Origin of the sequence: Affinirhizobium straminoryzae, from assembly GCF_007004135.1 — a bacterium.
In the GTDB taxonomy this organism is placed as follows: domain Bacteria; phylum Pseudomonadota; class Alphaproteobacteria; order Rhizobiales; family Rhizobiaceae; genus Neorhizobium; species Neorhizobium straminoryzae.
The window spans coordinates 56,878-103,847 of the sequence record NZ_VJMG01000059.1 but is presented as its reverse complement, the minus strand read 5'-3'; the positions used below and the strand labels follow the sequence as shown (position 1 = coordinate 103,847).

The window sequence follows — 46,970 nt, the reverse complement described above, 5'->3', positions numbered from 1 at the left end:
CAATCAGGGGAGCAGGTCACAGTTCTCGACACCTGGATCCTTCTTGCCGTCCGCGAATGGCTTGAAATCTTCCCGGTCGATGCCGAGCCTTTTCGAGATCGACGCGATCTGTCCGACATAGTAGGAGCGCAGCTCGCTGCTGGCGAAGGCCTCGAGGATGACGCCCTCGATCTGGATGCGCTCGATGTTTGGGGTGGCCATTCCTTCCGTCACTCGGACCCCAGCGCGCTCGACCTTGTACTCGCGAAGGACGTCGAGAAGATTCGAGCGGACATACTTCAAGGCCGCCGGGGTTTCGAACGCGGCAGGGATCTTAATCTCTTCGACGTTGATGATGGCCTGTTCGTCGGCGTCGTAGATCGCGAAGGTGACAACCTTCGGAGCCGCCCGAATGCCTATGGTGATCATGTTTCCCCCGCCCCGAACACGACGCGTTGCATTCCCTGACGATGTCGAGTCGCACATATTCTATGCGCGTCATTACTGGCAACTCAAGGACTCAATGTTGAAGAAGCGGACTGCGCGCCACGAATAAATGGTCGACGGAGACTTGCTTGATGTCGCCGCTTCGACCATCGTTTTTACCACTGAGATTCGGTCGTTTCTGACCCGAAAATCGAATCCGCACTTATGCCTTCAGGGGCAGTCCTAATCCGCGTTTATGGGGTCACAGTGCGGATTAATGTGTGCGGAAAGCCTGAAAATGCTAATGATTTCAGAAATCATGAATCCGCGCTTATGTGGCGACGGAGAATATTTCCGGCATGCCGCCGTGTTGATGCGCCGAAGGCCGCGCATGTAACCTGCCCAGTTTTCCGCGGATAGCTCTCCCTGTTGCTCCATGGATGTTAAGTCTGTGGCGCCATTCATCTTGTTCGTCATAACGTCAATAATCGCTACAGTTTAATTGCCTTGCTCTGCTCGGAGACGCATCGGACCCACTCGACGAATGCCTGGACCGCCGGGCGCTTCGCCGCAGCCGGGGCAACAGTGGCGAAATAGGCGGTGCCAAGATCGAGGGCGCCGTCGGGCCATGCTTTGAGGCTGCCGTCGGAGACAAGGGCATCCGTGATCGAACGCCAGCCGAGCATCAGGCCGCGACCGTCCAGGGCCGCCTGCACGGCCTGGACGTAGTTGTCGAAGATGTGCCCCGGCCCTTTCGGCTTGGGCAGGCCGCGTCTGCCAAGATAATCCGTCCAGCCTTCCCAATGGCGTGCCTCGACGGTGCGAACATGGATGAGCGGGGCGATTTCCAGCCCCTCGCCTCTTGCCAGCAGGCTATCGACCAAAGCCGGCCGACCGACGGGGCAGACGGTCTCGTTGAAGAGGCGCAACGTCGTACCATCGGTCCAGGTGCCGCGACCGTAACGCAGGACGAGGTCTGTGCCGGGCCACATCTGAGGCAGGTCCGTGGGCGGAACCTGGACATTGACGACGTAGCCGGGATGGAGAGCGTAGAAATCGCTGAGGCGCGGCATCAACCAGTGGGTGGCAAGCCCCATGGTGCAGGCGACGGTCAAGCGCTGATCTTCGCGGCCCGTGCTGATGCGGATCTCCTCGATGGTATCGACGATCAGGTCGAGGCCGTCTCTTGTGGCGCGAGCGAGCTGCTGGCCGGTTTCTGTGAGCCTGGCCGGCCGTGTCGTGCGGTCGATCAGGACGGCGCCGACATGATCCTCCAGCGCCTTCAGCGCCTGCGTCACCGCGGGCTGGGTGACGTTCAGCGCTGTCGCCGCCTCGCGCATGGAGCCAAGCCGGGCAAACGTTTCGAACGTGGTGAGGAGGCGCAGAGGCGGCAGGCGGATCAACTTAATCTCCAGCTTAACCTAGAATTAGCATAATCGCTCTGGCCTCCCCTGGGAAGGCGAATGATGATCGTCAAAACAGATCCAATTTTCCACCGCCCCAAGTTAAGGAAATTGATGATGAACATGCATGTTGCAACAGGCGATGTGACCCTGGCAGAGAAAGGACTTCACCTGCCACTTTCCGAGGGGAAAGTGGCCTATTTCAACTATTACTGGCTGCGCGACAATTGCCCTTCCTCCTTTGACAGCGTCACGCGCGAGCGCAGCTTCGACATCTTCCATCTGTCGGCAGCACCTCGCGCTGAGGGCGCCGAGATCGAGAACGGAACTCTGGTGATCCGCTGGGCGGGCGAGAACCACGTCTCGCGCTTCCCTCTGGCGCTCTTGTCGCAATATGCCGAAGGCAAACACCGGGCCGACCCGGCCGACCTGCGGCGCAAGGCGTGGTTCAGCGACCATTACCCTCATATCGCCCGCTTCTCCCAGCCGGAACTGATGCGCGATCCGGCCAAGGTGGCGCAGTGGCTTGAGGCGATGATCGTCGAGGGGCTGACAATCGTGACCGACATGCCGGACAACGATCAGGGGCTGACCGACACCGTGAAGCTCATGGGGCATGTGCGGCCGACCTTCTTCGGCGAATATTTCGACGTGAAGACGCACATCAACCCGACGAACACGGCCTATACCGCAAAGGCGCTGGAGCTGCACACCGATACGCCGGCGGAAGAACATGCGCCGGGCGTTCAGTTCCTGCATTGCCGGGCCAACAGCGTCGAGGGCGGCCTCAGCATCTATTCGGACGGCGTGGCGGTGGCGAACGCCTTCCGCGAGATCGATCCGGAGGGTTTCAAGCTTCTGTCGGAAATCGACATTCCCTTCTATTGCGAACACGACACCTATGACATGCGCTCGCGGCAGCGGGTGATCGAACTGGACAAGCACGGCGAAGTCTCGGGCCTGACGATCAGCCAGCACATGGCCGACCTGTTCGACCTGCCGCAGACCGTGCTCGACGATTATTACCCGGCCTTCTGCCGCTTCGGAAAGATGCTGCAGGACGACAAGTTCATGATGCGCTTCCTGATGAAGGCCGGCGAATGCATGGTGTTCGACAACCACCGCATCGTGCATGGGCGGCTCGCCTATTCGGCCACCAGCGGCGACCGCTATCTGCGCGGCTGCTATGCCGACCGCGAAGAGATGCGCTCGACCTACCGGGCGCTGACGACCGAAGGGCGGTTCAAGGCATGAATATCGCCGCTTCCGGAAACGACATCCTCGACGACGCAGCGCTGAAAGCGCTGCGTCAGGACCTCGCAGCCGCCTTCCGGCTCTGTCATCGCTTCGGCTGGAGCGAGTCGGTCGGCAACCATTTCAGCGCGGCCGTTTCGACCAATGGGCGGAAATTCCTGCTCAATCCGCGCTGGCAGCATTTTGCCACGATCAAGGCGAGCGACCTGCTCTTGCTCGATGCCGACGATCCCGGGGTGATGAACGGCCCCGATGCGCCGGACCCGTCGGCCTGGACCGTGCACGGCACGCTGCACCGGATGCTGCCGGAGGCGCGGGTCATCCTGCATTGCCACTCGCCTTACGCAGTGGCGCTCTCCTGCCTGAAGGACCCGACGCTTCTGCCGCTAGACAACAACACGGCGCGCTTCTTCGGGAGAATTGGCTATGACCTGTCCTTCGGCGGGATCGCCGATGCGGCGGAAGAAGGCGAGCGTCTGGCGGAGATGATCCGTGGCAAGGCGGTGCTTGTGATGGGCAATCATGGCGTCTCCATCGCGGGCGAGACGGTGGCCGATGCCTTCGAGGACCTCTATTTCTTCGAGAAGGCAGCGCAGACGATGGTGCTGGCGCTGTCGACCGGCAAACCGCTGGCGGTGCTGTCAGACGAGATCGCGCAAGGGACGGCGGACGGCTGGGTTCCCTATCGCGGCATGGCGGAGAAGCACTTCGCCTATCTGAAATCCTGCCTCGACAAGGACGATCCGGCCTGGCGGGACTGACAACAGTAGATCCTGTCATTGCGGTTCCAGGTGGGTCCTGCCCCTCGGACAAGTGTCGCGGGATGAAATCAGCCTGAATCGGATTTTCACTTCCGGCCGTAATGCCAATCGGTCGTCACTTTCGACTGCATCCGGCATCATGTCGCAAATGGCCGAAGCCGGAGGATACCTAACCCGGAAAAACAAGGCGGAAGCGGATCTCTCCCGCCTGCGGGCAGCTCACCTCGGCGGAGCCGCCATGCAGGCGCATGATCGCATCAACGATGGCGAGCCCCAGCCCATGCGAGGCTGAATTGCCGCTGCGCGCCTGGTCGGCCTGGTAGAAGCGGTCGAACAGGCGATGCAGTTGAACGGAGGAAAGATCGTCCACGGCATTGATGACGTGCACCGTCGCCTGACCTTCGGAGGCATCGGCCCGTATCCGGATAGTGGTGCCTTCCCGGCCATGCCGGATCGCATTGACGATCAGATTGCCGATGGCGCGCCGGAACAGATCTGCACTGGCGCTGGCGGTGCCGGACGCCTCCAGGCTGAACGCCATGTCGCGCTCCAGCGCCAAACCCTCGAAGTAGTCGAGGATCTTGCCGAGTTCGCGATCGAGATCGATCGTGGAGCGCTCCACCTGCTGGCGCCCCTCATCGGCGCGCGCCAGAAACAGCATGTTTTCCGAGAGCCTGTTCAGGCTCTCGAATTCCTCGAGGTTCGATTCCAGAATGGCCCGATATTCCTCTGGCGATCGCGGCTGGACGAGCGTGACCTGCGTCTGCCCGATGAGAATGCCGAGCGGCGTGCGGATTTCATGCGCAAGATCGGCAGAGAACTGCGACAGCCGCTGATAGCCATCCGCGAGCCGGTCCAGCATGGCGTTGAAGGCCGCGGCAAGCGCCCGCAGCTCGCTCGGTGCGGTCTTCACGTCCAGCCGCACATGCAACTGACCCGGATGCACCTCCGCCGCCCGGGTCGCCATCTGGTGTACGGGCTGCAGGCCGCGTTTCAGAAGGCAGAAGGCGATGGCCGCGGCCATCGCCACGCCCGCAAGGGTCGCCATGAAGAAACGGTCGCGAAAAGTGGCCAGCATGGCGCGCTCTTCGCTCATGGGATGGCCGACCAGCACGTCGATCGTGTCGTTGGTCGTCAGCGCCCGCGTGCGCACGGAGGCCCAGTAGACCTCGACGCCATCTGTCGTCACCGTCTGCCGGATCAGAGGCCTTTCGGCATCCAAGACAGGCGGAAGCGGAAGCCGATCCGGGTTGACCTCGATCACCGGATCCCCGGAGGAATGGCGGAAAGCGAGCACGTCCCGCTCGGCCCCCAGCATCCGCGCCACCAGCAGGGGACGCTCCTTCAACTCCTCCAGCGGGTACATCTCGCTGACGAGCCTCGCAAAATAGGCTGCGCGGCCGGAGAGAACCGTCTCGATGCGATGCTCCTGCGCCAGCCTGACCGAGTGATAGAAATAGGTGCCGAGCGCGCCCGTCAGAAGACAGAGGACACCGATGCAGGCGAGAAGAAGCCTGACGATCAGCGAGTTCAGGTGAAGCCGCAACCGCATCATGCTCAGGCGCTCAGGCTGTATCCGACGCTGCGGATCGTCGAAATGAGCTTCTGCTGGAAGGGGCCGTCGATCTTGGCGCGCAATCGCTTCACCGCGACATCGACGACATTCGTGTCGCTGTCGAAGTTCATGTCCCAGACCTCGGAGGCGATCTGCGTGCGTGACAGCACCTCGCCCTGCCGCTTCATGAGCAGATGCAGCAGCATGAACTCCTTGTTGGTTAGCGCAATCTCGACACCGTCACGCGTTACCTTGCGGCGCAGCACGTCGAGACGCAGATCCGCGGCTTCGAAGACATCGCTTTCGCGCACGATCCCGCGCCTCAGAATGGTACGGATCCTGAGTTCCAGCTCGACAAAGGAGAACGGCTTCACCAGATAGTCATCGGCGCCGAGGCGAAGGCCGCGAATGCGGTCACTGACATCGTCGCGCGCGGAGAGAAACACGACCGGCATATCGCCGCGCTCGCGGATCCGGTGAATGACCTCCCATCCGTCCATGCCGGGAAGCATCACGTCGAGAACCACCAGATCATAGGACTGCTGCATCGCCATGTGCACGCCATCGGTGCCCGTGCGGGCAAGATCGACGGAATAGCCGCATTCCCGCAAGCCTTTGCGCAAATAGTCTCCCGTTTTCGGATCGTCTTCGATGATGAGGATCGCCACGTCGCACAAGCCCTATCGCGCGCATTCAGTATGCCGCATTTTCTAGCAGCCTATCGGGGTCTTTTTGCTGAACCGTGAATGACAAAATTGTCATTCCGGCGTCACGTTCCGGAGCCGGGCAAAGCGCTAGCGTCACGACGTTCCCATCAACAGGAAGCGGAGTTGGCCCCTATGCGCCTGTCCATGAAATCCTCCCTGCAATCCGCCGTCTTGACGCTTGCCCTTTCCGCAGCCGCAGCCGGCGTCGCCAACGCTGCCGATCCCGTCCGCATCCGCGGCGCGATCACCGCCGTCACATCCGATGGCATAGAGGTCAAGACCCGCGACGGCAAGGATGTTGCCGTCAAGCTTTCGGCAGACACCAAGGTCGCCTCGGTGGTGCTGACCGATCTGTCCGCCATCAAGCCGGACAGCTATATCGGCACCGCGGCCGCGCCGCAGCCGGACGGCACGCTGAAGGCGCTGGAAGTGCATATCTTCCCGGCCTCCATGCGCGGCGCGGGCGAAGGCACGCGTCCCTGGGACAGCGGCAAGGACACGTCCATGACGAATGGCGCCGTCGGCAGCATTGTCGGTTCAGATGGCCGCACGCTGACCGTCAAGTACAAGAACGGCGAGAAGAAGGTGTTCGTGCCGGCCGATGTTCCCGTTGTCAGCATCGAGCCGGGCGACCGTTCGCTGATCGCCTCCGGCGCCAAGCTGGTCATCCTGGCGACGAAGGCGGACGATGGATCGCTGACGGCGCTGTCGGTCAGTGTCGGTGCCAACGGCATCGCGCCGCCGATGTGAGGTGTGCGATGCAGAGGGAGAACCGCTGGTCCGGTCGCACGGCACATCCCGGCGTGATCCGCGTCACGCACTGGATCAACGTCTTCGCCATGGTCTGCATGGTCATGAGCGGGATGGGCATCTACAATGCCCATCCCATCCTGCCCTTCAGGTTTCCGGAGGCCGTGACGCTGGGCGGCTGGCTTGGCGGATCGACCGTATGGCACTTCGCCGTGATGTGGCTGCTGATCGGCAACGGGCTTGCCTATCTGCTGTTCGGAAGTGCAAGCGGTTATCTCCGCGCGCGCCTGCTGAAGGTCGGCCCCCGTGACGTGCTGCGCGATCTGCGGCAGGCGCTGGCCTTCAGGCTTCAGCACCAGAGCGGGGACTACAATGCCATCCAGAAGCTGATGTATCTCGGAGCGCTCCTGCTCGGCGTGCTGATGGTGGCGTCCGGTCTCGCGCTTTGGAAGCCTGTCCAATTTCACTGGCTGACGACGCTGTTTGGCGGTTTCGCCACCACGCGCGTGGTGCATTTCGCCGGCATGGCGGGACTTCTCGGCTTCGTCTTCATCCATGTGGCGATGGTCGCGATCGTCCCCCGCACCCTGCTGTCGATGAGTGTGGGCACATCGATTTTCGACAAGAAGAAGGAGCCGGGCCGCGATGGACAAGCCTGATCCCAAACGTGATCACAAGCCTGCTTCCGAACCTTTTTCCGGCAGCGCGGGCAAGCAGCCGTCCCAGCCTCGCCGCACGCCGCCAGGCATCGTCATGAAGGATCACCGCAGGCAGCTGGAGAATGTCAGCCGCCGCCTCTTCTTCCGCCAGGGCCTGTCGCTCGGGGCGCTGACCATGCTGACCGGCTGCAATCTGCAGGACGATACGGCGGTCGACAGGGCGCTCTGGGCCATGTCGCGCTGGAATGACCGCGTCCAGGCCTTCCTGTTCGACCCCCATCGACTGGCCCCCACCTTCCGGCTGGATGATATCACCGACCCCTTCCCGTTCAACGCCTTCTATGCGGAAGACAGCGTTCCAGACATCGACCTTTCGGACTACCGGCTGACCGTGTCCGGACGGGTTGACAACAAGGCTGCCTGGCGCCTGGAGGATCTGCGGCGCCTGCCGCAGGCCGCGCAGATCACCCAGCATATCTGCATCGAGGGCTGGAGCGCCATCGGCCAGTGGAGCGGCGTCCCGCTCGGCCTGTTTCTGCAACGCATCGGCGCGGATCTCACCGCAAACTATGTGGGCTTCAAATGCGCCGACCGCTACTATTCCAGCATCGACATGCCGAGCGCGCTGCATCCGCAGACCATTCTGGCGCTCGACTTCCGCAATGATCCGTTGCCGCTGAAATACGGCTCGCCCGTGAAATTGCGGATCCCGACGAAGCTCGGCTTCAAGAACCCGAAGCATATCGTCGAGATCTTCGTCACCAACGATTATCCCGGCGGCTACTGGGAGGACCAGGGCTACAACTGGTTCAGCGGGCTGTGACCGGCGGATAACAGGCTGGAACGGACCGTCAGCGATGCAGCCTGATGCGCTTAACCCCCTGACACCCCGGAAACCCGCGGAGATGTTGGCAGACATGGAATGACGTAGCGCGCGATTTCCTGTCCCTCTTCTGCTGATCCACTCCCCTCGTCGCCGCGTAATCACAGACGTGTGATAATGGAGGCAGCATGCCTGCGGGTGTGAAGAAAGCGGATTTGCCGAGCAAGACCTGTGTCGCCTGTCTGCGCCCCTTTGTCTGGCGCAAGAAATGGGAGCGGGACTGGGCAACGGTGAAGTATTGCTCGGAGCGCTGCCGCCGAAGCCGGGGGAACGCGCGATGACGAAGCCGTCCGTTGCAATCATCGGCGCCGGCATGGCAGGCCTGACGCTGGCACGGCGGCTGAGCGCGACGGCGCGGGTAACGGTGTTTGACAAAAGCCGCGGAACAGGCGGGCGTCTGGCCACGAGGCGCACGGAAACGACGGCTTTCGATCACGGCGCACAGTATTTCACCATTCGCGACAGCCGGTTCCACACCGCTCTCGAGCCGTATCTCGAGGCCGGTCAGGTGCAGGCCTGGGCGGCAGCCCTGATGCGGATTGGCGCAGATGGGGCATCGGAGCGGCTGGCCGATCGCGCGCCGCGGTTCGTCGGGGTTCCCGCAATGACGGCGCTGCCGAAGGCGCTGGCCGAGGGGCTCGATCTGCGGCTTGGCTGTCAGATCCTCGCGCTTCAGAAGACAGGCGATGGCTGGCACCTGGCGACGAAGGACAGGACCTTCGGCCCCTTCGACCGCGTGGTTGCCACGGCACCTGCCCCGCAGACACGCCAGTTGATGCCCTTTGCCGCGGCGGATCTTGAAGCACTCGACGGCGTGCGGATGAATGGCTGCTTCACCCTGATGCTGACACTGAAAGAGGGCACGCTGCCGCCCGCGGAAGCCGCGCAGGTGGAACATCCGGTGATCAGCTGGATCGCCGCCAATCATGGCAAGCCGGACCGCGACACAGCACCGGCGCTCGTCGTCCATGCCAACAATCGCTGGGCCGACCAGCATCTGGAGGCGCCGCTGGAGACGGTGCGCGACAGCATGATGGCCGCGTGCCGGACGTTGTGTGCGGATTTTGACTGGGACGCGGTTCTGGCGATCGACATTCACCGCTGGCGCTATGCGAATGTGGAAACGCCGCTCGGCCAGCCCTTCCTGCTGGATAATGGTCTCGGGCTTGCGGCCTGCGGTGACTGGTGCGTCGGCAACCGGGTGGAAGCCGCCTTCCTCAGCGCCACGGCGCTTGCCGACGTGATGGAACCCCAGCTTGCGAAGGGATGCTGATCATGTCCACTGCCCTCTCCCGACCGCTTACACGAAGCCTCACCTATGCCGGCGCCCTGCCCTTCCTCATTCTTATGGTGCCCGGCCTGCCGTTCTTCGATGCGGCGGCGCGGCTCTCTGCCTTCCTCGCCTATGGCGCGGTGATTGCGGGCTTCATGGCCGGCACGCTGTGGGGTCTGGTTCAGCGGGATGACGAGGTGCCGGTCGCGCCGCTGATTGCCAGCAATGTGCTCGCACTTGCAGCCTGGGCCTCACTGCTGCTGTCACCCGGCGAGATTGCGCTTGCCGTGCAGTTCTGCGCCTTCCTCGGCCTCCTCGCCGTCGACCGACACCTCGCCGGTCAGGGTCTGGAACAGTCTTGGTACTGGCAGCTGCGGCTGCGCATCACCGGGATTGTCTGCCTCGCCTATGCCGTCCGCATCGTGCTGGGCTGAGCCTCACCATTCGATCGGCTGACCATCATAGGCGTAGAAGCGCCCCGTCTCCGCAGCCTCGCGGCCATTGAGAACGGACAGCATGGCGCGCGCGCTTTCCACCGGTTCGGTGCGGGCGTGATTGCCGGAGTATTTTTCCGACAGCGAGGTTGCGACCGTACCGGGATGCAGCGCGAGCAGCACCGACAGCGGGTGGCTGCGGGCAAGCTCGATGGAGGCGGTGCGGACGATCTGGTTCAGCGCCGCTTTGGAGGCGCGGTAGGACATCCAGCCGCCCAGATGGTTGTCGCCGATCGAGCCGACGCGGGCCGACAGGAAGGCCATCAGCGCCCGCTCCTTGCGCGCAAGCTTCGGCGCAAGATGCTTGGTCACCAGCGCGGTGCCAAGGGCATTCAGCGCAAACTGCTTCATCATGGCGTCGGCGGAAATCTGCCGCAGCGATTTCTCCGGACCGACGCCATCGATGGTGAGCCCGCCGGTGGCGCAGAAGATCAGGTGGAATTCACCCGTCAGACGTTCGGCGGCGGCCGCGACGCTATCCTCCTGCGTCACGTCGAACCCGTCGATTCTGCGCGACAGGCTGAGCAGCTCGCCACAGGCCGTATCGGCCTGCAGCACCGCAGCCACCGCGCTGCCGATACCTCCGCTCGCGCCGATCACCAGTGCGCGGTAGCCTTGCGGAAGGGATGTCATCAGGGTCATCGGTCTCGTCCTCCTGCCTTAATGGAGGGAACTACGCAGTCAGGTGACGAACGGTTTTCCGTCACACCCGCTCGCCGGCATCGAGCCGCGCCAGAAAGCGCGCGGCACTTTGCCGATAGGCCTGTCGCTGCGCCTCGCTCATCCGCCGCCAGGTGGCGTAGGGCTGGGCCAGCCGATGATTGCCGGCCAGCTTCTCGCCATTGCGATCGAGAAAATCCCAGTAGAGGGTGTTGAAGGGACACGCCCCCTCGCCGGTCTTTACCTTCACGTCATAGCGGCAGGTCCGGCAGTAGTCGGACATCTTCGAGATGTAATTGCCGCTTGCCGCATAGGGCTTGGAGCCCAGCACGCCGCCATCGGCAAACAGGCTCATGCCGATGACGTTGGGCAGTTCCACCCATTCATAAGCATCGGCATAGACCTCCAGATACCATTCATGCACGGCCTGCGGCAGAAGCCCGGCCAGAAGCGCAAAATTGCCTGTCACCATCAGGCGCTGGATATGGTGCGCATAGGCATGGTCGATGGTCTCGCCGATCACCGTGGAAAGGCAGGCCATGTCGGTTTGCGCCGTCCAGAAGAAGGCCGGCAGCGCACGGCTTGCCTCCAGAAAATTGCTGTCGCGATAGGCGGGCATCTTCAGCCAGTAGACGCCGCGCACATATTCGCGCCAGCCGATGATCTGGCGAATGAAGCCTTCCACCGCATTGAGCGGCGCGCGCCCTTCCAGCCAGACCCGCTCCGCCGCCCGGCAGACCGCCAGCGGATCGAGAAGGCCGATATTGATGTAGAAGGAGAGAAGCGCATGATTGAGGAAGGGATCGCTTGCCAGCATCGCATCCTGGGTCGCACCGAACTGCGACAGGTGGTTTTCCAGGAAGGCCTCCTGCAGCGCCTCGGCCTCTGCCCGGGTCACGGCAAACCCGAAATGGTCCAGCCGGCCGATGTGATCGGGAAACCGCGCCTCGACCATGGCAAGCACGGCGCGGGTAACGGCATCCGGTTCGATCCGCCGGCGCTTCGGGCGCAAAAGATCGGGGCTGGCCGGCTTGCGGTTTTCCGCGTCGAAATTCCAGCGGCCGCCGGCCGGCTGCTCGCCCTCCATCAGAAGCCCGGTCTTGCGGCGCATCTCGCGATAGAAAAATTCCATCGTCAGTTCGCGGCGGCCCGCGGCCCAGTGTCGGAACTCGGCATGCGAACAGAGGAAGCGGTCATCCGGGCGGATCTCCACCGGCAGTCCGAAGTCCTGCCGCCAGCCCCTCATCTCCTCCATCAGCCGCCATTCGCCGGCTTCGGTGACGATCACCGCCTGCGGCCGAAGCGCCTCGACCGCACGCACAACCTCCGCGCCGAGCGAGCCGGCATTGTCCGGATCGTCGAGCGTCACGTAACGGACGTCGAACCCCTTGCCACGCAGTTCATCCGCGAAATGGCGCATGGCGGAAAAGATGAAGGCAATCTTCTGCTTGTGGTGACGCACATAGGTCGCCTCCTGCAGCACCTCCGCCATCAGGACGACATCGCGCGCCGGATCGGCATCGGCGAGGCTGGTCAGAGTGAGGCTCAGCTGGTCGCCGAGAACGAGAATGAGATGGCGGGTCGGCATCAGACGGGTCCGGTGCAGGGGATCTTGCCTGCCCTTACGTGGCCGTCGCCTCAACGGATCGGCAGGCCGGCCCGGTTGACCGGCTTCGGGCTGCCCAGCAGCAGACCCTCCGCTGCAAGTTTCGCCGGCCCGAGCGCCTCCACCATCATGCGCGCCTGCCGGCAGAAGGCATCGGCATTGTCGGCAAAAGCCTGGACATTGGCCGCGATATGCGCCTCCGCCTGCTGGCGGATGCGCCGATCCACCCAGCTCATCTGGCCACCGACCACAAACATCGCCTTGTGCAGCCGCCCGGCGCTGAAATGCAGATCCGGGCAGTTTGCATTGGCGACCATGAAGACGGCATAGGCGGCGAAGATGCCGCGCGGATCCTGGGGCTCCGCGGCGGGTGCGACCTGCGGTGTCGAAAGGGCTGCGACGAGAAACACGGTTGCCTGCCACATCGGACGGTCCTCCCGAAGATGAGGCTACGCCGATGCAGCAGGTAATCAACTGGTAGTTTTCATCTACCTAAAATAGACGTTATTTCTTGTATTTAGGATAGGAAATCAGCATATTTCAGGCTGGCCTGCGCAGGGCGATCACCTTGCCTTCGAAGGCGATTTCCGCCTCTCCGTGCGCCTGCCCGGCAGGCCTTGTGCGGCCAATGGGAAAGCGCAGGATGCCATTGCCTTCCGGCAGTTCGTCCGGGCGGCGGGTCAGCAGATCATAAAGTTCCGGCACAAGCCCGTCGCCATTCTGCTGCGCCAGCTTGTGCAGGCCGATGAAAAGGGACCGGTCGGGCTGATCGTCGTTCATCATTCGGCATTCCGTTCGCTCATGGTCTGCAGCGCGCGCTCCAGACTGGATTTGGACCCGTTGCGCAGCGGGATGAAGGCCTTGGAAAACTTCTTGCAGCCGGTCTTCACCCTCAGACACGCATCATGGCTGATACAGTCGATGGGGCAGAACACGCAGTCGACGGAGGGCAGCAGCGTATCGATGCGCGACACCGCTTCGCGCAGACCGCCATCGTGGTGGATCAGTTCCGCGCCGAAATTGCTGGCGATCTCGCGCAGATGCGCCACCTGGCAATCGCGCCCGCCGACATAGAGAAAGCTTCTCACGCCGCGCTGGCTCTGCGTCCTCGCCGCCTCCTCGCTGGCGCGCGTCTTCTGTTCCGGCTTGCGCTTGTCCTTCTTCGCCACGGCTCGTCTTCCCTGTCGTCCGAGTCATGCCCTTCAAGGGCGGGTTGGCGGGCACCATAATTAACATGACAAATCGAGTAAAGTATAAACTTGAGCATTCCAATCAGGAAATTTCAGGCCGGACCTGACGAAGCGCAAGACGAAAATTTGACCGTTTGATAAATATTTATCCCGTGTTACGCTCGGCCAGTTGCATAGAAATCCATAAAAGAGGGAAGCAACATGCACAGACTGGGAAGCGGTATCGCGGGGGGCCGTCTGGCGCCCGCGGAGTACGAAACGAATTTTTCAGACCTTCATCCGCGCTTCGACAAGCATGAGGCGCTGGTGGCATCCGACCGATGCTATTTCTGTCATGACGCGCCGTGCATGACGGCCTGTCCGACCGAAATCGACATTCCGCTATTCATCCGGCAGATCTCGACGGCAAATCCGCTGGGCGCTGCCCGCACCATCTTCTCCCAGAACATTCTGGGCGGCATGTGTGCCCGCGTCTGTCCCACCGAAACGCTGTGCGAGCAGGCCTGCGTGCGCAACACGGCCGAAGACAGGCCCGTCGATATCGGCCGGCTGCAACGCTATGCCACAGACATCGCGATGGAACAGGGTCGCCAGTTTTTCCACCGCGCCGCCGAAACCGGCAAATTGATCGCCGTGGTGGGGGCAGGCCCCGCGGGTCTTGCCTGCGCCCATCGGCTGGCCATGAACGGCCATTCCGTGGTGATCTTCGATGCGCGGGAAAAGGCCGGCGGCCTCAACGAATACGGGATCGCCAGCTACAAGGCGCCGAACGATTTTGCCCAGAAGGAAGTGGATTATCTGCTCGCCATCGGCGGTATCGAAATCCGCAACGGCATGGCGCTCGGACGCGATTTTTCGCTGCAGGATCTCACCACCCAGTATGATGCGGTCTTCCTCGGTATCGGGCTTGCCGGCGTCAATGGCCTCGGCATCGAGGGCGAGGATCTCTCCGGCGTCGAGGATGCGGTGGATTTCATCGCTGCCCTGCGCCAGGCCAGGGACAAGGCGGAGGTGCCGATCGGCCGGCGCGTGGTGGTGCTCGGCGGCGGCATGACCGCCATCGATGCCGCCATCCAGGCAAAACTGCTCGGCGCCGAGGAAGTGACCATCTGCTATCGCCGCGGCAAGGAGCAGATGAACGCCTCCGAATTCGAGCAGGATCTCGCCGCCTCGAAAGGCGTCACCATCCGCCACTGGCTGGCACCGAAGCGCATTCTGGAGCGTGACGGCGCGGTTGCCGGCATCGAGCTGGAATATACCGCGCTGCGCGACGGCCATCTGACCGGCACCGGCGAACTCGGCGTGATTGCCGCGGACCAGATCTTCAAGGCAATCGGCCAATCGTTCCGGGCAAGCGGTCTCGGCGCACTGTCCATGGAAAAGGGCCGCATCGTGGTGGACGAGCACTGTCGCACCTCAATGGACCGGGTCTATGCCGGTGGCGATTGCGTCAACCGGGGCGAGGACCTCACCGTTTCCGCCGTGGCGCACGGGCGCGATGCCGCCGACGCCATTCATCTTGCCTTTGCTTCCGCCGGTCAGCCGGCTGTGGCCGTCGCTTGAACCGGGAGATGAACCATGGCTGATATCAGAAACAATTTCGTCGGCATCAAATCGCCGAACCCCTTCTGGCTGGCCTCTGCGCCACCGACCGACAAGGCCTATAACGTGGAACGCGCCTTCAAGGCGGGCTGGGGCGGCGTGGTCTGGAAGACGCTCGGCTCCGAGGGCCCGCCGGTCGTCAACGTCAACGGCCCGCGTTACGGTGCGATCTGGGGCGCCGACCGCCGCCTGCTGGGCCTGAACAATATCGAGTTGATCACCGACCGGCCGCTTCAGGTGAACCTGCAGGAAATGAAGCAGGTGAAGATGAACTGGCCGGACCGGGCGCTGGTCGCCTCCATCATGGTGCCCTGCGTGGAGGAAGAGTGGAGGGCCATTCTGCCGCTCGTCGAGGAAACCGGGGCGGATGGCATCGAACTCAACTTCGGCTGTCCGCACGGCATGAGCGAGCGCGGCATGGGGTCGGCCGTCGGCCAGGTGCCGGAATATATCGAAATGGTCGTGCGCTGGTGCAAGCAATACACCCGCATGCCGGTGATTACCAAGCTGACCCCGAACATCACCGACATCCGCCACCCGGCCCGCGCCGCAAAACGCGGCGGCACCGATGCGGTGTCGCTGATCAACACGATCAACTCCATCACCTCGGTTGATCTCGACAATTTCGCGCCGATGCCGACCGTGGGGGGCAAGGGCAGCCATGGCGGCTATTGCGGCCCGGCCGTCAAACCCATCGCGCTCAACATGGTCTCCGAAATCGCCCGCGATGCCGAAACCCATGGCCTGCCGATCTCCGGCATCGGCGGCGTTACCACCTGGCGGGATGCGGCGGAATTTCTGGCGCTGGGGGCCGGCAACGTGCAGGTCTGCACCGCCGCCATGACCTATGGCTTCAAGATCGTGCAGGAAATGATCTCCGGCCTCTCCGACTGGATGGACGAGAAGGGCCACCGCTCGCTGGATGACATCTGCGGCCGCGCCGTGCCGAACGTGACCGACTGGAAATACTTGAACCTCAACTATGTGGCGAAAGCCCGTATCGACCAGGATGCCTGCATCAAATGCGGCCGCTGCCACATCGCCTGCGAGGACACCTCGCATCAGGCGATCACCAGCATGGTGAATGGCGTGCGCCACTTCGAGGTGATGGAAGACGAATGCGTGGGCTGCAACCTGTGCGTCAACGTCTGCCCGGTCGAAAACTGCATCACCATGGTGGGGCTGGAGCCCGGCACGCTCGACCAGCGCACCGGCAAGGTGGTGGAGCCGACCTACGCTAATTGGACCACGCACCCGAATAACCCGATGGCCCAGGTGGCGGCGGAGTAAGCTGAGGTCAGAGATTGGGCGGGGCGCTGCGAGGCGCCCTGCTTCTTTCGGCAGGATGTAAGACGGGCGGGTCGGCAGCTTTGCGCCAACAGCTGCCATTGTGCCTGCCGCAAAACTCCCTATTCTGCGACGTCGTAAAAATCAGGAAAACAAGTGTCGCTTTAATTGGGAATTTTGCGACTTTCTATTCCGATTTTTTAATTAGCGGGCCCTGGAATATGCGCCGCATCCGGAAATTCTTCGTTTTTATTATCGCGGTTATCGTTTTTGGATCTTTCGGGATAACCGGATGGCTGATCTTCAGTCCACCCGATCTGCTGCTGGTCGCTACCGGCTATGCAGCCCAAATGGTTTGCGCGAACGTGTTCATTGCCAAACGCGACGCGGATGCGGTTATCGCAACCGACGTGAAGTTTGCGCTATCGGATGCCGTCAAACGTATGAGGATCAACGTCGATACCGGCAGACAACGTGTCGAAGTGGCATATATGGGCCTGTTCGCCAGACGTCGTGCTCGATACGAAGAGGGACGAGGTTGTACGCTGGACTCAACGGAAGGGGTCGGCTCTCGTGCAGCCGCAATTTCCTTGCCGCCAAAGCCATCAAATGCGCTCTGGCCGGCGGGCGACGGGGTGCAATTGTCAGACGACAAACGTTTACTGGCTGTGCTGAATGATCCGGCTCTTCAGGGACCTGGGATGCGCGCGATCGTCGTCGTTCATGATGGGCACATTGTTGGTGAAACCTATGGTGCAGGTTTCGCGCCTTCGACACCATTACTAGGTTGGTCAATGACGAAGACCGTGAACGCGGCACTGGTCGGCTTGGTGATCAAGGACGGAAAGCTGTCGCTCGATCAGAAAAGTCTATTCTCGCAATGGGCCAATGATGCACGCAAGGACATTTCCGTGGCCGATTTGATGTCCATGACAAGCGGCTTAAAATGGAGTGAAGAAGGCAATTTTCCCGATACATACATATTGGAGGATCTCGCCGAAGATGCGGCGGCTTTCGCGAGAGACCGGCCTCTTGTCGCTCTGCCGGGAACAAAATTCAATTATTCGAGTGGCTCGTCGGTTCTGCTGGCGCGGCTTTGGCAAGATGCGGTTGGGGCAGACGCACAAGCTTTTCCGCAGGAACGATTGTTCAAGCCTCTGGGCATGACCAGTGCTGTGCTTGAGACCGATCCTTCTGGCACATTTCTCGGTGAAGCCCATCTCTACGCCAATGCACGTGATTGGGCGCGCTTCGGTGAATTCCTACGTCTGAATGGGGCTTGGAACGGTGAACAGCTTTTACCGAGCGACTTTGTCGACTACATGCGCTCACCTGTGCAAGCCTCCGACGAGGGACATGGTCCCGCTTACGGTCGCGGACAACTTTGGTTAGGACCGGGTCAGGGGTTTCCCCTACCAGACGACGCGTTCATGATGCAGGGGCATCTGCGCCAGGTGATTGCGATCATTCCCTCGCTAAAACTCGTGATCCTACGCATGGGATTAACACGAGAAGATATCGGCTTCAGCAACGCGAAGCTGCTGCATGCGATTGTCGCGGCGTTACGAAGATCCTGACATTTGCGACAGATCGACCTCATTTGAATTTAAACGGAATTTGTATCGCGGAACTCAGTTGCAAAAACCAGAATTTCGCGACCGATTTATGCGACGGCATATTTCCGCTTCGGGCCGAAAGCGACCACTCCAATTGTCGTCACCGCCAACCTTTTCGCGATCATACGATGCTACACCTGCAGACTGAGTATCGCCACACCTCCCTTCTCCCCAGCGGGGGTCCGAAGGACGGGGCGAGACCCGTGGTTCGTCCCCGGTTAGGTGCCCGGAGGGCGGATGGCGGGGGCAGCAACCAATGACACCGCCTCACCCCACCTCCGCCAAAGCCCGGCGGACCGTCTCCCCGCCGGCAAGAGGGATCACTTGAAACCGTATCCAGACTTCCGGCGATGGATGGACACTAGGCCCATTCCAGCGCCTGCCGACGAAAGTGACGATCTGGTAAAATAAGACTGAAGAATTGCTTAATGGAAGATTAAGCTTCTGTTCCTATGCTCAAGCTTTATCGGAACGGGTCTGGATCAGCATTCCATGGTGGAGTCGATGCCGAATATCCTGCGATCCTGGCTGGAAACGCACCGGCAGGTTCGGGACGGATCACGGCCAATCCTGCGCAATTCGGCGCCGTCGGAGGATTTTGGAGAGCTGGACATGCTGATCGACCGGTCGTTCAAGGCGGCCCGGGTCGGCATCTGGGAGTGCAGCCTGCCGGATGAGACGCTGCGCTGGACGGATACCGTGTTCGAGTTGTTCGAGATCGAACCGCAATCGAAGATCAGCCGGGATTATATTGTCTCGCTCTATGCCCCGGAATCGCGGCTGGACCTGAAGGCCGTGCGCGACCGCGCGCTCGAGAGCGGCGAAGGCTTTACCCTCGACGCGCGCATCACCACCGCCAAGGGCAATCTGCGCTGGATCCGCATCACCGCAATCGTCGACCGGATAAACGGCCATTCGGTGCGGTTGTTCGGCATGAAGCAGGACATCACTGCCGAGAAGGTGATGTTCGAGCAAATCCGTCGCATGACCGAGATCGACAGCCTGACGGGGCTGACCTCCCGCGCCAAGTTCGAGGAACTGTTTCGGAATCTCTGCCAGCACCCCTTGCCCGAGCCGCATGCCCTGCTGCTGATCGATCTCGACGGGTTCAAGGCGGTCAATGACCGGCTGGGGCATCAGGCCGGCGACGCCTTCCTGCGCCTGACCGCGGACCGTCTTGCCGAGGCCACGCCCGACGCACTGACACGGGCACGCCTCGGCGGCGATGAATTCGCGATCCTGCATGCCTGGCAGACGCCGGAGGATCTGACCGCGCTGACGCGGCGCGTTGCCGACTTGCTCGATGATCAGGTGTCTCTGGCACGCCACGGGCTGGCGGTCAGCGCCTCCATCGGCGTCGCAGCGATCCGGCCGGACAGCACGCCGGAAGCGATTTTCCTGCGCGCCGACCGGGCGCTCTACAGCGTCAAGGCCGGCGGCAAGGCGGCTTTCGCGCTGGATCTCGCGCCCTGACGCAAAACAGGCCGCCACTGCCCGCCATCACCGCTGCTCGGGCTCCGCCGCCTCCCCCAGGATCTCGATCATCGCCCGCATGGCGCGCGTCACGTGCCGCTCGCGGTGAAGCAGCAGAAAGAAGGGGCGTGTCGGCATCGGAAAGTCCGGCATCCGCAACCGCCCTTGTGCCAGATGCGCCTCCACCGCGCGGAAGGAGAGCACGGCAGCACTGGTGCCGGCTTCCACGGCGGCGATCACCGCCTCGTTCGAGGGCAGTTCCAGCGCCACATCGAGGGCAGCCGGCGCAATGCCCAGACGGCGAAGTTCCTCCTCCAGCGCGGCCCGCGTGCCGGATCCCTGTTCGCGATGGATCCAGGCGGTCTGCAGGAGATCGGCAGGAGAAAGCCCCTGCCCCTTCGTCCAGCGGTGCCGCCGGCCCACCACCAGCACAAGCCGGTCTTCCCCCACCCGCGTGACCGAGAGCGCCGGCTGATCGACACGCCCCTCGACGACGGCAAGATCTGCCTGGCCGGCAAGAACCGCGTCGGTTGCCGCCCGCGTGTTACCGACACTCATCGACAGCGCCACCTGCGGGTAGCGCTCGCGGTAGCGCATCAGCCGCGAGGGCAGCCAGTAGCTTGCCACCGTCTGGCTGGCATGCAGCAGCAGATGCCCGGCCGGAGCGCCTGAGAGATCCTTCAGAAGCCGCGTCGCATCTGCGGCCCGTTCCAGCACGGCGCGCGCTTCGGGCAGAAACAGGCGGCCAGCCTCCGTCAACTCGATACCCCGACCCACCCGGTTGAACAGCTTCACCGCATGCCGTTCCTCCAGCGCCGCAATGGCGGCGCTGACGGAGGATTGGGTCAGATGCAGATGCTCGGCAGCGCGTGTCATGTGCTGCTGCTCTGCCACCACGAGAAAGATGCGCAACTGCTCGAAGGTCATGACCAACCATCGATCAAGACGATCATAATAACAAGATCAATTTGTTGGAACGATCATTCTCGGCGCGCGATAAGCCAAGCAGCGAAACGTCAACCCAATGAGGCACGCCATGGTCAGCCGCGCGGAGTATGTGGATCACAGGAGACCCGCCGCCTTCCCAGCCTTTGCGGGCCTGCTGCTGACCGGCGGCATTGCGGCGACGGCCATGCTCTTTCGTGAAGCAACCGGCATTCAAACGCTGTCGCCACTCATTCTTTCTATCGTCATGGGCATGGTGATCGGCAATATTCGCCGCCCATCCGTGCAGTTTCACAGCGGCATCACCTTTTCGCTCAAGCGGCTGCTGCGGATCGGCATCGTGCTGCTGGGCTTGCAGATCACCCTGCCACAACTGCTGTCTCTGGGCCTTCCCGGCCTGCTGACGGTCACCGTCACGCTTGCCGCAAGCTTCATCGCCGTAACCCTGATGGGCAGAGCCCTGGGCGTGGATCGCCACCTCACCGGCCTGATCGCGGCGGGAACCTCTGTCTGCGGAGCATCCGCCGTCATTGCCGCCAATGCCGCCATACGGGGGAGAGAGGAAGACGTAGCCTATGCGGTGGCCTGCGTCACCATTTTCGGCACACTCTCCATGCTGGCCTATCCGCTGTTGATGCTGCCATTGCACTTGAGCCCCATGGCCTACGGGGTCTGGTCCGGCGCAACAATCCATGAAGTGGCACAGGTGGTCGCGGCAACGTTCCAGAGCGGCGAGATAGCGGGCCAGTTCGGCACCATTGCCAAGCTCGCCCGCATCGTGCTGCTCGCCCCGCTTGTCATGACACTGGCGGCAACCCTGTTTCGCAGCCCGAAAAGCGGCGCGCAAAACCAAGAATCGACTCCCTTCCCCCTTTTCGTGCTCGGCTTTCTGGCGGTCGTGGCACTGAATAGCGCGGTTCACATTCCGCAAGCCGTGGTGCAGCATGGCAATCTGCTCGCCACCTTCCTGCTCTCTTGCGGGCTTGCCGCCATGGGCCTGCAAACACACATGAAGCAACTTGCCGCCCAAGGTTTGCGCCCGCTGCTGCTGGGGGCATTCGGCTGGCTGTTCATCTCCGGTTTCGGCTACCTGATGGTCCGGCTGGCGCCGTTTTAAAAGACAGCGCCACGAATTGGCGTGCAATACCAAGTGTCCTACGCACTGGAAGCCTGCTCCTGAGCAGGCAGGGCAAGAAACGACATCAGGAATGAGCTGATAAAACCACAGGCAAAGCCAACGGCTGGATGGGAAGGAATTGGCACGAAATGCCGCCACATCAACGCGGTCAATCCACCTGCTATCGAGATCAGCGCAATATCCTTCAGCCGTTTGCGCGGCTTTAAACAAACATAGATCACCGACAGAATAAAAGCAGGAATACCATAAAAAGCCATTGCGCCCAAAGTCGCTAAAAACGTGGCTGCAAAGAAGGCTTGGATTACCTCCAGCAGATAAAACCGCCGAGCATGTTCTGAAAATATCCCAAGCCAGAGATAAGCGCCAAAGCTGAAACCGGGAATGGCAGGGCATAGGGTGAAAAGAATAATGACTCTCAGAGTGGGATACACATACGCCCCCTTTTTCACGCATGGCTCTGGCGTCGGACTGAAACCATACGTGCGCTCACCAAACACGCAGGCATCGCCCAGCCATCTGCCCGCCGCAACCTTTATTTAATCGCCAACCCGTGCATGAACAGATCCTCCAAGAAGCGGGCCGCATCTTCAAACCGACCGCCGCCCGCCTTATCACCCAGAACCGCCTGCACCTGCACATCGAAATCCGCATAATGCTGGGTGGTCGCCCAGATGGAGAAGATCAGGTGATAGGGGTCGCAAGGCGCAATCTTCCCCGCTTTTGCCCAGGCGCGAATCACTTGTGCCTTTTCATCCACCAGCGCCTTTAGCGGGCCCTTCAACTCATCCTCGATATGCGGCGCGCCCTGCAGGATCTCGTTGGCGAACAGCCGGCTTTCACGCGGAAAATCCCGTGACATTTCAAGCTTGCGACGAATGTAGGAGCGGATTTCGCTTTCGGGATTGCCCTGCGGATCGAAGGCGCGCAGCGGCTCCAGCCAGGTAAACAGCATGCGGTCCAAAAGCGCGCGATGGATCGCCTCCTTGGTGCGGAAATAATAGAGCAGGTTGGGCTTTGACATGCCGGCGGCATCGGCGATCTGGTCGATGGTCGCACCGCGGAAGCCATAGGCGGAAAACACGTCGAGCGCCGCCTCGAGGATTTTTTCCTCCTTCTCTTCCTGAATGCGGGTGCGCCGCTGCGTCTTCGCCGCTCTGGGAATCATCTGCCGTCATGTCTCCTTGTCGGTGTCCTAGCACGGAACGCACGTGCACAAAATTTACCCCGGCAGAATGCCTGCCGGAAACTTGTTCATTTTTTCATCGCTTCCACGATTTTGCGCTTGAGTGCCACCGTGGAAATTGTAAGCTTTTACCAATCGGTCAATTTATCGATGACCCATCCAGCGAAGGCAAGCCCAGGGCGGCCCGAAGCCAGAAGAAGATGGCGCGAAGACCCAAGGGAACAGCAGCCGGACATCAGCACACCCGGCTGAAACAGATGAAGGAATGAACGTATGGTGGCGGCACCAGGCGAAAACCTGCGCGTGAACGGCGACAGGCTGTGGGAAACCCTGATGGACATGGCGAAGGTCGGCCCCGGCATTGCCGGCGGCAACAACCGCCAGACGCTGACGGATGCCGATGGCGAGGGCCGCCATCTGTTCCAAACGTGGTGCAAGGCGGCGGGCCTGACCATGGGCGTCGACAAGATGGGTACTATGTTCGCCACCCGCCCCGGCACCGATCCGGATGCGCTGCCCGTCTATGTGGGCAGCCATCTCGATACCCAGCCGACCGGCGGCAAGTATGACGGCGTGCTTGGCGTGCTGGCCGGGCTTGAGGTCATCCGCACGATGAACGACCTCGGCATCAAGACGAAGCACCCGATCGTCGTGACCAACTGGGCCAACGAGGAAGGTGCGCGCTTTGCCCCCGCCATGCTGGCCTCCGGCGTGTTCGCCGGCATGCACTCCCTCGATTATGCCTATGGCCGCAAGGATCCCGAGGGCAAGACCTATGGCGAGGAGCTGAAGCGCATCGGCTGGCTGGGCGAGGAAGAGGTGGGCGCGCGCAAGATGCACGCCTATTTCGAGTATCACATCGAGCAGGGCCCGATCCTCGAAGCCGAGCAGAAGCAGATCGGCGTCGTCACCCACTGCCAGGGCCTCTGGTGGCTGGAATTCACCCTCACCGGCAAGGAGGCCCATACCGGCTCCACGCCGATGGCCATGCGGGTGAATGCCGGGCTTGCCCTGTCGCGCATCATCGAGATGGTGCAGGGGGTTGCCATGGAGGAACAGCCGGGCGCCGTTGCCGGCGTCGGCCAGGTGTTCTTCTCGCCCAATTCCCGCAATGTGCTGCCGGGCAAGGTGGTGTTCACCGTCGACCTGCGCACGCCCTCCCAGGAAAAGCTTGATCGCATGCGGGCGAAGATCGAGGCGGAAGCGGCCAACATCTGCGCACCCCTCGGCGTCGGCTGCTCGGTGGAGGCCGTCGGCCATTTCGACCCCGTGACCTTCGATCCTGTGCTCGTGGAGCGAGTGCGCGGTGCTGCCGAAAAGCTCGGCTACAGCCATATGGACATCATTTCCGGCGCCGGCCACGATGCCTGCTGGGCCGCCCGGGTGGCCCCCTCCACCATGATCTTCTGCCCCTGCGTCGGCGGGCTTTCCCACAACGAGGCCGAGGAGATTTCCAAGGAATGGGCCGCCGCCGGCTGCGACGTGCTGTTCCATGCGGTGGTGGAAACGGCGGAGATCGTGGGGTGAGTGTGTTGATGCATCTGGCCCCCTCATCCGCCCTTCGGGCACCTTCTCCCCGGTGGGGCGAAGGGAGGGAGCCTGTTGCACCGGCATCAACACACGTTGAGCGTTCCACCCGCAGAACAATCAGGCCGGATGAAAACGGCAGCGGCAGACATCCCTTCTCCCCCACGGGGAGAAGGTGGCCCGAAGGGTCGGATGAGGGGGCGGCCCGGATGGCCAAGCAAAGTGTCACGAAGCGCCGCCCCGGCAAGACCAAACATGCCCGACATCTTCGGCAGCTGGAAACCGAAGAGGAACATTACCTCTGGAGCGACCTGCGCGCGCGCCGGCTGAGCGGCTACAAATTTGCCCGCCAGATCCCCCTCGGCCCCTATGTTGTGGATTTCCTCTGCCGGGAAAAAGGCCTGGTCGTTGAACTGGACGGCAGCCAGCATGCAGAGAGCCTGCATGATATCGTTCGGACCCGCTGGCTGAACAGCCAGGGTTATTCCGTCATCCGCTTCTGGAACCATGAGGTGCTGCGAGAGCGTCTGGCCGTGCTGGAAACCATTCTGGCGGTTCTGGACGGGCGGCTGACGGAAGGCTGCAACACCATCCGTTTTTCGCCGGCAGATCGGAGGGCGAAATGATACGACTCGCCTGTACGCCCCCCTCATCCGCCCTTCGGGCACCTTTTCCCCGAGGGGAGAAGGGAGAGCGCACGCCGTCCCGTCAGAGACCACGCTTAACCCCGCTGGTTGCTGACCTTGCGCCCCCAGACCCTTTCCCATCGCTCAGGCACGTTACAACGACGCATACCGTGAGAAAGGGAGCGCATGCCGTGCCAAAGATCCCTTCTCCCCTCGGGGAGAAGGGGGCCGGAGGGCGGATGAGGGGGAACGCCCCATGACAAGCCACGATTATTCCCGGGAGAGACACACATCATGACCACAGTCATCAAGAACGGCACCATCGTCACCGCCGATCTCACCTACAAGGCCGACGTCAAGGTCGATGGCGGGAAGATCATCGAGATCGGCCCGAACCTTGCGGGCGATACGGTTCTCGATGCCACGGGCTGTTACGTCATGCCGGGCGGGATCGATCCGCATGTGCATCTGGAAATGCCGTTCATGGGCACCTATTCCGCCGATGATTTCGAAAGCGGCACGCGGGCGGCGCTGGCCGGCGGCACGACGATGGTGGTGGATTTCTGTCTGCCCGATCCTGGCCAGTCACTGCTCGATGCGCTGAAGCGCTGGGACAACAAGGCGACGCGGGCCAATTGCGATTATTCCTTCCACATGTCCGTCACCTGGTGGGGCGAGCAGGTGTTCAACGACATGAAGACCGTGGTGCAGGAAAAGGGCATCAACACCTTCAAGCACTTCATGGCCTACAAGGGCGCGCTGATGGTGAACGATGACGAGATGTTCGCCTCCTTTTCGCGCTGCGCGGAGCTTGGCGCGCTGCCGCTCGTCCATGCCGAAAACGGCGACGTGGTGGCCGCCATGCAAGCCAAGTTGATGGATGAGGGCAATAATGGCCCCGAAGCCCATGCCTATTCGAGGCCCGCGACCGTGGAAGGCGAAGCGACCAACCGCGCCATCATCATCGCCGACATGGCGGGCGCGCCGCTTTACGTCGTCCACACCTCCTGCGAGCAGGCGCATGAAGCGATCCGCCGCGCGCGCCAGAACGGCATGCGCGTCTATGGCGAGCCGCTGATCCAGCACCTGACGCTGGACGAAACCGAATATGCCCATCCGGACTGGGACCATGCGGCGCGCCGCGTCATGTCCCCGCCCTTCCGCAACAAGCAGCATCAGGATTCGCTGTGGGCCGGCCTTGCCGCGGGCTCCCTGCAGGTGGTGGCGACCGATCACTGCGCCTTCACCACCGACCAGAAGCGCTACGGCATCGGCGATTTCCGAAAGATCCCGAACGGCACCGGCGGTCTGGAAGACCGCATGCCGATGCTGTGGACCTATGGCGTGGCGACCGGCCGCATCACCATGAACGAGTTCGTCGCGGTCACCTCCACCAACATCGCGAAAATCCTCAATGTCTATCCGAGAAAGGGCGCAATCCTGGTCGGCGCCGATGCCGATCTCGTCGTCTGGGATCCGGCCAAGGAAAAGACGATCACCGCGAAAAGCCAGCAGTCCGCCATCGATTACAACGTCTTCGAGGGCAAGACCGTCAAGGGCCTGCCGCGCTATACGCTGACCCGCGGCGTGGTCGCCATCGAGGATGGCGCCATCAAGACCCGCGAGGGCCATGGCCAGTTCGTCGCCCGCGAGCCTTATCCGGCCGTCTCCAAGGCGCTGTCCACCTGGAAGGAACTGACGGCGCCGCGCAAGGTGGAACGCACGGGCATTCCGGCTTCGGGCGTGTGAGCGGTTCGATGACGGCGGTGCGCGCGTTACAGATCCCCCTCTGCCCGATCGGGCATCTTCCGCTGATGGCGGGAGATGGGGTTGGTGCACGCGCCGTAAAGCCGATCCTGGGGCTTTCGCTCCTGCGGCGAATCCCGGCCTGGGATCCGGCGGTGTCGTGCCGCCGGGTTACGCCCCACCCGCAAACCTCCCCGATACGGCACCACGCCCCCGCGGCCCTCAAAGCCCAAAAATCCTCAGCCCGCCAGCGCATCCAGTTCCGGCAAAAGCACGACGCTTTCCTGTTCGTTGGGGTCGGTGCGGGCAATGATCGCTGTCGCCGGCTCGTCGAAGGAATTGGCGGGAAGGTGCGGCACGCCGGCCGGAATGTAGAAAAGCTCGCCGGCGCTCACCACCACATGGTGCTCCAGCCGCTCGCCATACCAGGTGTCGACCCGGCCGGAGAGCATGTAGATCGCCGTTTCGTGGTTCTCGTGCAGATGCGCCTTGGCCCGCGCGCCGGGCGGCATGGTGAGAATGTGCATGCAGATGCCCTTAGCCCCCACCGTCTCGGCTGCAATGCCTTCAAAATAGTTGAGCCCCTGCTTGCCGGCATAGGTCGCGCCCGGCTTCACCAGCCGGCAGGTGGGCTTCGATGATGCATCCATGTCAGAAATCCTCCATCCGGCTCTCCGGCGGCGGCTCCCAAGACCTGCCGGTTCGGCCACAGCCACAGAAGATAGCAGATAAAATGCCCCTGACCATTTCCCAGTCCCCGCCGGAGTGTTTTGCATGACAAGCGCCGCCTCCGTCGTTTCAGCCCGCGATCTGGGTCTCACCTTCGACACCAATGACGGCCCGGTGCATGCGCTGGCCGGCGTCAATCTCGATATCCGCAAGGGGGACTTCGTCTCCTTTATCGGCCCCTCCGGCTGCGGCAAGACCACGTTTTTGCGTGTCATTGCCGACCTTGAAAAGCACACCACGGGCTCGATCGAGATCAACGGCATGACGCCGGAAAATGCCCGCCTCGCCCGCGCCTACGGCTATGTCTTCCAGGCGGCCGCCCTTTATCCCTGGCGCACCATCGAAAAGAATATCGCGCTGCCGCTCGAAATCATGGGCTACGGCGCAGACGACCAGAAGAGGCGGATCGCTGAGATGCTCGACCTCGTCAACCTCTCGGGCTTCGGCAAGAAATATCCGTGGCAGCTTTCCGGCGGCATGCAGCAGCGCGCCTCGATCGCCCGCGCGCTTGCCTTCGATGCCGACCTGCTGCTGATGGACGAACCTTTTGGCGCGCTGGATGAAATCGTGCGCGATCACCTCAACGAACAGCTGCTGAAGCTGTGGGACAAGACCAACAAGACCATCTGCTTCGTCACCCATTCCATTCCGGAAGCCGTCTATCTCTCCACCCGCATCGTGGTGATGAGCCCGCGCCCCGGCCGCGTCACCGACGTCATCGAATCCACCCTGCCCCGCGAGCGCCCTCTGGAAATCCGCGACACGCCAGAATTCCTGGAAATCGCCCACCGCGTGCGCGAGGGGCTGAAGGCGGGGCATAGCTATGAGGAGTAGGCTTCAAGATAAGAGCTCCTTGATGAGGGAGCTTGTCCCATGACAGCCCCCTCCCTCTTCCGCGACCGCATCCTGCCGGTCCTCACCGTGATTGCTGCAATCCTCGTCCTCTGGCACGGGGCAGTGATCTATCTCAATGCGCCCTTCGTGCGGGATCAGGCGGCGCGGGCCGGGCAGAGCGTGACGCTCGGCCAGATCGTCAGCCAGACGCTGAACCAGGAGCGGCCGGTGCTGCCGGCGCCGCACCAGATCATGGCCGAACTCTGGGATACGACGGTCGCAAAACCTGTCACCTCCAAGCGCAGCCTCGTCTACCATGCCTGGGTCACGCTGTCGGCTACCCTGATGGGCTTTGGCATGGGCAGCCTGCTCGGCATCGTGCTGGCCGTCGGCATCGTGCACAACCGGGCCATGGACAAGTCGCTGATGCCCTGGGTGATCGCCAGCCAGACGATCCCGATCCTTGCCATCGCACCGATGATCATCGTGGTCCTCAACTCCATCGGCATTTCCGGCCTGCTGCCGAAGGCGCTGATCTCCACCTACCTTTCCTTCTTCCCGGTGGTGGTCGGCATGGTGAAGGGCTTGCGCAGCCCCGATACGCTGCTGCTCGACCTGATGCACACCTATAATGCCAGTTCCACCCAGACCTTCTGGAAGCTGCGCTGGCCGGCGGCCATGCCCTATCTCTTCACCTCGCTGAAGGTGGCGATTGCGATTTCGCTGGTCGGCGCCATCGTCGGCGAACTGCCGACAGGCGCCGTCGCCGGCCTTGGCGCCCGCCTGCTCTCCGGCTCCTATTACGGCCAGACGATCCAGATCTGGGCGGCGCTGTTCATGGCGGCGGCGCTGGCGGCCGTGCTCGTCTCCATCGTCGGGGCAGCCCACGGCCTCGTCCTGAAGCGCATGGGGGTGAAGTCATGAACGCCTATCTGTTTACCGCCCTCCTCGTCTGGCTTTGCGCCTGGGCGCTCAACGAATGGCTGGTGCGGCTGAAGCCTGCCACTCCCGCCGGCCAGCGCGCCATCGGTATCGGCGTGCCGCTGATCTTCGGCATCACGCTGCTCATCATCTGGGAATGTGTGGTGCTCGGTTTTTCCATCCCGCCGATCCTGCTTCCGGCCCCGACCGCCATCTGGGTGAAACTCTCGGGCTCCGTGCCGGTGCTCTGGGCGGACTTCCAGCAGACTTTTCTGAAATCGGTGATCACCGGCTATATCGCCGGCTGCGGGCTGGGCTTCATCGTGGCGATCCTGATCGATCGCTCTCCCTTCCTGCAGAAAGGCCTGCTGCCAATCGGCAATTTCGTCTCGGCGCTGCCGGTCGTCGGCGTCGCCCCGATCATGGTCATGTGGTTCGGTTTCGACTGGCCCTCCAAGGTCGCCGTCGTGGTGATCATGACCTTTTTCCCGATGCTGGTGAACACGGTGCAGGGGCTTGCCGCCGCCAGCCACATGGAACGCGACCTGATGCGCACCTATGCCGCCAGTTGGTGGCAGACACTCGTCAAGCTGCGCCTGCCGGCCGCCTGGCCCTTCATCTTCAACGCACTGAAAATCAACTCCACGTTGGCACTGATCGGCGCTATCGTGGCGGAATTCTTCGGCACGCCCATCGTCGGCATGGGCTTTCGCATCTCCACCGAGGTGGGGCGCGCGAACATCGACATGGTCTGGGCCGAAATCGCGGTGGCCGCGGTGGCCGGCTCGGTCTTCTACGGTTTGGTGGCGCTCAGCGAAAGGGCCGTCACCTTCTGGCACCCGTCCGTCCGCGGTGGGCGGCGGTAACGATGAAAAAGAGGGAACTGAAACAATGAAAGCCAAGATCGCATCGCTGATGCTGGCCGCTGCCGTCTCGCTGACGGCGATGTCGGCCGCCGCCGCCGACAAGGTGACGCTGCAGCTGAAATGGGTGACGCAGGCCCAGTTCGCCGGCTATTACGTTGCCAAGGACAAGGGCTTCTACAAGGAGGAAGGCCTCGACGTCGATATCAAGCCCGGCGGTCCGGACATTGCTCCCCCGCAGGTTCTGGCCGGCGGCGGTGCCGACGTGATCGTCGACTGGATGCCGTCCGCGCTTGCCACGCGCGAAAAGGGTGTACCGCTCGTCAACATCGCCCAGCCCTTCAAGAAGTCTGGCATGATGCTGACCTGCCTCAAGGAAACCGGCATTGCCAAGCCCGCAGACTTCAAGGGCAAGACGCTCGGCGTCTGGTTCTTCGGCAACGAATATCCGTTCCTGTCCTGGATGGCGCATCTCGGCATCAAGACGGATGGATCCGCCGATGGCGTGAAGGTGCTGAAGCAGGGCTTCAACGTCGATCCGCTCCTGCAGAAGCAGGCCGCCTGCATTTCCACCATGACCTACAACGAATACTGGCAGGTCATCGATGCCGGCATCAAGCCGGACCAGCTCGTCACCTTCAAGTACGAGGACGAGGGCGTCGCCACGCTCGAAGACGGCCTCTACGTGCTGGAAGACAAGCTGAAGGACCCGGCCTTCAAGGAAAAGATGGTGAAGTTCGTCCGCGCCTCGATGAAGGGCTGGAAGTGGGCCGAGGCCAATCCGGATGCCGCAGCCGGCATCGTGCTGGAAAACGACGCGTCCGGCGCCCAGACCGAAAAGCACCAGAAGCGGATGATGGGCGAAGTGGCCAAGCTGACCGCCGGATCCAAGGGCGCACTCGACGTGGCCGACTATGAGCGCACCGTCAAGACCCTGCTCGGCGGCGGTTCCGACCCGGTCATCACCAAGGCACCGTCCGGCGCCTATACGCTCGACATCACCAATGCCGCGCTGAAGTAAATCTCGCTCGGCAGGCCAGATTTATGTAACGCGCAGCCGTCCGGACAGAATCCGCGGCTGCGCGTTTTCCGTTACACCATGTCGCAATCAGCAAAACCGTCGTTATCCGCGATTGAACGCTCAGCGTGCAGCCGTTAGACTTGATCACGTTTTCTTGTCTGGTGACCTTGTGCAGGCACATCTGCGTAACCACCTGACAGCAGGTTGACGGGGGGAATGGGAGCCCGGCCGCTGACGCGCATGCAATGTCATGGCGGATCGGCGGTCGTATCGTGGAGGATGATCTGCGCCCGGCCTTTCAACTGCAGTTGGCATGAATGAAGCAATCGGGTCGGACGGAATGATCATTTCTCGCAAATCGATGACTGCAGTTCTTGTGGCCGGCCTGGCCGGCGGCATGATGGTCGCACCGGCTGCGGCGCAGGAGCCCGCCGCAAAGGCCGAGGAAATCCGCCTTCCCTCCATCGTCGTCACCAAGGCGGCGGAGCGGGCGCTCGTCGACAGCGTGGTCGCCAGCGGCACAATACGCCCGGTCCAGGACGTTTTCGTGCAGCCTCTCGTGGACGGCCTCTCGATCAAGACCCTGAATGCCGATGTCGGCGACCGGGTTGCCGCAGGTGCCGTGGTTGCGACGCTGAACAGTGACACGCTGATCCTGCAGAAGAGCCAGCTCGAGGCCAACAAGGCCAAGGCCGAAGCCGCCCTCGCCCAGTATCGCGCCCAGGTGATCGAGGCCGAGGCCAATGCCAAGGACGCCGTCCGCCAGCGCGACCGGGCGATCACGCTGAGCCGCAACGGCACCGTGTCGACCTCGCAGGTTGAACAACTGACCGCGACCGCAGACGCCGCCGATGCGCGCCTCAATGCCGCCCGTCAGGCCGTCAGCGTCGGAGAAGCCGACATCAAGGTGGTCGACACCCAGATTGACGATATCAATCTCAAGCTGGCCCGCACGGATGTGAAGGCGCCGGTCGGCGGCATCATTTCGGTACGCGATGCAAAAGTGGGCGCCATCGCCATGGGATCGGGCACGCCGCTCTTCACCATGATCCGCGACGGCGAGATCGAGCTGGTGGCGGATGTGCCGGAAAGCGAGATCGGCCGGATCAAGGCCGGCCAGATGGCACGGGTCACCGTTGCCGGCACCCGAACGGCGCTGCCCGGCAAGGTGCGCCTCGTCTCGCCGCTCGTCGACCAGACCACCCGCCTCGGTTCGGTGCGCATCGTGGTGGACGGCAATTCCGGCGCCAAATCGGGCATGTATGCGAGCGCGCAGATCATCATCCGCGAGACGACATCGCTTGCCCTGCCGCAAGCGGCGGTCAACACCGAACGGGCTGGCGCGATCGTGCGCAAGGTCGAGAACAATGTCGTCAAGCAGGTCGTCGTCGAAACCGGCATTCAGGACCGCGGCTATGTCGAGATCCTGAGCGGGCTCGCCAGCGGCGACGTGGTGGTGGCGAAGGCAGGTGCCTTCGTGCGCGACGGAGACCACATTACCCCGGTCTTTGCCGAAACGCTTGCAGCGAACTGACGGGAACGACGCGTCATGAACTTTTCCGCCTGGTCCATCCGCAATCCGGTCGCGCCGCTTCTGGCCTTTGCGCTGCTGGTGTTTCTCGGCATCGGCGCCTTCAACAAGCTGCCGATCACCCGCTTTCCGAACATCGACGTGCCGGTGGTGGCCATCACCGTGACCCAGAGTGGCGCCTCGCCCTCCGAACTGGAAATGCAGGTCACCAAGGAAGTGGAAGATGCCGTCGCCTCGATCAGCGGCGTCGATGAGATCGGCTCCACGGTGACCGACGGGAAGTCGCTGACCTCGGTCCTGTTTCGCATCGAGAAGCCGACCGAGGAGGCCGTACAGGACGTCAAGGACGCGATCGACCGCATTCGCGGCAACCTTCCGGCCTCGGTCGATGAACCGATCGTCTCCAAGGTGGATGTGGAAGGCCAGGCGATCCAGACCTTTGCCGTCTCCTCGCCCAACATGACGCTGGAGGAGCTTTCCTGGTTCGTCGACGACACGATCAAGCGCGCCCTGCAGGGCCAGCCCGGGATCGGCCGTATCGACCGCTACGGCGGCGCCGAACGCGAAATCCGGGTGGCGCTCGATCCGGAAAAGCTCAGCGCCTACCGCATCACCGCCCCCGACGTGAATGCGCAGCTGCGCAGCGTCAACATCGACCTCGGCTCCGGCCGCGGCCAGGTGGGTGGCAGCGAACAGGGCATCCGCACGCTCGGCGATGCCCGCAGCGTCGCCGACCTCGCCAATACGACCATTGCCCTGTCGAACGGCAGGTTCGTGAAGCTTTCCGATCTCGGCACCGTCACGGACACCTATGAGGAGCCGAAGTCCTTCGCGCATTTCAACGGCGAACCGACGGTGACCTTCGCCGTGTTCCGCTCCAAGGGCGCGAGCGAGGTTTCGGTTGCGCAGACGGTCGGAACCCAGCTGGACAAGATCCGCACGGCCCATCCCGATGTCAGCATCCAGATGGTGGACGATTCCGTCTATTTCACCTACGGCAATTATGAAGCGGCGATCCACACTCTGATCGAAGGCGCCATTCTGGCCGTCATCGTCGTGCTTCTTTTCCTGCGCAACTGGCGCGCCACGCTGATTTCCGCCATAGCCCTGCCGCTGTCGGCCATTCCCACCTTCTGGATAATGGACCTGCTCGGATTCTCGCTCAATCTCGTCAGCTTCCTGGCCCTGACGCTGGCGACCGGTATTCTCGTCGACGACGCCATCGTCGAGGTGGAGAACATCGCCCGTCACATCAAGATGGGCAAGACGCCCTACCGCGCCGCCCTCGAGGCCGCCGACGAGATCGGCCTTGCTGTTATCGCGACAAGCTTCACCATCATCGCCGTCTTCGTGCCTGTCTCGTTCATGCCGGGCATTCCGGGCCAGTATTTCATCCAGTTTGGTCTGACGGTGGCGATATCGGTCTTCTTCTCGCTCTTGGTGGCGCGCCTCATCACGCCGCTGATGGCCGCCTATCTGATGCGCGCCGAAGACGCGATGGACGACCATCACGACAATGACGGCCGGATCATGAAGGCCTATACCCGCCTTGTGACCGGCACGACGAAGCGCTGGTACATGCGCTATGCGACACTGGTCGGCGCGATTGCCTTCCTCCTCGGCTCGATGTATCTGCTGTCGCAGGTGCCGGGCAGCTTCCTGCCGCCGGAAGATCGCTCGCGGATCACGCTGTCGGTGGAACTGCCCCCAAGTGCGACGCTGGAGGAAACGTCCGCGACCACCAATGCGCTCTATCAGATCATCAAGCCCATCGAAGGCGTGCACAGCGTGTTTGTCCTCGACGGCAGCACACCGAAGGGTGATCTGGAACTGCGCCGCGCGACGATCAACGTCATTCTCGGCAATATCGAGCACTCGCTGATCAAAACCCTGGTCAACAAGGGGCTGGGTTCCATCCCCTTCATCGGTCCGTCCATCCCGAAAATGGCGATCGAGGGCCGCACACGACCGCAATGGGAGATCGAGAAGGAGATTTTCGCCAAGGTGCATGCGGTTCCGGATGTGCGCATCACCAAGCTCAACGATCGCGGCGAACGCGAACTCTCGTTCAACTTCCTCGCCGATAACAGCGATGAACTGGATGATGCGGTTGCCCAGCTCGAAAGCCGGCTGCGCGCCTCGCCGATTCTCGCCAATGTGTCCTCCGAAGGCGCCCTGCCGCGTCCCGAACTGCAGATCCGTCCGCGCAAGGACGAAGCGGCCCGGCTCGGCATCACACCGCAGCAGATTTCCGAAACCGTGCGCGTCGCCACCATCGGCGACGTGGACGCGGCGCTGCCGAAGATCTCGCTCGACAGCCGTCTGATCCCCATCCGCTCGCAGGCATCCCTCGACGTGCGCCGTGACCTTCAGGCGATCCGCAATCTCAGGATCAAGACAGCGACCGGCGCGACCGTGCCGCTCGCAAGCGTCGCCGACATCGATTATTCGGAAGGCCCGAGCTCGATCAAGCGCAACAATCGCAACCGCGTTGTCTCGATCGGATCCGACGTGCCGCAGGGAACAGCGCTCGATACGGCAACGGACGAATTCAAGCGGATCGTCGCAGAGACCAAGCTGCCGCCCGGCGTGCGCCTGGCCGAAAGCGGCGATGCCAAGATCCAGGCGGAAATGGTGCAGGGCTTTGCCAATGCCATGCTGCTTGGCCTGCTGCTGGTGCTCGTCGTGCTGATCCTGCTGTTCAAGGACGTGATCCAGCCCTTCACCATTCTCTTCTCGCTGCCGCTTGCCATCGGCGGGGTGGCGCTCGGGCTGATCCTCACCAACAATGCGCTCTCCATGCCGGTGCTGATCGGCATCCTGATGCTGATGGGCATCGTGACGAAGAACGCCATTCTGCTGGTGGATTTTGCCATCGAGATGCGTCGCCACGGCATGGAACGGGTGGCGGCCATGGTGGAGGCCGGCCGCAAGCGCGCCCGCCCGATCATCATGACTTCGATCGCCATGTCGGCGGGCATGCTGCCGTCTGCACTCGGCGTCGGCGAAGGCGGCTCCTTCCGTTCGCCGATGGCGATTGCCGTGATCGGCGGCATCATCGTCTCCACGGTGCTGAGCCTTGTGGTGGTGCCGGCCTTCTTCCTGATCATGGACGACCTGTCGGGTCTGCTCGGCCGTGTCTTCAGCCGCTTCGTGGGCAAGAAGGAAGTGGAGGATCCGGTGCTGAGCGACGAGGAACTGTCGCGCACTGCCCGTGAAAACCAGCGGCGTATTGCCGAGTTGCAGCAGCGGCTGGATGCCCTGCAAAGCAGGACCGGCGAGACGGAACGCACCACAACCTCTGCAGGAAACAATGTTTTGCGCCTGCCGCCTCTTGCCGCAGAATAGGTATTGAAAATCAGCAAAAATTCCGTCGCACCCACAAGGCCCGGTTTGATCGACGTCAAATCGGGCCTTGTTTCGAGGTGCTAATCTTCTCCCCGGTTCGCAGTCCGAAGGGCGATGCAGTGCAAGGGGAGCGACGCAAGATGCTGGACAGAAATCACAGAGCCAATCACCGGGAACGCAGCCTGCTTTCCAAGACGGGTTTCATGCGAGCGCTTTCGCCAAGCGCCCTCGCCCGCCTGCTGGACAGCGCGCACATCACCGCGCTTCCCGCACGCGCAACGATCTTCCGCGAAGGCGAGCCGGCCATGGCCTTTTACGCCTTGCTGAGCGGGTATGTGCGCCTCTACCGCGTCAGCCGCGATGGACGCCAGGCGGATATCCGCATCTGCGGGCCGGGCGATATCTTTGCCGAATGCCTGATCTATGGCGGAGACATCTATCGATTCAACGCACAGGCCGCGGAAAATGTCAGCCTCGCGCGGTTCGACATGCAGGATGTGCGCGAGCTTGCCGAACAGGACCCGACCGTTTCGAAGGCGATCATGGCGACGCTCTCCGACCACCTGCTGTCGACGATGGATTGCGTGGTCAATGACCGGCTCCACACCGCTCCGCAGCGGGTGGCAGACTATCTTCTGACCCGTTGCCCGAGCGACAACGGTCCGGCCTCGATCCGCCTGCCCTATCAGAAGAGCCTGCTGGCCGGCATGCTGGGGCTTGCGCCGGAAGCGCTCTCGCGCGCCTTCTCGTCGCTGCGCCGCACCGGCGTCACCGTGCGCGGCCGTGTCATCCAGATCGGCGACGTGGAGGCGTTGAAGGAAATATAGGCCAACCGGCCGCACGCCGATGCCCGGTCGCCGAAGACCGTCAGGCCGGGCTGAACCGCCAGACGTCACCGGCACGTTCAACCTGCATGAAACCGGAGACATGACCGCCGGAAGCCACCCAGTGCTCGCGGCTGGCGCGCGTGAAAATCGACCGGCGGCTCGCCGCTCCTGCGGCGGGATCGGCATCGTAGATGAAGCAGACATCGGGATCGGCAAGTTGCAGGGACGGCACATGGACCAGATCGCCCCAGAGCAGAAGCCGCCCGTCGCCTTCGCCGATGAGATAGCCGAAATGGCCAGGCGTGTGGCCCGGCATCGCAATCGCCTCGATGCCCCGCAGAACCGGGCCTTCCTCCACCGGCTTCACCCGGTCGCCGTAGGTTGCCAGCAACCGTGCCGCAATGTCGAAACCGCCACTGCGATAGGCGGGAACCGTGGCCTTCAGGGCGGCATTGCCGAAGAAATCGAGATCGGGTTTCGGCGCATGGACGTCAGCATTCGGAAAATAGCGCCCCGTTTCGCCAAAAAGGCCGAGCGCATGATCGCCATGCAGGTGGGTCAGCAGCACGCGCACGACGTCGGCCGGCTGAATGCCGGCGGCGGCGAGCGCTTCCCGCCCCAGCCCGAGTTGCGGGCCCCAGAACGGTCCCGTTCCCGCATCGACGAGACTGATGCCGTCCGGCCCCTTGAGCACGAACAGGTTGACGTCCATGTCCACCGTCGGCTTTCCCCAGGCTGCGACCGCCGCATCCTGTGCCGCCTGACTGGTGGCATGGGAAAGGTGCTCGATCGGCGCCTGATAAACGCCGTCGACCAACACGCTCACCTCATAGGCGCCGAACCGCCGCGCCTCAGACATGCTGCAAACCGCCATGCGTTTCGAGGAAGCGGACGATATGATCGACGCCCTCGCCGCGCTTCAGATCGGTGAAGACGAAAGGCATGCCGGCGCGCTGTCTGCTGGCGTCGCGGTCCATCACGTCGAGATCCGCCCCGACATAAGGGGCCAGATCCTTCTTGTTGATGACGAGCAGGTCCGAGCGGGTGATGCCCGGGCCGCCCTTGCGGGGAATTTCCTCGCCCTGACAGGTGGAAATCACATAGATGGTGATGTCGGCCAAATCAGGCGAGAAGGTGGCTGCCAGATTGTCGCCGCCCGATTCGATGAAGACGACATCGAGATCCGGAAAGCGCTCGTTCAGCCCGGCAATCGCCTGCAGGTTGATCGTCGCATCCTCGCGGATGGCGGTATGCGGGCAGCCGCCGGTTTCCACGCCAACAATGCGGTCGGAGGAGAGCGCCTGCATGCGCACCAGCGCCTCCGCATCTTCCTTGGTGTAGATGTCATTGGTGACGACGGCGACGGAATACTGTTCGCGCATCGCCTTGCAGAGCTTTTCCGTCAAGGCCGTCTTGCCGGAGCCGACCGGCCCGCCAATGCCGACGCGAAGAGGTCCGTTTGCGGATGTCATGATTGCTATGCCCTTTCGAGTTCTGGGATCGCAGAATAGCGCCGTCGCTGCGGCGCACAAGGCGGCAAATTTCAGGACCGGAACAGACGCGAAACCTGCACCTCGTGCCGGAGCGAGGCGATGTCGGCCTGCACGGTTGCCGTGCCGAGATCGTCAGGACTGGCGCTTGCCGCCCGCGCCGCCACATCGGCCATCACCGGCTCCAGCCGGGCCAGGATCGCCACCCCCTGTTGCTGGCCGGCGACCCCGAGGCGGATGCCGGCCGACACCCCTTGCGACAGAGCCGCATGCAGGAAGGCGGCCAGTGCCGGAACGGCGCCAATAGCATGCGCTTCCGCCACCGCGCCGACGGCCACCGGATAAGGGCAGTCGCGCGGCAGGGCGGCGAACACGGGATGCGGCCAGGCGGTGGCGGCCGCGATAAAGGCACGGCCAAGCAACAGCGTTTCCAGGTGCCGTTCCGCCGAGCCCGCCAGCGCGAGCCCCAGGTCGGCCAGTTCCGTCAGCGCCCCGGCGTCCCCCTTGGCAGCCTGTGCCTCAGCAAACAGAACCGCATCGTTCCACAGCGTTCCATGCGCCAGAAGCGTCGACAGCCACTGTTTCAGACTTGCCGCGTCGGTGACCAGGCGGTCGTGCACAGCACGCTCCAGCCCCCCGGAATAGGCAAAGCCGCCGACCGGAAAGGCCGGCGAAAGCCAGGCCATCAGCCGCAGCAGGGCCTGCGTTTCCAGCGCTCCCGGCATCACGGCTCAATCGTGGTGATGGTCGTGGCCATGGTCATGGCCGTGCGCGTGATCATGGCTGTGGCCATGCCCATGATAGGCACCGCGGGCCGGCTGGAAGGGTTCTTCCACATCCGTCACCGTGGCGCCCAGCCCTTGCAGCATGGCGCGGATCACGTGATCGCGCAGAATGAGGATGCGGCCTTCTTCGATCTGTGCCGAGAGATGGCGGTTGCCGAGATGCCAGGCAAGTTCGATCAGATGCAGCGGCGAGCGCGCCTTCACCTCGAACAGCTTTTCCGCCGCCGCCTTCACTTCCACCGTATCGCCATTGTCCAGCACCAGCCGGTCGCCATCGTGGAACAGCACGGCCTCCTTCAGGTCGAGCATCACCATGTCGCCGTTCGAGAGATGCAGGAGCTTGCGGCGCAGGTGGCGCAGATCGTGCGGAAGCGTGACGGTATCGACGGGCGGATCGGACACTTCGCCGGCCGGACGATAGGAATGGACATGCTGCATGGGATTTCTGTTCCTGTGACTTCGCCGCCATCATTGCCAAGCCGGCCGCACCTGACAAGCGGGATTTTGCAATGCACAGGGGATGGACGGGAAGCGGCATCTCGAAAGCCCCCTCATCCGCCCTTCGGGCAATGGACGGGGCAGCGCATCGAAACGCACCGCCCCCACATAGAAACTCAGGCGGCTTCCTTGCGGCGCAGCGTCTCGAGAATGTTCTGCGGCGAGGAGACGCCGTAGGGATCGCTGTCGCAATTGTCGGAGAAGCCTTCCTCCTCGAACCACTGCTCGACCACGCCATTGTTGATGACGGCGGCATAGCGCCAGGAACGCAGGCCGAAGCCGAGATTGTCCTTGGCGACCAGCATACCCATCTTGCGGGTGAACTCGCCGGAACCGTCAGGGATCAGCTTGACGTTTTCCAGACCCTGCGACTTGCCCCAGGCATTCATCACGAAGGCATCGTTGACGGAGATGCAGTAGATCTCGTCAATGCCTTCCGCCTGGAAGTCCGGATAGAGCTTTTCAAAATCCGGCAACTGATAGGTGGAGCAGGTAGGCGTAAACGCGCCCGGCAGCGAGAACAGCACGACGCGCTTGCCGGCGAAGTAATCGCTCGACGTTACGTCCTGCCAGCGGAAGGGGTTGGGACCGCCAATCGATTCATCGCGAACGCGCGTGCGGAAGGTAACATCGGGCACCTTGCGGCCAATCAGCATGGTTCATCTCCTTGAAATTGATAGCGCCCCGGCACATGTGCGGGCTTAACCTACCCTTCCCCCTTAGTGAATTTTTGCGTGCAGCGCAGCATGGAAGGCCGATTTCAACAGCGGCGCATGGGAGCCATGCAAATGGCGCATGACACAAGCGGCGAGACGACCAATTCGTCGCGGGCTTCGCATCACTGTCACTGCGCCGAAACACCTCACAGCGCCTTGCGGAAATAGACCACCCGCTGGGTCTCCTCAAAGCCCCAGGCAGCATGAGCCTCATGCGAGACAAGGTTCTCAAGTCGCGCATCCGAGCAGAGCTCCACATATCCCTCGGCCTGCAATTCCGCTTGGATGGCGCAGAGAAGTGCCGCGCCGACACCCAGACGCCGCACTGCCGGCTCCACCCATATTCCTTCCAGAAACGGCACCGGGGTCTGCGTACAGCCATTGGCATAATCGCGAATCGAGACCTCGGCAAAACCGTAGGCCTCACCGGTCGATCCAGCGGCAAGATAGGCCCGATGACGGACATTACCGACCATCGTGACGATCTCCGCACGATGGCCGTCGAGATCAAGGCTCTGCCACAGGCAGGCGCGCATGCGGGACCAGACGTCCAGGTCCGTCCCGGTCATTTTTCGGATTTCGATGGTCATCGTCGTACCGGTCGAAAAAAGAAACAAAGGTAGGCGAGGAACGGAAGAAACAGGCGATCTTTGCGTCTCAATCTCTGCTTTCCCGCCCGTGCCAAATCCGGACCACGATCAGAGTGTCCCGCGCCTCGTCCAGTCTGTAACGAAGAACATAGGCGCCAGCGCCGAATGGAATGAAAAATTGGCGCTCGCCCGGCCGCCCCTCCACTTCCACACCAAGCTTCGGAGTGTCCCGGAGACGAAAAAAGCCGCCCCTGATCGCCAACATAGCTTTTTGCGCCGCAAGAGGATTCCGCACCAGGAGAAAGCTGCGAAGACGGATAAGATCCTCCCTGGCCTCAGGCAGAACAACAATCTTCACGCAGCGCCGGCCGCCTTACGACCTGCCTCGTCAGCCAAAGATTGAAGCTCCACAATCATGTCCTCGAAGGAAATGCATTCGCCGGTCTCCAGATATTTCGCCCATCGGCGATCGTCCTCGGCGAACTCGGCCTCCTGGCGCTCCACATCCTCCGCATGATGCCGCAAAACGCTTTCCGCCAGTTCAGACACGGTCGAGCCTTCGCGTTCCGCGATGACCGCGAGACGCTTTTTCAAATCACCGTCGATGCTGACAGTCTCCTTGATGCTCATGCGACATCCTAGCACAGACCATCAGCGGACCAAAGAGGCTCTCAAAACAGGAAATACCGCTGCGCCATCGGCAGTACGGTAGCGGGCTCGCAGGTCAGCAGCTCGCCGTCGGCACGCACCTCGTAGGTTTCCGGATCGACTTCCACATGCGGCGTCAGGTCGTTGTGGATCATCGACTTCTTGGAAATGCCGCCGCGGGTGTTCTTCACCGCCACCAGTTGCTTGGCAACGCCAAGACGGTTGGCAAGGCCGGCATCGAGCGCTGCCTGCGAGACGAAGGTGACGGACGAGTTCGTGCGGGCCTTGCCATAGGCGCCGAACATCGGGCGATAATGCACCGGCTGCGGCGTCGGGATCGAGGCGTTCGGATCGCCCATAGGGGCTGCCGCAATCACGCCGCCCATCAGCACCATATCCGGCTTCACGCCGAAGAAGGCCGGGTTCCAGATCACGAGGTCGGCGCGCTTGCCGACTTCCACCGAGCCGATCTCGTGGGAAACGCCATGGGCGATCGCCGGGTTGATGGTGTATTTCGCGACATAACGCTTGACGCGGAAATTGTCGTTGTCGCCGGTTTCCTGGGCAAGCGCACCACGCTGGCGCTTCATCTTGTCGGCCGTCTGCCAGGTGCGGATGATCACTTCGCCGACGCGGCCCATGGCCTGGCTGTCCGAGGAGATGATCGAGAAGGCGCCGATATCGTGCAGGATGTCTTCGGCCGCAATGGTTTCCTTGCGGATACGGCTTTCGGCAAAGGCGATGTCTTCGGGGATCGACGGCGACAGGTGATGGCAGACCATCAGCATGTCGAGATGTTCGGCAAGCGTGTTGACCGTGTAGGGCCGCGTCGGGTTGGTGGAGGACGGGATGACGTTCAACTCGCCGCAGATCTTGATGATATCAGGCGCGTGGCCGCCGCCCGCCCCTTCCGTGTGGAAGGCATGGATGGTGCGGCCGTTGATGGCGCCGACCGTATCCTCCACGAAGCCGCTCTCGTTCAGCGTATCGGTGTGGATCATCACCTGCACGTCATACTGATCGGCGACCGAGAGGCAGCAGTCGATGGCGCCCGGCGTCGTGCCCCAGTCCTCATGCAGCTTCAGCGAGGTGGCGCCCGCCAGCACCATTTCCTCCAGCGCGCCGGGCAGCGAGGCATTGCCCTTGCCGGCAAAGGCAAGGTTCATCGGGAAAGCGTCGGCCGCCTCGATCATCCGGGCAATGTGCCAGGGGCCGGGCGTGCAGGTGGTGGCAAGCGTGCCATGCGCGGGGCCGGTGCCGCCGCCCAGCATGCAGGTGAGGCCGCTCATCAGCGCTTCCTCGATCTGCTGCGGGCAGATGAAGTGGATATGCGCATCCATGCCGCCGGCGGTCACGATCTTGCCCTCGCCGGCAATCGCTTCCGTGCCGGGGCCGACAATGATGTTGACGCCCGGCTGCGTATCCGGGTTGCCGGCCTTGCCGATCGCGACGATGCGGCCGTCCTTGAGCCCGATATCGGCCTTCACGATGCCGGAATGATCGACGATCACCGCATTGGTGATCACGGTATCGACGGCCCCGTTGGCACGGGTCACCTGGCTCTGGCCCATGCCGTCGCGGATCACCTTGCCGCCGCCGAACTTCACCTCCTCGCCATAGGTGGTGAAATCCTTCTCCACCTCGATGAAGAGTTCGGTATCGGCAAGGCGCACCTTGTCGCCGATGGTCGGGCCGAACATGCTGGCATAGGCGGCGCGGGAAATCTTGTAGGGCATGGGCTTGCTCGCTCCAGTCTCGCAGTCGGGCTGCCGGCGCCCCTCGCGCCGGACAAGCCCCGGTCATTGTTGGCCGATCGTCTCGGCAAGTTGTTTCAGTTCGTCGGTTCGCACTTCGCTGAGTTCCGCCTTGCAGGCGATCACCAGCATGGGTTCGATCGTGCCGCCGCGGGCGGCAAAACCTTCCGCCGTGCACTGGCCGTCGCGATAGGCGATCCAGGCGCGTTGGGCGGCCAGCAAGGCCTGCTCGCCACCGCGTTGCTCGGCACTGAGGCTCGCATCGCGATCGGCCATCGCCTTGCGGGTCAGCATCCACTGGGCATTCAGGCCCGCATCGGCCTTCTCGAAATCCTTCTGTGCGCACAGCGTCATGTCCGCCTGGGTCACGGCCTTGTCGCAGGCAACTGTCGGCTCCTCGGCGGAACTCGGTCCGTCCACCAGCAGCACGCAGCCGCACAGCATGGAGAGAAGGGCCAGTTTCATGCGCGGCGCATCCCTTTCGAAGGCTCTAGAGCTTGCCCATCACCTGCTGGCGGAAACCATAGACCTCGCGCTTGCCGGAGAGCGGAATGAGGGTGACCTCCCGCGTCTGCCCCGGTTCGAAGCGCACGGCTGTACCGGCCGGAATATCGAGCCGCATGCCGCGCGCCTTGTCGCGCTCGAAGGAGAGACCGGCATTGGTCTCGAAGAAATGATAGTGGCTGCCCACCTGCACCGGACGGTCGCCGGTATTGGCAACCGCCAGCGTTACTGTCGGCTGGCCGGCATTCAGTTCGATTTCGCCCTTGGCGGATATGATTTCACCGGGTATCATCGGCGTCTCCTCAAGCCTGTCAGCGGATCGGTTCGTGGACGGTCACCAGCTTGGTGCCATCCGGAAAGGTCGCTTCCACCTGCACGTCGTGGATCATCTCGGCAATGCCTTCCATCACCTGGTCGCGGGTCACCACATGGGCGCCGGCTTCCATCAGGTCGGCCACGGCGCGGCCGTCGCGGGCGCCTTCCACGACGAAATCGGTGATCAGCGCAATGGCTTCCGGATAGTTCAGCTTCACGCCGCGCTCCAGCCGCCGGCGGGCGACGATTGCCGCCATGGAGATCAGGAGCTTGTCTTTTTCTCTCGGGCTGAGGTTCATGGGTTCCCCAAATTTTCTGCTTTACGTGTTCCAGACTTTCGGCACTGGCGCGCCGTTTCGCAAGAGCGAAATGACAGGCACAAGAATTTTTCTCAGGGAGAAACCGTCCTGCGCGGCAAGCCGGACGATCAGCTTGTCCTGCCAATGGCTTGCCCCCGCATAGCCGGCTTCGAGCAGAGGCCGCAGACGCGGCAGGAAGGCCTCGCAGGCGGGGCCGGAATAGAAGACAGTAGCGAAGGCGACCTTGCCGGAGAGAACCGCAGGCTGGTCGCCGAGCGTTGCGATCTCGCCCTCCAGCCGCACCTCCTCGGCATGGATCAGGCGGCCCGCGCGGCGAATGCGCCAGCGATCGCGAAACAGGCCGCGTTCGGTTCGTTCACCCCTTGCGGTGCGGCCGAGAATGATCGCCTCGACGGCGAGAAATTCGGCGCTCGGCGCCAGATCGACGGAGAGTTCGCGCGTCAGCGAGGCGCGGTCGAACAGGATGCTTTCCTGCGGCAGCCAGGCGACCTTCGCCCCCTCGCCGACCTCCACATGGCTGGAGAGAAACGCCGTATCGGCGGCCGCCTTGTAGATCTTCTCGTTGGCCTGCGTGGTCACGGTCACCTCCGTGCCGGGCCCGGCGCTGAGGCTCCAGTTGAGCCGATCCCCGCCGGTCAAGCCGCCGGAACTGTTGATGAGGATCGCCTCAAGCGAATGATCGAAGGTTTCGGGCAGACGGATCTTGCCACAGCCTTCCTGGAACAGTTCGGCAAGCCGGGTGCGGCCCGCCAGCTGCTTCGTTACAAGGCGCCCTTTACCCCGAGCCCGCTGCGGCGCGGCTCCGCCGGCTTGCTGTTGCTGCACGTCATCCCCTCGGCCGTCTGGCCCTCGGTATTCTGGTCTATGGTTGCCGCGTCACCGCAGGCCGCCACCGCCTTCAGCGACGGTTGTGCCGGGTTGACGGTTGCGACCACATTCTGCTGGTCGGCCCGGCGGAAGAAGTCCCACATCCGCGCGGCCGGATCAATATTCGGATCGAAACCCGGGCGGCGCACCGCTGAGACCTGTACGACGCCCGCCGCATCGGTCTTGCTGGCAGCCGCCATCATGCCGGCATTCGGCTGTGGCCGCGGCCAGTCATGCGTGCCTTCGGCAAATTCGAAGGTGGCGATGCGCGCGCCCTTGCCACAGGCATCGTAAAGGCTGAAGGTCACGCCGCCTGCCGTCTCCGCCGTCGCCTTGCCCTTGCAGCCGTCCAGTTCCGTCCAGCGCTGCAGTGCCGCACGGAACCCATATTGCCAATAGGCCTTGCCGCCGCCGGCATAGGGATTCGATTCGTCCTTCACCCCGTGAAAGGCCATGATCGAGACCGGGCGGGCCGGCTGGCAGCTGGTGGCATCCGGCACCCAGCGACCGTCGCGCCGCTCGGTCGGAAGCCCGGCGCGCAGGGAATTGACGAAGCCCGCGCCGGCAAAACCCTCGCCGCCTGCGCACAGATAGGCCGAGATCATGCGTCCGCCGCCGGAATAGCCGGAGGCATAGATGCGGTCGGGGTCGACGCAGTAATCCTGCTTCACCTCGGCAAGGGCCGCCTTGATGAAAGCCACCTCATCCAGCCCGCCCTCGCGAAAGGTGACGCCCGGCACGTTCCAGGCAAAGGTGCCGGGGGCCGAGCCGGACAGGCTGCCCTGCGGGGCGAACACGATGAAGCCCTCGCGCTCGGCCACCTTGTCCCAGGAACTGCGCAGCATCTGGGCGCGCGGAAAGCTGTTGCTGCCGTGGAAATCGAAGACCACGGCCATCTTCTTGTCGCCGGTATAGGCCGGGGGCAGATAGGCCACACCCTGGCGCGTCACGCCCTCCACCTGCAGGGACACGTCATGATAGCCGGCCTGCTGCGGCACGCCGCAGGCAGCCGAGGCCACCACGGTGCCGCCCATGAGAAGGCTCCCGGTCAAAACCAGCCGGGCGAAAGCCCGCTGCGGGAACCGTCCCAAGCGAAATCCATATGCCATCAAGCGCCTCGTAAGGGGAAAGGGCGTAAAAACCGACGACCTGTTAGGTTAAACCGCGCTCGATCTATCATATTAGATACTTCTATTGAACGGCCTTTCGAAAGAAGGCAGCCATGCGATAAAATTGCATCACACCGTCAGATGCCGCCTCGCCTCCGCCGTATCCAGCGTCTCGGCCGGCCCTTCATGCACGATTTCCCCACGATCCATGATGTAGACGTGATCCGCAAGCTCCCGGCAGAAATCGAGATACTGTTCCACAAGCAGAATGGCCATGCCAGTGGAATCGCGCAGATATTTGATCGCCCGGCCGATATCCTTGATGATCGAAGGCTGGATGCCCTCGGTCGGCTCGTCGAGCACGAGGATCTTCGGGCGCGTGACCATGGCACGGCCGATGGCGAGCTGCTGCTGCTGGCCGCCGGACAGATCGCCGCCGCGCCGCGACAGCATGGAATTCAACACCGGAAACAGGGCGAAGATATCATCAGGGATGAAGCGTTCCTTGCGCGGCAAGGGCGCAAAGCCCGTCTCCAGATTTTCCTTGACCGTCAGCA

Annotated in this window: 51 protein-coding genes (1 of these 51 running past the window's edge); 23 read left to right on the top strand and 28 right to left on the bottom strand. The window is 62.7% G+C overall.

The window, feature by feature from the left end; all coding sequences use genetic code 11:
* Positions 1-3: 3 nt before the first annotated feature.
* Together FNA46_RS19165 and FNA46_RS19160 are read right to left on the bottom strand one after the other, a co-directional pair.
* A complete protein-coding gene (locus FNA46_RS19165) occupies positions 4-408 on the bottom strand; it encodes a hypothetical protein (protein WP_143126812.1) in 405 nt (134 codons plus the stop codon).
* Between the two features lie 488 nt (positions 409-896).
* Positions 897-1,808, bottom strand: coding sequence for a LysR substrate-binding domain-containing protein (locus FNA46_RS19160; protein WP_143126811.1), 912 nt, complete (start codon positions 1,806-1,808; stop codon positions 897-899).
* Between the two features lie 117 nt (positions 1,809-1,925).
* On the opposite strand from FNA46_RS19160, the gene FNA46_RS19155 reads away from it, so the two are divergent.
* Together FNA46_RS19155 and FNA46_RS19150 are read left to right on the top strand one after the other, a co-directional pair.
* Entirely contained in the window at positions 1,926-3,062 is a 1,137-nt protein-coding gene (locus FNA46_RS19155) for a TauD/TfdA family dioxygenase (RefSeq protein ID WP_143126810.1), read from the top strand.
* Positions 3,059-3,823: a class II aldolase/adducin family protein gene (locus FNA46_RS19150; protein WP_143126809.1), complete on the top strand. Its 765-nt coding sequence runs from the start codon at positions 3,059-3,061 to the stop codon at positions 3,821-3,823. Before FNA46_RS19155 ends, FNA46_RS19150 begins: the two co-directional genes overlap by 4 nt.
* 169 nt (positions 3,824-3,992) lie before the next feature.
* Here FNA46_RS19150 and FNA46_RS19145 read toward each other — a convergent pair whose 3' ends face one another.
* Positions 3,993-5,378: a heavy metal sensor histidine kinase gene (locus FNA46_RS19145; protein WP_210245901.1), complete on the bottom strand. Its 1,386-nt coding sequence runs from the start codon at positions 5,376-5,378 to the stop codon at positions 3,993-3,995.
* Between the two features lie 2 nt (positions 5,379-5,380).
* Positions 5,381-6,046 (bottom strand): heavy metal response regulator transcription factor, encoded by a 666-nt coding sequence (locus FNA46_RS19140; protein WP_143126808.1) that lies wholly within the window; start codon positions 6,044-6,046, stop codon positions 5,381-5,383.
* A gap of 171 nt (positions 6,047-6,217) precedes the next feature.
* On the opposite strand from FNA46_RS19140, the gene FNA46_RS19135 reads away from it, so the two are divergent.
* From FNA46_RS19135 to FNA46_RS19110, 6 genes are all read left to right on the top strand, one after another.
* Positions 6,218-6,835, top strand: coding sequence for a hypothetical protein (locus tag FNA46_RS19135; protein ID WP_143126807.1), 618 nt, complete (start codon positions 6,218-6,220; stop codon positions 6,833-6,835).
* 8 nt (positions 6,836-6,843) lie between these two features.
* Positions 6,844-7,494, top strand: a complete 651-nt coding sequence (locus FNA46_RS19130) for a cytochrome b/b6 domain-containing protein (RefSeq protein WP_143126806.1) — start codon at positions 6,844-6,846, stop codon at positions 7,492-7,494.
* 94 nt (positions 7,495-7,588) lie between these two features.
* The gene (locus FNA46_RS19125) at positions 7,589-8,317 is read left to right on the top strand and encodes a molybdopterin-dependent oxidoreductase (protein WP_143126818.1); all 729 of its coding nucleotides are present in this window, start codon (positions 7,589-7,591) and stop codon (positions 8,315-8,317) included.
* A 188-nt stretch (positions 8,318-8,505) separates the two neighbouring features.
* Positions 8,506-8,658, top strand: coding sequence for a DUF2256 domain-containing protein (locus FNA46_RS19120; protein ID WP_143126805.1), 153 nt, complete (start codon positions 8,506-8,508; stop codon positions 8,656-8,658).
* Entirely contained in the window at positions 8,655-9,650 is a 996-nt protein-coding gene (locus FNA46_RS19115) for an NAD(P)/FAD-dependent oxidoreductase (protein ID WP_185969913.1), read from the top strand. The genes FNA46_RS19120 and FNA46_RS19115 overlap by 4 nt, the downstream gene beginning before the upstream one ends.
* Positions 9,651-9,652: 2 nt before the next feature.
* Positions 9,653-10,084 (top strand): DUF3429 domain-containing protein, encoded by a 432-nt coding sequence (locus FNA46_RS19110; RefSeq protein ID WP_185969912.1) that lies wholly within the window; start codon positions 9,653-9,655, stop codon positions 10,082-10,084.
* Between the two features lie 3 nt (positions 10,085-10,087).
* Here FNA46_RS19110 and FNA46_RS19105 read toward each other — a convergent pair whose 3' ends face one another.
* From FNA46_RS19105 to FNA46_RS19085, 5 genes are all read right to left on the bottom strand, one after another.
* Entirely contained in the window at positions 10,088-10,777 is a 690-nt protein-coding gene (locus FNA46_RS19105) for an SDR family NAD(P)-dependent oxidoreductase (protein ID WP_143126817.1), read from the bottom strand.
* Between the two features lie 70 nt (positions 10,778-10,847).
* The gene (locus tag FNA46_RS19100; RefSeq protein WP_143126802.1) at positions 10,848-12,392 is read right to left on the bottom strand and encodes a cryptochrome/photolyase family protein; all 1,545 of its coding nucleotides are present in this window, start codon (positions 12,390-12,392) and stop codon (positions 10,848-10,850) included.
* Between the two features lie 50 nt (positions 12,393-12,442).
* Positions 12,443-12,835: a hypothetical protein gene (locus tag FNA46_RS19095; protein ID WP_143126801.1), complete on the bottom strand. Its 393-nt coding sequence runs from the start codon at positions 12,833-12,835 to the stop codon at positions 12,443-12,445.
* Between the two features lie 115 nt (positions 12,836-12,950).
* Positions 12,951-13,193 carry a hypothetical protein gene (locus FNA46_RS19090; protein ID WP_143126800.1) on the bottom strand — a complete coding sequence of 81 codons (243 nt, stop codon included), beginning with the start codon at positions 13,191-13,193 and terminating at the stop codon, positions 12,951-12,953.
* Positions 13,190-13,579 (bottom strand): DUF2325 domain-containing protein, encoded by a 390-nt coding sequence (locus FNA46_RS19085; protein ID WP_143126799.1) that lies wholly within the window; start codon positions 13,577-13,579, stop codon positions 13,190-13,192. The genes FNA46_RS19090 and FNA46_RS19085 overlap by 4 nt, the downstream gene beginning before the upstream one ends.
* A 222-nt stretch (positions 13,580-13,801) precedes the next feature.
* On the opposite strand from FNA46_RS19085, the gene FNA46_RS19080 reads away from it, so the two are divergent.
* The 4 genes from FNA46_RS19080 (at position 13,802) to FNA46_RS19065 (ending at position 19,578) form a co-directional block, all read left to right on the top strand.
* Entirely contained in the window at positions 13,802-15,163 is a 1,362-nt protein-coding gene (locus FNA46_RS19080) for an NAD(P)-dependent oxidoreductase (protein ID WP_143126798.1), read from the top strand.
* Between the two features lie 15 nt (positions 15,164-15,178).
* Positions 15,179-16,492, top strand: coding sequence for an NAD-dependent dihydropyrimidine dehydrogenase subunit PreA (gene preA / locus FNA46_RS19075; protein WP_143126797.1), 1,314 nt, complete (start codon positions 15,179-15,181; stop codon positions 16,490-16,492).
* Between the two features lie 14 nt (positions 16,493-16,506).
* Positions 16,507-18,066 carry a serine hydrolase domain-containing protein gene (locus tag FNA46_RS19070; protein ID WP_143126796.1) on the top strand — a complete coding sequence of 520 codons (1,560 nt, stop codon included), beginning with the start codon at positions 16,507-16,509 and terminating at the stop codon, positions 18,064-18,066.
* Positions 18,067-18,597: 531 nt separating this feature from the next.
* Positions 18,598-19,578: a GGDEF domain-containing protein gene (locus tag FNA46_RS19065; protein ID WP_246103209.1), complete on the top strand. Its 981-nt coding sequence runs from the start codon at positions 18,598-18,600 to the stop codon at positions 19,576-19,578.
* Between the two features lie 27 nt (positions 19,579-19,605).
* Here the strand turns inward: FNA46_RS19065 and FNA46_RS19060 are convergent, their stop codons facing one another.
* Positions 19,606-20,505 carry a LysR family transcriptional regulator gene (locus tag FNA46_RS19060; protein WP_143126795.1) on the bottom strand — a complete coding sequence of 300 codons (900 nt, stop codon included), beginning with the start codon at positions 20,503-20,505 and terminating at the stop codon, positions 19,606-19,608.
* Positions 20,506-20,614: 109 nt separating this feature from the next.
* On the opposite strand from FNA46_RS19060, the gene FNA46_RS19055 reads away from it, so the two are divergent.
* Positions 20,615-21,640 carry a YeiH family protein gene (locus FNA46_RS19055; RefSeq protein ID WP_143126794.1) on the top strand — a complete coding sequence of 342 codons (1,026 nt, stop codon included), beginning with the start codon at positions 20,615-20,617 and terminating at the stop codon, positions 21,638-21,640.
* 38 nt (positions 21,641-21,678) lie between these two features.
* Here FNA46_RS19055 and FNA46_RS19050 read toward each other — a convergent pair whose 3' ends face one another.
* A complete protein-coding gene (locus FNA46_RS19050) occupies positions 21,679-22,092 on the bottom strand; it encodes a hypothetical protein (protein WP_143126793.1) in 414 nt (137 codons plus the stop codon).
* 101 nt (positions 22,093-22,193) lie between these two features.
* Positions 22,194-22,826: a TetR family transcriptional regulator C-terminal domain-containing protein gene (locus tag FNA46_RS19045; RefSeq protein ID WP_143126792.1), complete on the bottom strand. Its 633-nt coding sequence runs from the start codon at positions 22,824-22,826 to the stop codon at positions 22,194-22,196.
* Between the two features lie 291 nt (positions 22,827-23,117).
* Here FNA46_RS19045 and FNA46_RS19040 point away from each other — a divergent pair, with 291 nt between their 5' ends.
* The 3 genes from FNA46_RS19040 (at position 23,118) to hydA (ending at position 26,746) form a co-directional block, all read left to right on the top strand.
* A complete protein-coding gene (locus FNA46_RS19040; protein WP_143126791.1) occupies positions 23,118-24,371 on the top strand; it encodes a Zn-dependent hydrolase in 1,254 nt (417 codons plus the stop codon).
* Between the two features lie 209 nt (positions 24,372-24,580).
* Positions 24,581-24,997 carry an endonuclease domain-containing protein gene (locus tag FNA46_RS19035; RefSeq protein ID WP_246103208.1) on the top strand — a complete coding sequence of 139 codons (417 nt, stop codon included), beginning with the start codon at positions 24,581-24,583 and terminating at the stop codon, positions 24,995-24,997.
* A gap of 294 nt (positions 24,998-25,291) precedes the next feature.
* Positions 25,292-26,746: a dihydropyrimidinase gene (hydA, locus tag FNA46_RS19030; RefSeq protein WP_143126790.1), complete on the top strand. Its 1,455-nt coding sequence runs from the start codon at positions 25,292-25,294 to the stop codon at positions 26,744-26,746.
* 236 nt (positions 26,747-26,982) lie between these two features.
* On the opposite strand, the gene FNA46_RS19025 is transcribed toward hydA, so the two are convergent.
* The gene (locus FNA46_RS19025; protein WP_143126789.1) at positions 26,983-27,393 is read right to left on the bottom strand and encodes a cupin domain-containing protein; all 411 of its coding nucleotides are present in this window, start codon (positions 27,391-27,393) and stop codon (positions 26,983-26,985) included.
* 124 nt (positions 27,394-27,517) lie between these two features.
* On the opposite strand from FNA46_RS19025, the gene FNA46_RS19020 reads away from it, so the two are divergent.
* The 7 genes from FNA46_RS19020 (at position 27,518) to FNA46_RS18990 (ending at position 36,817) form a co-directional block, all read left to right on the top strand.
* The gene (locus FNA46_RS19020; protein ID WP_143126788.1) at positions 27,518-28,306 is read left to right on the top strand and encodes an ABC transporter ATP-binding protein; all 789 of its coding nucleotides are present in this window, start codon (positions 27,518-27,520) and stop codon (positions 28,304-28,306) included.
* 39 nt (positions 28,307-28,345) lie between these two features.
* On the top strand, positions 28,346-29,230 hold the full coding sequence (locus FNA46_RS19015) for an ABC transporter permease (protein WP_143126787.1): 885 nt from the start codon (positions 28,346-28,348) through the stop codon (positions 29,228-29,230).
* A complete protein-coding gene (locus FNA46_RS19010) occupies positions 29,227-30,093 on the top strand; it encodes an ABC transporter permease (RefSeq protein ID WP_143126786.1) in 867 nt (288 codons plus the stop codon). Before FNA46_RS19015 ends, FNA46_RS19010 begins: the two co-directional genes overlap by 4 nt.
* 25 nt (positions 30,094-30,118) lie before the next feature.
* Positions 30,119-31,111: an ABC transporter substrate-binding protein gene (locus tag FNA46_RS19005; RefSeq protein ID WP_143126785.1), complete on the top strand. Its 993-nt coding sequence runs from the start codon at positions 30,119-30,121 to the stop codon at positions 31,109-31,111.
* Between the two features lie 361 nt (positions 31,112-31,472).
* Complete coding sequence (locus FNA46_RS19000) at positions 31,473-32,645, top strand: efflux RND transporter periplasmic adaptor subunit (RefSeq protein ID WP_425468784.1); 1,173 nt, start codon at positions 31,473-31,475, stop codon at positions 32,643-32,645.
* 15 nt (positions 32,646-32,660) lie between these two features.
* Positions 32,661-35,990, top strand: a complete 3,330-nt coding sequence (locus tag FNA46_RS18995) for an efflux RND transporter permease subunit (RefSeq protein WP_143126783.1) — start codon at positions 32,661-32,663, stop codon at positions 35,988-35,990.
* A gap of 140 nt (positions 35,991-36,130) precedes the next feature.
* On the top strand, positions 36,131-36,817 hold the full coding sequence (locus FNA46_RS18990; protein ID WP_143126782.1) for a Crp/Fnr family transcriptional regulator: 687 nt from the start codon (positions 36,131-36,133) through the stop codon (positions 36,815-36,817).
* 40 nt (positions 36,818-36,857) lie between these two features.
* Here FNA46_RS18990 and aidB read toward each other — a convergent pair whose 3' ends face one another.
* The 15 genes from aidB to urtE form a co-directional block, all read right to left on the bottom strand.
* Positions 36,858-37,676 (bottom strand): AidB family quorum-quenching N-acyl homoserine lactonase, encoded by an 819-nt coding sequence (gene aidB / locus FNA46_RS18985; RefSeq protein ID WP_143126781.1) that lies wholly within the window; start codon positions 37,674-37,676, stop codon positions 36,858-36,860.
* Positions 37,669-38,289: an urease accessory protein UreG gene (ureG, locus tag FNA46_RS18980; RefSeq protein WP_143126780.1), complete on the bottom strand. Its 621-nt coding sequence runs from the start codon at positions 38,287-38,289 to the stop codon at positions 37,669-37,671. Before ureG ends, aidB begins: the two co-directional genes overlap by 8 nt.
* Positions 38,290-38,360: 71 nt before the next feature.
* Positions 38,361-39,032, bottom strand: coding sequence for an urease accessory protein UreF (locus FNA46_RS18975; protein WP_143126779.1), 672 nt, complete (start codon positions 39,030-39,032; stop codon positions 38,361-38,363).
* Between the two features lie 6 nt (positions 39,033-39,038).
* Positions 39,039-39,530: an urease accessory protein UreE gene (ureE, locus tag FNA46_RS18970; RefSeq protein ID WP_143126778.1), complete on the bottom strand. Its 492-nt coding sequence runs from the start codon at positions 39,528-39,530 to the stop codon at positions 39,039-39,041.
* Between the two features lie 176 nt (positions 39,531-39,706).
* Positions 39,707-40,243, bottom strand: coding sequence for a peroxiredoxin (locus tag FNA46_RS18965; RefSeq protein ID WP_185969914.1), 537 nt, complete (start codon positions 40,241-40,243; stop codon positions 39,707-39,709).
* A 209-nt stretch (positions 40,244-40,452) separates the two neighbouring features.
* Positions 40,453-40,875: a GNAT family N-acetyltransferase gene (locus FNA46_RS18960; RefSeq protein ID WP_246103207.1), complete on the bottom strand. Its 423-nt coding sequence runs from the start codon at positions 40,873-40,875 to the stop codon at positions 40,453-40,455.
* Between the two features lie 88 nt (positions 40,876-40,963).
* Positions 40,964-41,254, bottom strand: coding sequence for a type II toxin-antitoxin system RelE/ParE family toxin (locus tag FNA46_RS26655; protein ID WP_143126775.1), 291 nt, complete (start codon positions 41,252-41,254; stop codon positions 40,964-40,966).
* The gene (locus FNA46_RS18950; RefSeq protein WP_143126774.1) at positions 41,251-41,526 is read right to left on the bottom strand and encodes a ribbon-helix-helix protein, CopG family; all 276 of its coding nucleotides are present in this window, start codon (positions 41,524-41,526) and stop codon (positions 41,251-41,253) included. Before FNA46_RS18950 ends, FNA46_RS26655 begins: the two co-directional genes overlap by 4 nt.
* Before the next feature lie 41 nt (positions 41,527-41,567).
* Entirely contained in the window at positions 41,568-43,280 is a 1,713-nt protein-coding gene (ureC, locus tag FNA46_RS18945; RefSeq protein ID WP_143126773.1) for an urease subunit alpha, read from the bottom strand.
* 63 nt (positions 43,281-43,343) lie between these two features.
* Positions 43,344-43,763 carry a lysozyme inhibitor LprI family protein gene (locus FNA46_RS18940; RefSeq protein ID WP_143126772.1) on the bottom strand — a complete coding sequence of 140 codons (420 nt, stop codon included), beginning with the start codon at positions 43,761-43,763 and terminating at the stop codon, positions 43,344-43,346.
* 25 nt (positions 43,764-43,788) lie between these two features.
* Positions 43,789-44,094: an urease subunit beta gene (locus tag FNA46_RS18935; RefSeq protein WP_143126771.1), complete on the bottom strand. Its 306-nt coding sequence runs from the start codon at positions 44,092-44,094 to the stop codon at positions 43,789-43,791.
* A gap of 19 nt (positions 44,095-44,113) precedes the next feature.
* Positions 44,114-44,416 carry an urease subunit gamma gene (locus tag FNA46_RS18930; RefSeq protein ID WP_143126770.1) on the bottom strand — a complete coding sequence of 101 codons (303 nt, stop codon included), beginning with the start codon at positions 44,414-44,416 and terminating at the stop codon, positions 44,114-44,116.
* Between the two features lie 21 nt (positions 44,417-44,437).
* Positions 44,438-45,262, bottom strand: a complete 825-nt coding sequence (locus tag FNA46_RS18925) for an urease accessory protein UreD (RefSeq protein WP_143126769.1) — start codon at positions 45,260-45,262, stop codon at positions 44,438-44,440.
* Positions 45,199-46,338: a CE1 family esterase gene (locus FNA46_RS18920; protein WP_185969911.1), complete on the bottom strand. Its 1,140-nt coding sequence runs from the start codon at positions 46,336-46,338 to the stop codon at positions 45,199-45,201. The genes FNA46_RS18925 and FNA46_RS18920 overlap by 64 nt, the downstream gene beginning before the upstream one ends.
* Before the next feature lie 204 nt (positions 46,339-46,542).
* Positions 46,543-46,970, bottom strand: the 3' portion of a protein-coding gene (gene urtE / locus FNA46_RS18915; protein ID WP_143126767.1) for an urea ABC transporter ATP-binding subunit UrtE. The gene runs 268 nt beyond the window's last position; 428 of the gene's 696 nt are visible here — the last part of the coding sequence; its start codon lies beyond the right edge, outside the window; its stop codon occupies positions 46,543-46,545.

Excerpts from the sequence above, each read along its gene's own strand:
- FNA46_RS19000 (WP_425468784.1), top strand. The coding sequence starts at position 31,473 with ATGACTGCAGTTCTTGTGGCCGGCCTGGCCGGCGGCATGATGGTCGCA.
- hydA (WP_143126790.1), top strand. The coding sequence starts at position 25,292 with ATGACCACAGTCATCAAGAACGGCACCATCGTCACCGCCGATCTCACC.
- FNA46_RS19035 (WP_246103208.1), top strand. The coding sequence starts at position 24,581 with ATGGCCAAGCAAAGTGTCACGAAGCGCCGCCCCGGCAAGACCAAACAT.
- FNA46_RS19065 (WP_246103209.1), top strand. The coding sequence starts at position 18,598 with ATGGTGGAGTCGATGCCGAATATCCTGCGATCCTGGCTGGAAACGCAC.
- ureE (WP_143126778.1), bottom strand. The coding sequence starts at position 39,530 with ATGCAGCATGTCCATTCCTATCGTCCGGCCGGCGAAGTGTCCGATCCG.
- FNA46_RS19125 (WP_143126818.1), top strand. The coding sequence starts at position 7,589 with ATGAAGGATCACCGCAGGCAGCTGGAGAATGTCAGCCGCCGCCTCTTC.
- FNA46_RS19145 (WP_210245901.1), bottom strand. The coding sequence starts at position 5,378 with ATGATGCGGTTGCGGCTTCACCTGAACTCGCTGATCGTCAGGCTTCTT.
- FNA46_RS18920 (WP_185969911.1), bottom strand. The coding sequence starts at position 46,338 with ATGGGCGGCACCGTGGTGGCCTCGGCTGCCTGCGGCGTGCCGCAGCAG.
- FNA46_RS19055 (WP_143126794.1), top strand. The coding sequence starts at position 20,615 with ATGGTCAGCCGCGCGGAGTATGTGGATCACAGGAGACCCGCCGCCTTC.
- ureG (WP_143126780.1), bottom strand. The coding sequence starts at position 38,289 with ATGACATCCGCAAACGGACCTCTTCGCGTCGGCATTGGCGGGCCGGTC.
- FNA46_RS19020 (WP_143126788.1), top strand. The coding sequence starts at position 27,518 with ATGACAAGCGCCGCCTCCGTCGTTTCAGCCCGCGATCTGGGTCTCACC.
- FNA46_RS19005 (WP_143126785.1), top strand. The coding sequence starts at position 30,119 with ATGAAAGCCAAGATCGCATCGCTGATGCTGGCCGCTGCCGTCTCGCTG.
- FNA46_RS19110 (WP_185969912.1), top strand. The coding sequence starts at position 9,653 with ATGTCCACTGCCCTCTCCCGACCGCTTACACGAAGCCTCACCTATGCC.
- FNA46_RS19095 (WP_143126801.1), bottom strand. The coding sequence starts at position 12,835 with ATGTGGCAGGCAACCGTGTTTCTCGTCGCAGCCCTTTCGACACCGCAG.
- FNA46_RS19010 (WP_143126786.1), top strand. The coding sequence starts at position 29,227 with ATGAACGCCTATCTGTTTACCGCCCTCCTCGTCTGGCTTTGCGCCTGG.
- preA (WP_143126797.1), top strand. The coding sequence starts at position 15,179 with ATGGCTGATATCAGAAACAATTTCGTCGGCATCAAATCGCCGAACCCC.
- FNA46_RS19045 (WP_143126792.1), bottom strand. The coding sequence starts at position 22,826 with ATGATTCCCAGAGCGGCGAAGACGCAGCGGCGCACCCGCATTCAGGAA.
- FNA46_RS19135 (WP_143126807.1), top strand. The coding sequence starts at position 6,218 with ATGCGCCTGTCCATGAAATCCTCCCTGCAATCCGCCGTCTTGACGCTT.
- FNA46_RS19165 (WP_143126812.1), bottom strand. The coding sequence starts at position 408 with ATGATCACCATAGGCATTCGGGCGGCTCCGAAGGTTGTCACCTTCGCG.
- FNA46_RS19080 (WP_143126798.1), top strand. The coding sequence starts at position 13,802 with ATGCACAGACTGGGAAGCGGTATCGCGGGGGGCCGTCTGGCGCCCGCG.
- FNA46_RS19120 (WP_143126805.1), top strand. The coding sequence starts at position 8,506 with ATGCCTGCGGGTGTGAAGAAAGCGGATTTGCCGAGCAAGACCTGTGTC.
- FNA46_RS18990 (WP_143126782.1), top strand. The coding sequence starts at position 36,131 with ATGCTGGACAGAAATCACAGAGCCAATCACCGGGAACGCAGCCTGCTT.
- FNA46_RS18930 (WP_143126770.1), bottom strand. The coding sequence starts at position 44,416 with ATGAACCTCAGCCCGAGAGAAAAAGACAAGCTCCTGATCTCCATGGCG.
- FNA46_RS18960 (WP_246103207.1), bottom strand. The coding sequence starts at position 40,875 with ATGACCGGGACGGACCTGGACGTCTGGTCCCGCATGCGCGCCTGCCTG.
- FNA46_RS18995 (WP_143126783.1), top strand. The coding sequence starts at position 32,661 with ATGAACTTTTCCGCCTGGTCCATCCGCAATCCGGTCGCGCCGCTTCTG.
- FNA46_RS18935 (WP_143126771.1), bottom strand. The coding sequence starts at position 44,094 with ATGATACCCGGTGAAATCATATCCGCCAAGGGCGAAATCGAACTGAAT.
- FNA46_RS19015 (WP_143126787.1), top strand. The coding sequence starts at position 28,346 with ATGACAGCCCCCTCCCTCTTCCGCGACCGCATCCTGCCGGTCCTCACC.
- FNA46_RS18940 (WP_143126772.1), bottom strand. The coding sequence starts at position 43,763 with ATGAAACTGGCCCTTCTCTCCATGCTGTGCGGCTGCGTGCTGCTGGTG.
- FNA46_RS19115 (WP_185969913.1), top strand. The coding sequence starts at position 8,655 with ATGACGAAGCCGTCCGTTGCAATCATCGGCGCCGGCATGGCAGGCCTG.
- FNA46_RS19105 (WP_143126817.1), bottom strand. The coding sequence starts at position 10,777 with ATGACATCCCTTCCGCAAGGCTACCGCGCACTGGTGATCGGCGCGAGC.
- FNA46_RS18950 (WP_143126774.1), bottom strand. The coding sequence starts at position 41,526 with ATGAGCATCAAGGAGACTGTCAGCATCGACGGTGATTTGAAAAAGCGT.
- FNA46_RS19060 (WP_143126795.1), bottom strand. The coding sequence starts at position 20,505 with ATGACCTTCGAGCAGTTGCGCATCTTTCTCGTGGTGGCAGAGCAGCAG.
- FNA46_RS19025 (WP_143126789.1), bottom strand. The coding sequence starts at position 27,393 with ATGGATGCATCATCGAAGCCCACCTGCCGGCTGGTGAAGCCGGGCGCG.
- FNA46_RS19100 (WP_143126802.1), bottom strand. The coding sequence starts at position 12,392 with ATGCCGACCCGCCATCTCATTCTCGTTCTCGGCGACCAGCTGAGCCTC.
- FNA46_RS18975 (WP_143126779.1), bottom strand. The coding sequence starts at position 39,032 with ATGCCGGGAGCGCTGGAAACGCAGGCCCTGCTGCGGCTGATGGCCTGG.
- FNA46_RS19090 (WP_143126800.1), bottom strand. The coding sequence starts at position 13,193 with ATGATGAACGACGATCAGCCCGACCGGTCCCTTTTCATCGGCCTGCAC.
- FNA46_RS19040 (WP_143126791.1), top strand. The coding sequence starts at position 23,118 with ATGGTGGCGGCACCAGGCGAAAACCTGCGCGTGAACGGCGACAGGCTG.
- aidB (WP_143126781.1), bottom strand. The coding sequence starts at position 37,676 with ATGTCTGAGGCGCGGCGGTTCGGCGCCTATGAGGTGAGCGTGTTGGTC.
- FNA46_RS19155 (WP_143126810.1), top strand. The coding sequence starts at position 1,926 with ATGAACATGCATGTTGCAACAGGCGATGTGACCCTGGCAGAGAAAGGA.
- FNA46_RS19130 (WP_143126806.1), top strand. The coding sequence starts at position 6,844 with ATGCAGAGGGAGAACCGCTGGTCCGGTCGCACGGCACATCCCGGCGTG.
- ureC (WP_143126773.1), bottom strand. The coding sequence starts at position 43,280 with ATGCCCTACAAGATTTCCCGCGCCGCCTATGCCAGCATGTTCGGCCCG.
- FNA46_RS19150 (WP_143126809.1), top strand. The coding sequence starts at position 3,059 with ATGAATATCGCCGCTTCCGGAAACGACATCCTCGACGACGCAGCGCTG.